Raw genomic sequence first — 55725 nt, 5'->3', positions numbered from 1 at the left:
AGCCGTGGCCCTCGAGCTCGGCCCGCAGCTCCTGGTAGTCGTAGATGCAGCCGTTGAAGACCGCGGTCAGGCCCAGCTCGTTGTCGACCATCGGCTGGGACCCGCAGGTGGTGAGGTCGATGACCGAGAGCCGGCGGTGCCCGAAGGTGATCCGCCCGTTGCTCCAGAAGCCCTGGCCGTCCGGACCGCGGGGGACCAGGGACTCGACCATGCGGGTGACCGCTGTCGTGTCGGCCATCGAACCGTCGAACGTGATCTCGCCACTGAGGCCGCACATGCAAGATGATCTAACCCCTCTCGGCGGAAATCCGCTCGTCGAGACTCCCCCGGGCGGGGCGGTCGTGGCGCACCTCACGCGCGGTTCCACGTGGAACGACGAAGCAGGAGCCGCCGTCCCGACCGCCGCATCCTGGCTCACCTGACGGGGTCCTGGCTCACCGTCCACCGTGAGCCAGGACCCCGGACGATCAGGTCACCTGATCAACAGCGGGGCGGCGATCCCGGCGACGGTGGGCTCAACTCCACGGGACCGCGACCCGCCGCCCACCGAGGTCGTGGACGTCCACCTCGACGTCGAACACCTTCCGCAGCAGCTCCGGGGTCATCAGCTCGGCGGTGGGCCCGGCGGCGACGAGGTGGCCGTCGCGCATCGCGACGATGCGATCGGAGTAGGCCGAGGCGACGTTCACGTCGTGCACCACGAGGACGACGGTGCGGCCCAGCTCGTCGGCCATGCCCCGGAGCATCCGCATCATCTGGACGGCGTGCCGCATGTCCAGGTTGTTCAGCGGCTCGTCGAGCAGCACGTAGTCGGTGCCCTGGCACATCACCATCGCGACGTACGCGCGCTGGCGCTGCCCACCGGAGAGCTGGTCCAGGTGCCGATCGGCCAACGGGCCGAGCTCGAACCAGTCCAGCGCCTCGTCGATGCGTGCGCGGTCCTCGGCGGTCAGCCGCCCACCCGAGTGCGGGAAGCGGCCGAAGGCGACGAGCTCGCGGACGGTCAGCCGCACGGTCATCGAGTTCTCCTGGCGCAGCACCGCCAGCCGGCGGGCCAGCACCGGGCCCGGCGTCCGGGCGACGTCCATGCCGTCGACGAGCACCCGGCCGCTGTCGGGGGGCAGCAGCCGCGCCGCGACCGACAGCAGCGTCGACTTGCCCGCGCCGTTGGCGCCGATCAGCGAGGTGATGCCGCCGGCGGGGACGGTCAGCGAGACGTCGTCGACCACACGGGTGCCGCCGTAGGACTTGCAGACGCTCTCGATCTCGATCACTGGCCGTGCTCCCTCACTGACGGGGCTCCCGGACGAGGAGGGCGATGAAGACGATCCCGCCCACGAAGTTGATGACGATGCTCAGCGCCGAGTTGAAACCGAACACCCGCTCGAGCACCAGCTGGCCGCCCACCAGGGCGAGCACCGCGAGCAGCGCCGCCCCGGGCAGCACCCAGGCGTGCCGGTGGGTGCCCAGCAGCTGGCGGGCGAGGTTCGCCACGAGCAGCCCCAGGAACGTCACCGGGCCGACGAGCGCCGTGGCGACGCCCACGAGCACCGCCACCGCCAGCAGCGCCCGGTTGACCACCCGCCGGTGCTCGACGCCCAGGCCGATCGCGGTGTCACGGCCGAGCGCGACGACGTCCAGCCGGGGGAGCAGCCGCCACACCGCGACCGTGACCAGCCCGACGACCACGGCCGACAGCGTCAGCAGCCGCACGTCGACGGAGTTGAAGCTGGCGAACATCAGGTCCTGCAGCGTGAGGAACTCGTTGGGGTCGATGAGCCGGGAGACCAGCAGCGTGAGGCTGAGGAAGAGGCCGCCGAGCACCACGCCGAGCAGCACCAGGACGTACACGTCGCGCGCGGTGCGCCCGAACAGGAGGCGGTAGAGGCCCGCGCCGAAGGCGACCAGCACGACGACCTCGACCAGGAACCGCAGCCGCGGGTCGGTCGAGGTGACCGTCGAGGCGCCGAGCAGGAAGACGCCGAGGGTCTGGATCAGCACGAAGAGCCGGTCGAACCCCATGATCTCGGGGGTGAGGATCCGGTTGTTCGCGACCGTCTGGAACAGCACGGTCGACACCGCGATCGCCACCCCGACCACGACCATCGCCGCGACCCGCCGGCCGCGCATCTGCAGCGCGAAGCTCCAGGACCCGCTCACCCCGACGGTCAGGAAGGCGGCGACGGCGACGACGGCGAGCACCGCCAGCACGACCAGCGTGCGACGCCGGCGGGTCGCCTGCTGCGCCGCGGTCGGTGACCCGGTGCGGTCCAGGACGCTCACGAGACCCCCCGGCTGCGCGCCCGCAGCAGCAGCGCGATGAACAGCACCCCGCCGATGACCCCGCCGACCATGCCGACGGGGACCTCGTAGGGGTAGCGGATGATCCGGCCGAGGACGTCGCAGACCAGCACGAAGGCCGCTCCCGTCAGGGCCGTCACCGGCAGCACGCGGCGCAGGTTGTCCCCCATCGCCAGCGTGACGATGTTGGGGACGACGAGGCCCAGGAACGGGATGTTGCCCACGGTCACCACCACGATGGCGGTCACCACCGAGGCGATGGCCAGCCCGGTCGTGACCACCTTCGTGTACGAGACGCCCAGGTTGATCGCGAAGCTCTCGCCCATGCCGGCCGCGGAGAACCGGTCGGCGAAGAGGTAGGCCACCACGGTCGCGGCCAGCACCAGGTACAGCAGCTCGTAGCGGCCCGACAGCACGCCGGAGAAGTCGCCGTTCATCCAGGCGTCGATGGACTGCAGCAGGTCGAACCGGTACGCGAGGAAGGCCGCGGCGGCGCTGACCACGCCACCGAGCAGGATGCCGACGAGCGGCACCACGAGGATGTCGGTGAGCACCATGCGGCGCAGCAGCCAGACGAAGAAGAAGGTGCCGGCCAGCGAGAACACCGTCGCGATCGTCATCTTGCCGAGCAGCGAGGCGCCGCCGAACCACAGCGTGGCGACGACCAGCCCCAGCCCCACCCACTCGGTGGTGCCGGCGGTCTGCGGCGAGACGAACCGGTTGCGGGTCAGCGACATCATCACCAGGCCCGCCACCGCCGTCGCCGAGCCGGCCAGCAGGATCGCCAGCAGCCGGGGCACCCGGCTGGTGAGGAACACCCGCGCCTGCGCCTCGTCGGGGTCGAGGAGGTCCAGCGGCGTGAGGTCGCTGACCCCGATGAACAGCGAGCCGAACGAGGCGGCGGCCAGCAGCAGGAGCGCCACCGCGATGTGCCACCGTTGCACGCCGCGCGGAGAGAGCGTGCCGGTCATGCTCGTCGCGTCACTCGACGCTGGCCGCGATCTCCTCGACCATCGCCTCCACCGACGGCAGCCCGTTCGGCGTGAGGTACCAGTCGGTCGAGTCGAGGTAGTAGACGGCGTCGTCCTGCCACGCCGTCGTGCTGCGGACCAGGTCGTTGTCCAGCACCTGCTCGGCCGCCTCGCCGGCCTCGCCGATGGCGGCGTCCCGGTCGATGACGTAGAGGATGTCCGGGTTGGTCTCGGCGATGAACTCGAAGGAGATCGCGTCACCGTGGGTGGCGTCGCTGACGTTCTCGTCGGCCGGGGCCACGCCCAGGACGTCGTGGATCAGCCCCCCGAACCGCGAGCCGGGGCCGTAGGCGCTGACCTCGCCGGCGGTGGTGAGGACGATCAGGCCCGTGCCCGCGCCCTCGGCCGCCTCGGCGACCTCGGCCGTCCGCGCGTCGAGCGCCTCGAGGCGCTCGGCCACCGCGTCCTCCTCGCCGAAGACCTCGGCGAGGGCGGTGGTGCGCTCGGTGAAGGACTCCAGGAAGTTCGTGTTGTCCACGCTGAGATCGATGGTCGGAGCGATCTGCTCGAGCTCGGGGTACACCGCGGCCGACCGGCCACCGACGATGATCAGGTCGGGCCCGAGGGCGTTGACGGCCTCGTAGTCGGGCTCGAACAGCGAGCCGACCTTCGCGTACTCGTCGCCCCCGTACTGGCTCAGGGACTCGGGGTAGGCGGCCTCCGGCACGCCGTCGACCTCGACGCCGAGGCTGTCCAGCGTGGCCAGGCTGCCCAGGTCGAACACCACGACCGTCTCGGGGTCGACCGGCACGGTGGTCTCGCCCTGCGCGTGGGTGACCGTGACCTCGGCGGAGCCCCCGGTCGACGCGGTCTCGGCCTCGGTGTCGTCGCCGCCGCAGGCCGACAGCGCCAGGACGGCGGAGAGGGGCAGGGCGAGGGCGGCGAGCGGCCGGGCGCTGGTACGCATGGGTCTCCGATCACGACAAAGGTCAGGCACGCCTTAGTTAGGCGGGCCTAAGGTGTCATACCGGTCCCGGATGGTCACCAGCGGGGGGGGGCACACGGGCCCCCGATCCCGGGGGACGGACGGCCCGGCGGGAGGATGAACCCCGTGCCGGCACCCGATCTCTCCCGCGGAGGGCTGCGGTGACGCCCGTCCTCGTCGTCGCCGCCACCGTCGTCGCCGTGGTCGTGGTCGTGCTGGGACTCGCTTCCAGCGCCGCCGGCCGGCGGATCGGCGTCCTGCACCTGGCCGGGGCGGGCCTGCTGGAGGCGCTGCTCGTGGTGCAGGCCGTGCTCGCGTTCGCGCGGATGGAGGACGGCACGCCCGCCGACACCCCGACGTTCCTGGGCTACCTGTTCGGCGTGCTGCTCATCCCCGTCGCCGGCGTGCTGTGGGCACAGGCGGAGCGCACCCGCTGGGCGGGCACCGTCCTGGCGGTCGCGGCGGCCGCCGTCGCCGTCATGCTCTGGCGCCTGCTGCAGCTGTGGGAGGCGACCGGTGCGTGAGCGCGGGCTCGGCCGCCCCGCGGAGCCGACCGCGACGGGGACCACCGCCGGACCGGCGCGCGTGCTGGTGCTGGTCTACGGGATCTTCGCCCTCGCGGCCGGGGCCCGCGCGGGGGTGCAGCTGGCCACCCGGTTCGACGAGGCTCCCCTGGCATACCTGCTGTCGGCGTTCGCGGCGGCGGTCTACGTGGTGGCCACCGTGGGCCTCGCCCGCGGGGGGCGCGGCCGACGAACCGCGCTGGCCGCCATCGTCGTCGAGCTGATCGGCGTCCTGGTCGTGGGCACCCTGTCGGTGGCCGACCCAGCGGCCTTCCCCGACGAGACGGTGTGGTCCGGCTACGGCCGGGGCTACGGCTACGTGCCGCTCGTGCTGCCCGTCCTCGGGCTGGCGCTGCTGGCGCGGCGCCGACGGCCGGCCCGGTGACCGGCGGGCCGGCTCGGAGGTCACCGCCGAGCCGGCCCGGGGAACCGCGGTCAGTCCCCGCCGCTGCGCAGCAGGCCGTAGGCGCCACGGTGGAAGAGCAGCGGACGGCGGTCGGGCGCCGCACCCAGGTCGAGCACCCGGGCGACGGCGATCGTGTGGTCGCCGCCGTCGTACTCGGCCCACAGCTCCCCGTCGATCCAGGCCACGACGTCGTCGAGCACCGGCGAGCCCTGCGGGCTGGGCGTCCACGGGACCCCGGCGAACTTGTCGGCGCTGGACCGGGCGAAGTTCTGCGAGACGGCGTCCTGCCCCTCGGCCAGCACGTTCACGCAGAACCGGCCGATCTCCCGCAGCCGGGCCCAGGTGCGCGAGGTGCGGGCCGGGGCGAGGGCAACGAGCGGCGGGTCCAGTGACAGCGAGCTGAACGACTGGCAGGTGAAGCCGATCGGCCCGTCGGGGGTGTCCGCGGTGACCACGGTGACCCCGGAGGCGAAGTGCCCGAGCACGTCCCGCATCACCCGGGGATCGACGATCCGCGGCGGCTCGGAGACCGCGTCGGCCGGCATCAGCGGGCTCCGCCGGAGCGCGGGACCGACCGGCCGCCGGCGCGGTACAGCGAGCTCGGCAGCTCGTGGCCCACGGCCTGCTCGGTGACCCGGGCAGCGTCCAGCAGCGCGTCGAGGTCCAGGCCGGTGCGCACCCCGGACTCCTCCAGCATGTAGACCAGCTCCTCGGTCGCGATGTTGCCGCTGGCGCCCGGGGCGAACGGGCAGCCGCCCAGCCCGCCGACCGACGCGTCCAGCTGGGTGACCCCGGCCTGCACGGCGGCCAGCGCGTTGGCCTGGCCGGTACCCCGGGTGTCGTGGAAGTGCACGCCGACGGGGACGCCCGGGCAGGCCCGGCGGACCGCGTCGAGGAGGGTGACCACCCGCAGCGGCGTCGTCGTCCCGATGGTGTCACCGAGGCAGAGCTGGTCGGCGCCGGCGGTGACGGCGGCGCGGGCGACGTCGACGGTGCGGGCCACCGGGGTGCGGCCGTCGAACGGGCAGTCCCAGGCGGTGGCGATGATGACCTCGAGCGAGCCACCGGCGCCATGGGCCAGCGCGGCGATCTCGCCCACCGCGGCGACGGCCTCGGCGGTGCCGCGGCCGGCGTTGGCGCGGCTGTGGCCGTCGGAGGCCGAGACGACGTACTCGAGGTCGGCGACGCCGGCGTCCACCGCCCGGACGGCACCGCGCGGGTTGGCGACCAGGGCCGACCAGTGCACCTCCGGCCACCGCGCCAGCTCGGCGGCGACCTGATCGGCGTCGGCGAGCGCGGGCACGGCCTTCGGGGACACGAACGACGTCGCCTCGATCCGGCGGACGCCGGTGGCGACCAGCGCCTCCAGCATCGCCAGCTTGCCGGCCAGCGGCACGGGTGCCTCCAGCTGCAGCCCGTCGCGCATGCCCACCTCGCGGACGTCGACCGAGCTGGGCAGGACCAGGTCGAACTCGTTCATCTGCGTCTCCTCGGCACCGGCAACGTTGCTCCCCCCGCATCCTCCCCCTCCGCCCTGTCGTTCCCCCGATCAGGCGTCTCGGAACGGCGACAGGCGGCCCGGCCAGCGAACCGTCGTCCTCGTCGCGCAAGATGGAGGTGGCACTGGAGGTGTGCAGTGGGCGAGGTGGCGGACGCGCTGCCCCCGGCGGATCGGCGGAGTGTCTTCGCCAACGCGCCGATGGGGATCGCCTTGACGACCCCTGGCGGCCTCCTCGTCGACGTCAACCCCGCGCTCGCGGAGATGGTCGGCCGCTCCGCCGAGGAGCTGCACGGGCGCTCGGTGATGGACCTGGTCCACCCCGACGCCGTCGCGGCTGCCCAGGAGGCGCACGGCGTCCTCACCGCCGAGCCCGGCCGACCGATGCGGCACGAGACCCGGCTCACCCGGGTCGACGGCTCGCACATCCCGGTGCAGATCACCGCGTCCTGGGTGCCCGAGACGCCCGACGGGCAGGCGGCGCACCTGGTGCTGATCGTGGAAGACATCACCGAGCGCAAGGCGCTCGAGGCGCAGCTGGTGCACCGCTCGCTGCACGACCCCCTCACCGGCCTGCCCAACCGGCTGCTCTTCCAGGACCGGCTGCGGCACGCGCTCGACCGGGGCCGTCGCGAGAAGACCCCCACCTGCGTGCTGATCATCGACCTCGACGGCTTCAAGGCGATCAACGACGAGCTCGGCCACCCGATGGGTGACCTGGTCCTCGTCTCCTTCGCCGACCGGCTCCGCTCGGTCCTGCGGGCCAGCGACACCGCGGCCCGCCTGGGCGGGGACGAGTTCAGCATCGTCTGCGAGAACACCGAGCGCCGCGACGCCGAGGCCCTGGCCGACCGGCTGCGCACCACGGTCACCGAGCCGCTCGACCTCGACGGCACCCGGGTGCCCGTGGGGATCAGCATCGGCATCGGCACGGCCAGGGGCGGCGAGGAGCCGGAAGAGGTCTACGAGCGGGTCGTGCGGGCCGCCGACGACGACATGTACGCCGACAAGGCCCGCCGCCGCCGGGCCGGCCGCCGCCGCTGACCCGCGTCCGCGGAGCAGGGCCGCGGCGGGCTGCGGTCAGCCCAGGGCGCGGCCCACCGCGATGGCGCGGGTGTCCGGCGCGGCCACCCGGGCAGCGTCGGCCTCCTGGTCGCCCAGTTCGGTCTGCGAGCGGCGCTCGGCCTCCACCCGTGCGGTGTAGCTGGCCACCTCGTTGGCGATCCGCTGCTCGTCCCAGCCCAGCACGTCGGCGACCGCGCGGGCGACCGGCTCGGCGCACACCACGCCGCGGTGGGCGGTCTCGATGGAGATGCGCGTCCGGCGGGCCAGCAGGTCGTCCAGGTGCAGCGCCGCCTCGTGCGCGGCCGCCCACACCATCTCGACCATGAGGTACTCCTCGGCCCCGGGCACCGGGTCCAGCAGCTCGGGTCGCCCCTCGGCCAGCGCGAGGACGTCGGGGGTCAGGGACCCGAACCGCTTCAGCAGGTGCTCGGCGCGGAACCGGGGGATGTCCCACCGCCGGGAGAGGCCGTCGAGGGAGTTCAGCATCGCCGCGTACCCCTCGGCGCCCACCAGGGGGATGTTCTCCGTGACGCTCGGGGGCACGGTGCGGCTCACGTCCACGGCCACGGCGTCCACCGCGTCCGCGGCCATCGGGCGGTACGTCGTGTACTTGCCGCCGGCCACGGCGATCACGCCGGGCATCGGGCGGGCGACGGCGTGCTCGCGGGAGAGCTGGCTGGTCGACTCGCTCTCGCCGGACAGCAACGGGCGCAGGCCGGCGTAGACGCCGGTGATGTCGTCGTTGGTGATCGGCACCGCCAGCACCTCGTTGACCCGCTCGAGGATGTAGTCGATGTCGGCCTTGCTGGCCGCCGGGTGCGCCTTGTCCAGCGCCCAGTCGGTGTCGGTCGTCCCGATGATCCAGTGGCTGCCCCAGGGGATGACGAAGAGCACCGACTTCTCCGTGCGCAGGATCAGCCCGGTCTCCCCGTTGATCCGGTCGCGGGGGACGACCACGTGCACGCCCTTGCTGGCCCGCACGTGGAACCGCCCGCGCCCGCCGACCAGCGTCTGGATGTCGTCGGTCCACACACCGGTGGCGTTGACCACCACCTCGCTCCTGACGTCGACCTCCCGGCCGGTCTCCACGTCCCGCACCCGGGCCCCCACGACCCGGCCGCCGGCGTGGGCGAAGGAGACCACCTCGGCGGAAGTCAGCACGGTGGCCCCGTACGCCGCCGCGGTGCGGGCCACGGTGAGCGTGTGCCGGGCGTCGTCGGCCTGGGCGTCGAAGTAGCGGATGGCGCCGACGAGGTAGTCCGGCTTGAGCGCCGGGAACAGCCGCCGGGCGCCGGTGCGGGTGAGGTGCTTCTGCGCCGGCATCGGGTCGGCGAGCGCGCCGAGCCGGGCCAGCCCGTCGTAGAGGGTCAGCCCCGCCGCGACGTAGGGCCGCTCCCAGTGGTGGGTCAGCGGGTACAGGAAGGGCACCGGCCGGACCAGGTGCGGGGCGAGCCGGTTGACCGACAGGTCACGCTCGTGCAGCGCCTCCCGGACCAGGCCGAAGTCGAGCTGTTCCAGGTAGCGCAGACCCCCGTGGAACAGCTTCGAGGAGCGGGAGGAGGTGCCGCTGGCGAAGTCGCGGGCCTCGACCAGGGCCGTGCGCAGACCGCGGGTGGCGGCGTCCAGCGCCACCCCGGCCCCGGTCACCCCGCCGCCGACGACGAGGACCTCGAAGCCCTCCTCCGCGAGCTCGGCCCAGGCCTGGGCGCGCTGCTCCGGCCCGAGCGGGCGTACTGCCGTCATCTGCACTCCCCGGGGGATGCCCGCCCACCGGACGGGAACGCGCTGGGAGGTGCCCGGGCACCGGTGCACCTCCGTGTCACTGCTCTCCGCCGCGGGCAGGCGTCCTCCGCCACCCCCGGCTACCGGCCACGGTAGGTCGACCCCGGACGCCCGTCGACGTGCGGCGTCCTACATCGTCGCACCGGAAGAGGGAACGACAGCGTCCCGGATGCCCTACCGTCGGGCGCCATGCCGGGCACCGTGCAGTCCATCGAGCGGGCCGCGGCGATCCTGCAGGTGATCGCCGGGGCGCGGAACGCACTCGGGGTCACCGAGATCGCCGAGACCGTCGGGCTGGCCAAGACCACCACCCACGGCCTGCTGCGCACGTTGCTGCACGTGGGGTTCGTGGCGCAGGACCGGGCGACCGGCCGGTACAGCATCGGCCCGGGCCTGCTGCGGCTGGGGAGTTCCCTGGACGTCAACGAGCTCCGCGCGCGCGCATCGAACTGGGCCGACGCACTCGCCGCCCGCAGCGGGCACACGGTGCGGCTGGCCACGCTCGCCGGCGAGGACGAGGTGGTCGTCGTCCACCACGTCTTCCGGCCCGACGACTCGGCCCAGGTGCTCGAGGTGGGGGTCGCGCTGCCCGCGCGGACGACGGGACTGGGCAAGGTCCTCCTGGCGCACGCGCTCGAGCCCCGGCCGGCGCGGACCGCCACCGGGAACCGCGCCGCCGGGCTGGCCGAGGTGCGGACCCGCGGCTGGGCGGCCGACCGGGGGGAGCACGAGCCCGGCCGCGGGTGCATCGCCGCCCCCGTCCGGGGGCCCGGCGGGCCGGTCGTGGCCGCGCTGGGCGTGAACGGCCCCGTGACCTCGTTGTTCGACGGCCGTGGCGCGCCCCGGAGCCTGCTCCTCGGCATGGTCACCGATGCGGCCACCGCCGTCTCCCGGGAGCTGGGGTACGGCGGTGCCTGACCGGTACGTCCTCGCCGTGGACCAGGGGACGACGTCGACCCGCTCCCTGGTCTTCGACCGCGGTGGGCGCATGGTCGCCGTCCGGCAGCGGGAGCACCGGCAGTACTTCCCCCGCCCGGGATGGGTCGAGCACGACCCGATGGAGATCTGGGCGAACACCCGGTGGACCGCCGACCAGGTGCTGGCCGACGTCGGTGGTGCGGGCACCGTGGTCGCCCTCGGCATCGCCAACCAGCGGGAGACCACCGTCGTCTGGGACCGGGCCACCGGCCGGCCCGTGCTGCGGGCCCTGGTCTGGCAGGACACCCGGACGGCGGACCTGGTCGCCGAGCTCGGCGCGCGCCCGGAGGCACCGCTGGTGCCCGAGCGCAGCGGCATGGCGATCGCCGGCTACTTCTCCGGGCCGCGGCTGCGCTGGATCCTCGAGCACGTGCCCCGCGCCCGGGAACGGGCGGAGCGCGGGGAGCTGCTGTTCGGGACGATGGAGACCTGGCTCATCTGGAACCTCACCGGCGGGCCGGACGGTGGCCTGCACGTCACCGACGTGACCAATGCCAGCCGCACCCTGCTGATGGACGTCCGCGCCTGCCGCTGGGACCCGGACCTGCTGGACTTCTTCGGCATCCCCGCCCCGATGCTCCCGGAGATCCGGCCCTCGGTCGGCGTGCTCGGCCCGGCGACCGCGCTCGCGCAGCCGTTGCCCATCGCCGGGGCGCTCGGCGACCAGCAGGCGGCGCTGTTCGGGCAGGCGTGCTTCGCGCCGGGGGAGGCCAAGTGCACCTACGGCACCGGGAGCTTCCTGCTGCAGAACACCGGCACGGAACTGGTGCGCACGCGCTCGGGCTCGATCAGCACGGTGGCGTACCAGCTGGCCGGGGAGCCGCCCCGGTACGCGCTGGAGGGATCGGTGGCCGTCGCCGGCGCGCTGGTGCAGTGGCTGCGCGACGGGCTCGGGCTGATCGGCACCGCGCCGGAGGTCGAGACGCTGGCCCGCACGGTGGAGGACAACGGCGGCTGCTACGTCGTCCCCGCGTTCTCCGGCCTGCTGGCCCCGCACTGGCGGGGCGAGGCCCGCGGGCTGGTGGCCGGGCTGACCTCCTACGTCACCAAGGGGCACCTGGCCCGGGCGGTGCTGGAGGCCACCGGCTGGCAGACCCGGGACGTGATCCAGGCGATGGCGGCCGACTCGGGGCTGTCGCTGCCGGCGCTGCGGGTGGACGGCGGGATGACCACCAACAACCTGCTGATGCAGTTCATCGCCGACGTGCTGGACACCCCGGTGGTGCGCCCGATGGTCGGGGAGACCGTGTCGCTCGGTGCCGCGTACGCCGCGGGTCTGGCGGTCGGGGTCTGGTCCGACGTCGCCGCGCTGCGCCGCAACTGGCACCGCGCGGCGCAGTGGACGCCGTCGCCCGGGCGGGCGCAGGCGCTGACCGCGGAGTACCCGCGCTGGGAGCGCGCGGTGCAGCTCAGCATCGCGTGGGGCGCGCCGTGATCGTCACCGTCCGATGATGTCGAACCGCGACTGTTGTCCAGGTCACAGGAGCCCTCCTACGGTCCGCAGAACGGGCTCGGCGGTGGTGACCACCGCCGCGTCCCCGACATCCACGGTCCGCTGTACGGCGGGCCCGCCTCGAGGAGCGCCTACACGTGGACACCCTCGGTCTCTGGACCGTCTTCGGGAGTGAAGTACTCGGCACCGGCATCCTGTTGCTGCTCGGCGTCGGGGTGGTCGCCAACGTCGCCCTGCCCAAGACGTTCGGCAACGGCGGCGGCTGGATCGTCATCATCTTCGGCTGGGGGCTCGCCGTCTTCGCCGGCGTCTTCGCCGGAGCGAGCTCCGGTGCCCACATCAACCCGGCCGTCACCGTCGGCCTGCTGGTCAGCGGGACCGACACGTACGCCATCGGCGTCCCCGTCACCGTCGCCACCACGTTCACCTACTTCGCCGGGCAGCTGGTCGGGGCCTTCCTCGGCGCGGTCGTGGCCTACCTGGCGTACTACGGGCACTACAACGACCCCGAGGCCGCCGGCACCCAGCTGGGCACCTTCGCGACCGGGCCGGCCACCGGCACGGTCAAGGACAACGTGATCAGCGAGATGGTGGGCACGTTCGTGCTGGTCTACATCATCCTGCGGTTCGGGGACACGCCCACCCAGCTCGGCCCGCTGGCCGTCGCCCTGCTGGTCGTCGGCATCGGCGCCTCCCTCGGCGGCCCCACCGGCTACGCCATCAACCCCGCCCGCGACCTCGGGCCCCGCATCGCCCACGCCGTCCTGCCGATCCGGGGCAAGGGGGACAGCAACTGGGGGTACGCCTGGGTCCCGATCGTCGGCCCGCTCCTCGGTGCCGTCCTCGCCGGCGGCCTGTCGCACGTCCCGCTCTGACCACTTCCGATCGAGAGGAACTCCCCATGCCGCAGTACGTCGTAGCCATCGACCAGGGCACCACCAGCACCCGCTGCATGATCTTCGACCACGACGGCGCGGTGGTGTCGGTCGGGCAGAAGGAGCACCAGCAGATCTTCCCGCGGGCCGGGTGGGTCGAGCACGACGCGCTGGAGATCTGGCGGAACACCCGCGAGGTGGTCGGGCAGGCGATAGCGCGCAGCGACGCGGGCGCCTCCGACATCGTCGCCATCGGGATCACCAACCAGCGCGAGACCGCCGTCGTCTGGGACCGGGCGACCGGGCAGCCGGTCTACAACGCCATCGTCTGGCAGGACACCCGCACGACGAAGATCATCGACGAGCTCGGCGCGCTCGGCGGCGGCGCCGACCGGTACAAGGACAAGGTCGGGCTGCCGCTGGCCACCTACTTCGCCGGCCCGAAGGTGCGCTGGATCCTCGACAACGTCGACGGCGCCCGGGAGCGGGCCGAGCGCGGCGAGCTGCTGATGGGCACCATCGACTCCTGGCTGATCTGGAACATGACCGGCGGGGCCGACGGCGGCCAGCACCTCACGGACGTCTCCAACGCCTCGCGCACGATGCTCATGGACTACCGGACGCTCGCCTGGGACGAGTCCATCGCCGAGGAGATGGGCATCCCGACGTCCATGCTCCCGGAGATCCGCTCCAACTCCGAGGAGTACGGCAGGGGCCGCAAGGCCGGCTTCCTGGGCGGCGTGCCGATCGCCGGCTCGCTCGGCGACCAGCAGGCGGCGACCTTCGGCCAGGTCTGCTTCGAGCGCGGGATGGCCAAGAACACCTACGGCACCGGCAACTTCATGCTGCTCAACACCGGGGAGGAGGCCGTCCCCTCGGAGAACGGCCTGCTCACCACGCTGTGCTACCAGCTCGGCGACGCCAAGCCGGTGTACGCCCTGGAGGGGTCGATCGCCGTGACCGGCTCGCTGGTGCAGTGGATCAGGGACAACCTGGGCATGATCAAGAGCGCCCCGGAGATCGAGGACCTGGCCCGCTCGGTCGACGACAACGGCGGGGCGTACTTCGTCCCGGCGTTCTCCGGGCTGTTCGCGCCGCACTGGCGCGCCGACGCCCGCGGCGCCGTCGTCGGGCTCACCCGGTACGTCAACAAGGGGCACCTGGCCCGGGCCGTGCTGGAGGCGACCGCCTACCAGACCCGCGAGGTGCTGGACGCGATGAACGCCGACTCCGGCGTCGACCTGACCGAGCTGCGGGTCGACGGCGGCATGGTCGGCAACGAGCTGCTCATGCAGTTCCAGGCCGACCTGCTCGACGTCCCGGTGATCCGGCCGAAGATCGCCGAGACCACCGCGCTGGGCGCCGCCTACGCCGCCGGCCTGGCCGTCGGCTTCTGGTCCGACCTCGACGAGCTGACCGCCAAGTGGGCCGAGGACAAGCGCTGGGAGCCGCAGATGCCTGCCGAGGAGCGGGAGCGCAACTACCGCAACTGGCAGAAGGCGGTGACCAAGTCGCTGGACTGGGTCGACGAGGACGTCAGCTGAAGAAGGACCCCGTCCTCCTCACCCCTCGCAGGCTCGGGGCGAGCCTCCGGACGGGGCCGAGGGGGACGGGCCTCTCAGTAGGTTGTGCGCCTGACTAGTCGGTCGTACTGTGTAGCACGTGACGGAGGACCGCTGGCCCGGGGAGTGGATGCGCGGCGTGCTCTCGCTGTGCGTGCTCCGCGTGGTGGCCGACGGCCCGACGTACGGCTACGCGATCGCCGCCCGGCTGGCCGAGGCCGGCCTCGGTTCGGTGAAGGGCGGCACGCTGTACCCGATCCTGACCCGGCTGGAGACCGAGGGGCTGGTCTCCTCGTCCTGGGAGGCCGGCGACGGCGGGCCGGGCCGAAAATTCTTCACCCTGACCACCGCCGGCGAGCAGGCGCTGCGCGAGCGCGCCGACCAGTGGCGCACGTTCACCGAGCGGGCCGCCGGCCTGCTCTCGTCCCCGTCCGTCCCCGCCTGAGGAGCCCACCATGGGGAAGGTCCTGAACAGCAGCGAGCAGGCCTGGCACGACGCCCTCCTGCTGCGCCTGCGGATGCGCGACGTCCCCGGTGCCCGGATCGGCGAGGTGCTCGCGGAGGTGCAGAGCCACGTCGCCGAGACCGGGGAGCACCCGCGGGAGGCGTTCGGCCCGGCCGCGGAGTACGCCGACCGGGTCGCCGACGTGCTCGGGGCCGCCCCCAGCCGCGGCTGGCGGGACACGCTGCGGGGGCTGACCTGGCGGGACCTGGGAACGGTGGCGTCCATCGGGCTGGCCTGCTTCCTCCTCGCCGACTCCCTGTGGGCCCTCGGTGCCGGGGAGACCTCCGTGCTCGACCTGCCCGCGTGGGCCGTGTGCGTGGTCGCCGCGCTCGTGCTCGCCGCCTGCGTCGCCCGGATCGTCCGCACCGTCCGGCACGACGCCTCCGGGGACAAGGTCGTCGACCCGCGGACCGGTGCCGAGATGGTGCCGCTCCCGCGGTGGGCGGGCGTCGTCCTGTTCGGCCTCCCGTTCCTGATGCTCGCCGCCATGGCCGTGGGCGGGTTGCTCGCCCGCTGACCGCGGCGGAGGCGTCAGCTGCCGAGCGCGGTGGCGACGACGGCGCGCGCCTCCTCCTGCACCTGCGCGAGGTGCTCCGGCCCGCGGAAGGACTCGGCGTAGATCTTGTAGACGTCCTCGGTCCCCGAGGGGCGGGCGGCGAACCAGGCGTTCTCCGTGGTCACCTTCAGCCCGCCGATCGGGGCGTCGTTGCCGGGGGCGCGGGTGAGCTTCGCGGTGATCGGCTCCCCGGCCAGCTCGGTGGCGGCGACGTCCTCGGGGGAGAGCTTGCCCAGCGCCGCCTTCTCCGCGCGGGTCGCCGGCGCGTCGATCCGGGCGTAGGCGGACTCGCCGAAGTGGTCGGTGAGCTGCTTGTGCAGCTTCGAGGGGGACCGGCCCGTCACGGCCTGGATCTCGGCGGCCAGCAGCGCGAGCAGGAGGCCGTCCTTGTCCGTCGTCCAGACACCGCCGTCCCGGCGCAGGAACGAGGCGCCGGCGGACTCCTCGCCACCGAAGCCGACCGACCCGTCCAGCAGCCCCGGCACGAACCACTTGAAGCCGACCGGGACCTCGACCAGCTTTCGGTCCAGGTCGGCGACGACCCGGTCGATCAGCGAGCTGGACACCAGCGTCTTGCCGACGGCGACGTCCTTGGCCCACCCGGGCCGGTGGCTGAGCAGGTAGGCGATCGCGACGGCGAGGAAGTGGTTGGGGTTCATCAGCCCGGCGTCGGGGGTGACGATGCCGTGCCGGTCGGCGTCGGCGTCGTTGCCGGTGGCGATCTGGAACTCGTTCCGGCGGTCGACCAGCGAGGCCATCGCCGCGGGGGAGGAGCAGTCCATCCGGATCTTGCCGTCCCAGTCCAGCGTCATGAACCGCCACGTCGGGTCGACCAGCGGGTTGACCACGGTGAGGTCGAGCCGGTGGCGCTCGGCGATGGCCGCCCAGTAGTCGACGCTGGCACCGCCGAGGGGGTCGGCGCCGATGCGCACGCCCGCGTCGCGGATCGCGTCGAGGTCGATGACCTGCGGTAGGTCGTCGACGTAGGTGCCCAGGAAGTCGTAGGCCTGCGCCGTCCCGCGCGCCTGCTCCACCGGTACCCGGCGGACGCCGGAGAGCCCGGCCCGCAGGAGGTCGTTGGCCCGCCCGGCGATCCACCCCGTGGCGTCGGTGTCGGCGGGCCCACCGGAGGGCGGGTTGTACTTGAAGCCGCCGTCGCGCGGCGGGTTGTGCGACGGGGTGACGACGATGCCGTCCGCGAGCCCGGTGCGCTTCCCCTGGTTGGCCCGCAGGATCGCGTGGCTGATCGCCGGGGTGGGGGTGTAGCGCTCGCCGGCGTCGACCAGGACGGTGACGTCGTTGGCCACCAGGACCTCCAGCGCCGTCGCCCAGGCCGGCTCGGAGAGCGCGTGGGTGTCCCGGCCGAGGAAGAGCGGCCCGTCGTACCCCTGCTCGGCGCGGTACTCGCAGATGGCCTGCGTCGTGGCGAGGATGTGCGCCTCGTTGAACGCCGCGTCGAACGCCGAGCCGCGGTGGCCCGAGGTGCCGAACGCGACCTGCTGCGTCGGCTCGGCCGGGTCCGGCTCGACGGTGTAGTACGCGCTGACCAGCGAGGCGACGTCGATCAGGTCGGCGGGCTGGGCGGGCTGTCCGGCGCGGGCGTCGCTCATGTGGTTGATCTTGGCCTGCGCGACGGGTCCGCGCGAGATGTGCGCGCCGGCCCGGGCCGGTGCTCCGACCCGGGCCGGTGCGCGGTTCCTGCCCCGGTCAGCTCGACCGGCGCGGCTCGCCGCGGTAGGTGCCGAACTGCCAGACGTTGCCCTCGGGGTCGCGGATGGTGACGTCCCGGGAGCCGTAGTCAGTGGTGTAGGGGGCCCGCACGATCTCCGCCCCGGCGGCGACAGCCCGCGCGTGCACGGCGTCCGGATCGGCGGTGACCACGTAGCAGCCGGTCGCCTCCACCGGCCACTGGCCGCCGTCGTCCCGGACGGAGCCGAGCATGACCCCGCCGCCCTCGGGCCAGTCGAGCTGGGCGTGGTCGACCCGGTCGCCCTCGCCGTACACCACGGTCTCCTCGAAGCCGAGGACGTCCACGAGGAAGCGGATGAGCCCGCGGGCGTCCCGGGCCCGGAAGGCCGGCCACACCACGGGGGCCGGCGCCGTCTGCTGCTGGTCGGTCTGCTGCGTCGTCGTCATGGCGACGACAGTGCCGTGGCGAGCGCGGCGGTGTCTTGAACGTATCCGAACTCCGCCGCCACCCAGCGGGTGGGCGGCAGCCCGGAGAAGGCCCGCCACTCCCGGGTCAGGTGCGCCTGGTCGCTGAAGCCGGCGGCGACGGCGAGCCCGGCGAGATCGGGCGGCAGGCCGCGGGAGACTCGCCCCGCGAGCGCACGGCGGGCCCGGTCGAAGCGCACGACCCGGGCTGCCTCCTTGGGTCCCAGCCCCGTCTCGGCGCGGAACCGCTGCTCGAGGTGCCGGGTGGACCAGCCGACCCGGGCGGCCAGCTGGGACACCCGCAGCCGCCCCCCGGCCGCCGTCGTCAGCCGCCAGGCCTCCGCGACCTCCGCCGGGACGCCGTCGACGTCCCGGAGTCGGCGCAGCAGCGCCGCGTCCAGCACGGCGAACCGTGCGGGCCACCCCGCGGCGGTCCGCAGCCCGTCCACCAGCTCGGTGCCGGCCGGGCCCAGCAGGTCGGTCAGCGACACGTCCAGCGACGCCAGCTCGCCGGCGGGCAGGCCCAGCAGGGCGCGCGCCCCCAGCGGCGTGAGCGAGAGCTGGATGCCGGCCTGCCGACCGGGGTGCACGATCCGCGCCGGACGGGTGTGCAGGCCGCCGACGAGCGCGTCGAACCGGCCGGGGGACTGGGCGGGGTCGGGGTGGGCGGCCATCTCCAGCGGGTCGTCCAGGGTGAGGACGACGGTCAGCCAGGGGGAGGGCAGGCCCAGGTGCTCGCCGGGCGGGAACCCCTCGTGCCGGTAGCCCAGGGCCGCCGCGACGTACCGGCGCAGCGCCGGGTGCGGGCGGTGCACCACCGACTCCTGCCGCACCCGACCAGCATCGCAGCGACGAGGGCGCGGCTCCAGGGCGTTGCGGACACCGGCAGGCCGAACCCGCGCAGGGCGGCGGTCCGGGGCGCCGAGGCGGCCTCAGTAGCCGGCGGTGGAGGCGATCCCGAAGAGGACGAACAGGGCGAAGAACCCGACCCCGATCCAGCCGAGCACGATGCCGGCCGTCGCCATGCCGCCACCGGCCTCGCCGCGCTCCTGGATCTGCCGCTTGGCCGTGTAGCCGAAGACCAGTGCCAGGATGCTGCCGATCCAGTACAGCCAGAGGATCCCCAGCACCATCGAGGCGATGGCCATGCCGTTGGTGCGCTGGGGCAGCGCGTAGGGATAGCCGTACGGCGGACTGTAGGGCGGGTAGCCGGGGCCGTGCGGTGGCGGCGGGCCCTGGTAAACGCCGGCCTGGGGGTAGCCGCCGTAGGGGGCCTGCGCCTGTCCCCAGGTGGCGGGGCCGGGGGCGCCGTACGGGTCGCCGGCGCCCGGCTGGTGCGGACCTGGGTACGTCATCGACTCACTCCTGGTGGCTGCGCGCCGGCCGGGGGCTCCGGTCCCGAGGCGTCGGCGTCATCCTGACGCGCCGCGGCGGTGGTGCCGACGCGGCGCGCGGTCCAGGCCACCCCGATGAGGCAGGGACGGGCGAGGCGTGCCACCGCCATGTCGTCGCCGGGCGAGCGCCGCGCCCGTGCACATCAAGGACGCGATACGGCCGCTGAACTGGCCTTTTCTGTCGTACCCGCGGCCTAGCCTGGGTGCAACGACGAGGTCGCGGACCGGGAGGAGGGCACGGTGTCCGAGCTGCTGTCCGCCCTCGACGAGCTGGCCGCCACCGATCTCGCCGAGTTCTCCGACGACGGTCTGCTCGACCTCGTCGGCAGCCTGGTGGCCGCGACGAACCGCATGGCGGCCGCGCTGACCACGGCGGTCCGTGCGGCCGACCGCCGGGAGGCCTACCGCCGTGACGGCGCCGTCTCCATGAAGGCCTGGCTGCGGGGCAGCTGCCGCATGGCGCCCGAGCAGGCCACCGCGACGGTCTCCACCGGCCGGCGGCTCGAGCAGCTCCCGGAAACAGCGGCGGCCTTCGCCGCCGGGGCGATCAGTGCCGCGCACGCTCGGGTCATCACGAAGGCCATGACGCCCGGCCGGATCGCCAAGGCCGCCGAGATCGGTATCGACCTCGGCGAGACCGACGGCATCCTGGCCGACCTGGCCCGGGCCACAGCCCCGCACGAGACCGCGCGGGGCGTGAAGGAGTGGGTCGCCGGAGTGGACCCCGACGGGACCTTGGACGACGCCGCCGACGTGCGCCGCCGGTTCACCATGGCGTCCGGGCTCGACGGCCGGGTGCACCTGCGCGGTGACCTCGATGCCGTCGGCGGCGAGTACCTGCACACCGCGCTCGCCGCTCTCATGAACGGCGACCGCCCTGCCGGTGACCTCCGGTCCCACGCCGAGCGGCAGGCCGACGCGCTGGTCGCGCTGGCTCGCGGGGCTCTCGACGGCGGCTCGCTCCCCGACGTCCGCGGGGAGCGGCCACACGTGCGCGTGACGATCGACTGGTTCGCCCTGTGCGCCGCGCGCGGCGCTCCCGGTGTCGCTGGTGGTTCCTTGGGCTGGTCCGGTCCCATCAACCCCGAGACGGCACGCCGGCTGGCCTGCGACGCCAGTATCGCCCGCGTCATCACCGGCCCGGACGGGCTGCCCCTGGACGTCGGCCGAGCGCAGCGGACTTCATCCGCGGCGATCCGCCGGGCCATCGAGGTTCGCGACGCGCACTGCGTCTTCGCCGGCTGCGATGCACCGCCGGAGTGGTGCGACGTCCACCACGTCGTGCACTGGGCACACGGCGGGCCGACGAGCTGCGACAACGGCGCCCTGCTCTGCGAGCGGCACCACACGTCCTGCCACGAGGGCGGGTTCACGATTCGACGAGATCCCGGCACCGGCCGCTGGCGCACCTACCGGCCCGACGGCACGGAGATCCTGAGCCGCGCCGGCCCGTGACCGCTGCGGCGACGCCGCTCGGCTCACACCCCGCGCGGGGCGTACATGATCACCGCGACGCCGACGAGGCAGATCAGTGCGCCGGCGACGTCGTACCGGTCCGGCCGGAAGCCGTCGACGACCATGCCCCAGGCCAGCGAGCCGGCCACGAAGACCCCGCCGTAGGCGGCGAGGATCCGGCCGAAGTTCGCGTCCGGCTGGAGCGTGGCGGCGAACCCGTACAGCCCGAGCGCGATGACGCCGGCGCCGATCCAGGCCCAGCCGCGGTGTTCCCGGACCCCCTGCCACACCAACCAGGCACCGCCGATCTCGGCGACGGCCGCGAGGGCGAAGAGGACCAGGGACCGGGCGACGGTCACTCGACGGCCGCCAGGAACCGGCGGAGGGTCTCGAGGAACACCTCGGGCTGCTCCGAGTGCACCCAGTGGCCGGCGTTCTTGATCCGCACGAGCCGGGTGGACGGGAAGAGCGCGTCCATGTGCGGCCGGTCCTCGGGGAGCACGTAGTGGGAGTTCGCCCCCGCGATCCACAGCACCGGCCCGTCGAACACGGCACCGGGCGGGGGATCGGGGAAGCCGCGCAGCTCGCCGAGGTCTCGCTCGAGCAACTCCAGGTTCAGCCGCCACTGCCAGCCGTCCCCCGACTCCTCCCGGCCGAGGCTCTGCAGCAGGAAGCTGCGCACCATCCGGCTGGGCACGGCGGTGCGGAGGGCGGCGTCGGCGTCGGAACGGGACTCCAGCGCACCCAGGTCGATCGCCCGCATCGCGGCGATGAAGGCCGCGAACGGCGAGGCCTCCTCGTCGGGGTCCTCGGTCCGCCCGCCCTGCAGCGGGTACTCGACCGGGGCGATGTCGACGACCACGAGTGCGCGCAGCAGCTCCGGCCGGCGCAGCGCCAGCTGCATCGCGACCTTGCCGCCCATGGAGTGACCGACGAGGGTGGCCGGCTCGCCGAAGGACTCCAGCTCGGCGGCGACCATCTCGGCCATGTCCACGTAGTCGACACGCTCGGTCCACGGCGAGTGACCGTGGTTGGGCAGGTCGAGCAGGGTCACCCGGTGGTCGTCGGCCAGCCCCCTGGCGATCGTCGTCCAGTTCTTCCCCTGGCCGAAGAGCCCGTGCACGAAGACGACGCGCGGTCCGGCCTCGCCCAGCGTCCGGGCGGCGAGGGCCTCCTCGGGGTTCAACGTCACCCGGCGATTCCACCAGACGCCCGGCGCCGCGCCCCGCTCAGTCCAGCACCACCTCCGTCTCGCCGGTGTCGCCGTCCAGCGCGAGGCACCCGCCGTCGACGTGGCGGGGTCGCCATCCGGGGACGACACGTCCACGACGATCCGACGGCGGCGCGCTCGGCTCCTGCGGGGCGGCGTCGCTTCCCGCCTCTACCGTGCCGGGAGGTCCACGAGGGGGAGCAGATGCCAGGACGACGCCGGAGCGCGACCAGCACTCGACGGTCGACGGGGACCACGAGGAAGGCCGCGTCACGGAAGCCGGCAGCGCGGAAGCCCACGCCGAAGAAGGCCGCGCCCGAGCTGCCCAGCGCGGGCCCGGGGGAGAGGGTGTGGGTGCTGGCCGTGCCGTTCCGCGCGCCCGCGCCGGGAGCGGTCTGGCACCCGGGCCTGCAGGCCCACGTGTGGGTGGGCCGGTCCCTGCCGCCCGAGCTCGCGCCCTACGACCCGCCGCCCTACAGCCTCGAGCGCTTCCTCGAGGACGAGCTCAACGAGGCGCCCCGCCCCCTTCCCGAGGCCCGGCCGCTCACGCCACGGGACCAGCAGTGCGACGGCGCCGACGTGGTGGCGGCCCATGCGGCCGCCGGGGGCAGGGTCTTCCTCCTCGGTGACGATCCCGGCGTCGGCAAGACCGGAACCGCGATCCTGGCGGTCAAGGCGATCGCCGAGCAGCGCGACGTCCGCACCGCGCTGGTCATCGCCGACCGGCCGGCCGCCATCACCATCCCGCACTGGGCGCGCTCGATCGCCGGCTTCGGCGACGGTGGCCTGCGCTGGTGCGTGACCACCTGGGACCGGCTGAGCAAGGTGGCGAAGCTGCGCTTCGACGTCGTCGTCGCCGACGAGGCGCACATGGTGCGGCACACGACGACGCAGCGGTGGAAGCACTGGAAGGCCGTCTCCGGCGCCGCGCGGGTCAAGGACACCCCGTACGTCCTGGCCGCGACCGCGACGCCGGCGCACACCCCCCTGGAGCTGCCCTACCTGGCGCCGGAGTTCGCCGACCGGCACGAGGAGTCGATCAAGGACTGGGCCGACCTACCGAAGGCGCTCGAGCGGCACACGTTCCACGTGGAACGTGGCCGCTACGGCTGGCAGTGGACCGAGGACGCCGACGAGCGCCGGGCCGACCTCGCCCGGTTGCAGTCCTGGCTCGCCGACGCCGATCCACCGGCGACGCTGCATCGCCCGGCCCCGTGGGGACCGGTGTCGGTGACGGGGACGCCGGTGCTGCTCAGCCCGGCCGAGCGGGCGCAGTACGAGGCCGAGTGGTCGGAGTTCCGCGCGGAGATGCAACTGGCCCGGCGCGGCCGGCAGTCCGCCCGCGGTCGCGCGGCCCTGCTGCGGTTCCGGCAGAAGGCCGGGCTGATCCGCGTGCAGGCAACGGTCGACTGGATCAAGGCGCAGGTGGAGGCGGAGCGGCAGGTCGCGGTCTCGGTCGAGTTCGTGGAGACGGCGGCTGATCCGATCCGCGAGGCGCTGCTGGACGCCGGCATCCCGGTGGCCGGCATCTACGGGCGCGACCGCTTCGACGTCGAGGCCGAGCGGCTGCGGTTCCAGCGCGGCGACGCGGCGGTGTGCGTCTTCACGGTGACCGCGTCGATCAGCCTGCACGCCGGTGAGCTGCTGCCCGACGGGTCGACGGCGTCGGAGGCGCCCCGCGTGGGGTTGTTCCACCAGCCGCGGTTCTCCGGCATCCAGGCCCGGCAGGTCACCGGGCGCACCCACCGCGACGGGAAGGCCTCTCCGTGGCGGGTGGCGTTCGCGGCCGACACGGTCGAGGAGCAAGTGGCCCGGGTGATGGTCGAGCGGCTGGCGGTCAGCGGCTCCACGGCCGGGGCGGACACCTCGGCGCTGCGGGAGATCGCCGAGCTGCTCGACGCCGACTGGCTGCCCAGCACCGCCCTCACCGAGGCCTGAGCTCCACCGGGCTCAGGCTCCCGGCGTGGCCTGCAGGTCATCGCGAGGCGTCACCAGGTCGGCCCGGACGGGATGGTCGCCGACGCCCGTCTCGGTCCAGGAGACCTCCACGACCTGCCCCGCGCGAAGGGAGCCACGGGCGCTGGGATGCAGCGCTCCCACCTCGACCCAGCAGTGGCCGGGGAGGTCCGGCGACTCGACGAGGCCGCCCCCCTCGTCGCCGTCCCACCGGACGACCGTGCCCACGCTCGTTCCGCTCTGCACCATCCGCCCAGCGTGGCGGGCGACCGACGAGCGGGCAAGGGACCACCACCGACCCGATCCGGCAGACCGCGACACACCGCGCGGGCGGGCTCCGTGGCGGCTGCGCTCATCGCGACGCGGCCGGCTCGAGCTCCAGGTGCGGACCCGCGCCGACGACCGCCACGCGGTCGCCGTCGACGGCCAGCGCGGTGCCGTCCGCCAGCCCGAACACGCGGTGCCCCAGGTCGCGCGCCGCTTCCCGGAGGGCCTCCTCCGACGCGTTCGGGAAGTACGGCGAGCCCAGGTGCGGCACGACCAGGACGTCGACCAGGCCGAGGCCCACGGTGTCCTCCGGTCGCGGCTGCTCCGACTGGCTCAGCGCGAGGTGCGGCCCGAGCACCATGCTGCCGGCGCTGATCCCGATCAGCAGCCGCTCACCGAGCAGATCGGGCAGCCGGTCGGCCAGGCCCGAGCGGCGCAGCCACCGCAGCAGGTGCGTGGTGTCCCCACCGGTGAGCACCAGGACGTCGGCCGCCTCCAGTCGCGACTCCCACACCTCGGCCTCCAGCGCCGAGACGTCGACGATGTCGACCTCGGCGAACCCGGCGCGCTGCAAGTTCACGAAGTCGGCGATCAGCCAGCCCTTGTCGCCCGCGATGACGTTGGCCGCCGTGGGGACGACGGCGGCCCGCAGCCCGCTCAGCGGGCGTCCGGCCAGCTCCTCCGTCGCCGCGACCAGCGTCGGGTCGCAGAGGCCGGCGGAGGTGAGCAGCAGCCTCATGCCGGGCAGAGCCAGTCGTCCGACGACGGCGCCACGGCTCCCTCCAGCGGCGGGAAGTGCGTGCGGAAGGTGAACGCCTCGGGGGTCGGGCCGTGCGCTCGCAGGTGCCGGATGCGCGCCTCCGCGTCGTCGGTGGTCGGCAGGGTGCCCGCCGGGATCCACCACAGCGCGGGCGTCGCCTCGGCGGCGCGGGAGAACCACTCCCGGCGCCGCCGCATGATCTGCACGTGCCGCCCGCCGAAGACGTAGGCGGCCAGCGACTCGACGTCCCGCCAGACGGTGAGGTTCACGATCACGCCGTGGCTGCCGGCGGCGTCCCAGCCGAACGCCTGCACCGAGGTGGCGTTGCCGTCCTCGGTCTGCAGCCGCCAGACGAATCCGGGCGCCCGGTCGGCCTCGGCGTTGACCTCGTCCAGGGCGGCCATGAAATCGGCCAGCACGGGGCTGTCGAGCGGGGCGAGCAGGCGGGAGACGTTGACCTGGGCGAGGTGGTGGTCCACGGGCCGACCGTAGGGCACCCGCCCGTCCGTCGACGAGGTCGGTGGTGACGGCCCCCGGCCCGCTGCGCTAGGTTCGAGCCCGTACGTGGCACGGGGTGTCCCGCCCGGGACTGAGAACACACCCGTCGAACCTGCTCCAGTTCGCACTGGCGAAGGGATGTCACCGGCATGTCCGATGCTGTGGAAGTCGTCGACCTGCGCGCCGCCCGCGCGGCGCTGCGCGAGAACGCACCGCTCGTCCACTGCCTGACCAACACGGTGGTGCAGACGCTCACCGCCAATGCCCTGCTGGCCGTCGGCGCGGCGCCGGCGATGGTCGACGCCCCGGAGGAGGCCGAGGACTTCGCCGCCGTCGCCTCCGCCGTCCTGGTCAACGTGGGCACCGTGCACCAGCGCACCGCCGCGGCGATGCGGCTGGCCGCCCGCTCGGCCGGCGCGGCGGGCACCCCCTGGGTGCTCGACCCGGTGGCCGTGGGTCCGCTGGCCTACCGCACGGCGCTCGCCGGCGAGCTGGTCGAGCTCTCGCCGGTCGTGGTGCGCGGCAACGCCTCGGAGGTCATGGCGCTGGCCGGCGCCGGCGCCGGCGGCCGCGGGGTCGACAGCACCGCCGGCGCCGATGACGCGGCGACCGCCGCCGCACAGCTCGCGGCACGCACCGGGGGTGTGGTGGCCGTCAGCGGCGCGGTGGACCTGATCACCGACGGCGCGCGGACCATCCGGGTGGGCGGCGGCTCACCGCTGCTGACCCGCACCACGGGTGCCGGGTGCGCGCTCGGCGCCCTGGTGGCGGCCTACGTCGCCGCGACCGGCGACGCCCTGACCGGTGCGGTGGCAGGGCACGCGCACGTCGCGCTCGCCGCGGAGCGGGCCGCCGAGACCGCCACGGGGCCCGGCACGTTCGCGCCCGCCTGGCTCGACGCCCTGGACGCCGTCGGCCCCGACGACCTCGCGGGCGCGGACGTGCGGAGCGACTGATGCGACCGGCGTTCGACCCGACGCTCTACCTGGTCACCGACACGGAGCTGTGCCGGCCACGGTCGGTGGCCGACGTGGTCCGCGCGGCGGTGGCCGGTGGGGTCACCGCCGTCCAGGTGCGCGACAAACACGCCTCCCGCCGGGACCTGCTGGCGCTGACCCGCTCGGTGCAGGCCGCGCTCGCCGACCGGCCGGACGTGGCCGTGCTGGTGAACGACGCCCTCGACGTCGCCCTGCTGGCCGGCGCCTCCGGCGTGCACATCGGGCAGGAGGACCTGCCGGCGGCCGAGGTGCGGGCGGCGCTCGGACCCGACCGGTTGCTCGGCCTCTCCGTGGAGAGCACCGCCGACCTGACCGCCGCCCTGCGGCTGCCGCCGGGCACCGTCGACCACGTGGGCCTGAGCCCGGTGTGGGCGACGCCGACGAAGCCGGAGGCAGGCCCCGGGCTGGGCCTCGACGCGGTGCGGGAGCTGACGGGCGCGGCGCACGCGGGCGGGTTGCCGGCCGTGGCGATCGGCGGCATCGACGCCGCCCGGGCCGCCGCCGTGGCCGCCACCGGGGTGGACGGCGTCTGCGTGGTCTCCGCGGTCTGCGCCGCCCCCGACCCACGCGCTGCGGCCGCGGCGCTCCGTGCCGAGCTCGCCCCGGTGGGTGCGCGATGACGCCCACGGCGCTCACCGTGGCTGGCAGCGACCCCAGCGGCGGAGCGGGCATCCAGGCCGACCTGAAGACCTTCAGCGCGCTCGGCGCGTACGGCACGGCGGTGCTCACCGCGCTCACGGCGCAGAACACCCGGGGAGTCACCGGGGTCCACCCGGTGCCAGCCGACTTCGTGGCCCAGCAGCTGCACACCCTGCTCGACGACGTCGACGTGCACGCCACCAAGCTCGGCATGCTGGGCAGCGCCGACGTGGTGCGGGCGGTGGCGGGCGTGCTGGCCGAGCGGCGCCCCGGCCCGGTCGTCTGCGACCCGGTGATGGTGGCGACCAGCGGGCACCGGCTCATCGACGACGACGCGGTGGCCGCCGTCCGCACCGAGCTGCTGCCGCTCGCGGACCTGATCACCCCGAACGTGCCCGAAGCCGCCGCGCTGCTCGACGGCGAGCCGGCCACCGACGTGGACGGGCTGCACGAGCAGGCGCGGGCACTGCTCGACCTCGGGCCCGGCGCGGTGCTGCTGAAGGGCGGCCACCTCGGCGGCCCCGACAGCGTCGACGTGCTGGCCACGTCCGCCGGGACGACGGAGACCCGCCGCCCCCGGGTGACCACGACGGCGACGCACGGGACCGGCTGCACCCTCTCGTCGGCGTTGACCGCGCTGGCGGCCCGCGCCGGTGCGCCCCCGGACTGGGCAGCCCTGGTGGAGCCCGCCCGCGACTACCTGCAGCGGGCTCTGGCCGGGGGCGGCGCGCTGGGGATCGGGTCCGGCCACGGCCCGGTGCACCACTTCGCCGGGATCTGGCCCGCGTGAGGGGGTTCGGCGACCGGGCCTGGGCGGCGACCGCCGACCTCCGCCGGGCGATCGACGAGCTGCCCTTCCTCGCCGAGCTGGCCGCCGGCACCCTGGCACCCGAGGCGTTCCGCCACTACCTGGAGCAGGACACCCTGTACCTGGGCGGCTACGCCCGCGCGCTGGCGCTGCTGGCGGCCCGCGCCCCGGACCCGGAGGCGGCCGCGTTCTGGGCCGGCTCGGCGCAGAACTGCGCGGTCGTGGAGACGCAGCTGCACGCCGACCTGCTCGGCTCGGAGCTGCTGGGGGAGGCCGGCGCCCCGCCGGAGCCGTCGCCGACCTGCCTGGCGTACACCTCCTACCTCGTGGCGACGGCGGCGACCGCGCCGTACCCGGTCGCCGCCGCGGCCGTCCTGCCCTGCTACTGGGTGTACGCCGACGTCGGCGCCCGGCTGGCCCCCGCCGCGCGGGCCGCCGCCGACCACCCGTACCGCCGGTGGGTGGCCACCTACGACGTCGCCCCGTTCCAGGAGGCCGCGGCCGCCGCCCGACGGCTGACCGACGCCGCGGCGCGCACCGCGCCCGACCAGGAGGCCGCCATGCTCACCGCGTTCGCCATCGCCACCCGGTACGAGCTGGAGTTCTGGCGCGCGGCCCACGCCGGCGAGGCGTGGGCCGTCGCGATCTGACCGGCGTCAGCCCCGGGAGGCGCCGTCCCCGTCCGACGAGATCGGCACGGTGGTCACGCCCTGCGCCGCCGAGCCGCTGAGCCGGCGCAGCAGCGCTGCCACGTCGATGCCGGTGAGGTCACCGGACAGCTGCAGCCCCTGGGCGACGTTCGCCGCGACCGACTTCCCCAGCGAGCCCGCCCCGTCGGAGGAGATGACGGTCATCTTGTCCACGCTGGACAGCGGGGCGGCCGCCGCACCCACGACCTCGGGCAGCACCTTGACCAGCATCTCCAGGATCGCCGCCTCGCCGTACTTGGCGAAGGCGTCGGAGCGCGCATCGAGCGCCTCGGCCTCGGCCTGACCGCGGGCGAGGATCGCGGCCGCCTCGGCGGCGCCCTCGCGCTCGACCGCGTCGGCGATCGCCTGGCGGCGCTGCTTCTCGGCCTCACCGCGCTTGGCGCCCTCGATCGCTTCCGCCTCGGCGAGCGCCGAGCGCCGCGCCCGCTCGCCCTCCCCGGAGAGCCGGGCCTGCTCGGCGGCGGCCTGGGCGGCGGCGATGGTGGCCTGGCGCTCCGCCTCGGCGGTGAGGATGGCGGAGTTCTTGCGCCCCTCGGCCTCCTGCTCGACCCGGTAGCGCTCGGCGTCGGCCGGGCGGCGGACCTGGGTGTCGAGCTGGCGCTCGGTCAGCGCCGCCGTCCGCTCGGCGACCTTCTCCTGCTCCATGAGGACCGCCTGGTCCTGCGCGGCCTGCGCCAGCGGCCCGGCGGCCGCCGCGCGGGCCTTCGCGGCGTCGGTCTCGGCGGTGATCTCCGCCTGCTTGAGCGCCAGCTGGCGCTGGGCGATCGCGATCGCCTCGTCGGCCAGCAACTGCTCCTGCTGCGCGGCCTGCCGGGCGCGCGCCTCGGCGATGCTCGCCTCCTTGAGCACCCGGGCGGCCTCCGGGCGGCCCAGGTCGGCCAGGTAGGACCCCTCCGCCTGGATGTCCTGCAGCTGGAAGGTGTCCAGCACGAGACCCTGGCCGGTGAGCGAGGACTCGGCCTCCTCGGCGACGGCGGAGGCGAAGGCGGCCCGGTCGCGGATGATCTCCTCGATGGTCAGCCGGCCGACGATCGAGCGCAGCGCACCGGCGAGCACCTCCGACGTGAAGGTGTCGATGCCCTCCTGCTGGTTGAGGAAGCGCTGGGCGGCCGCGCGGATCGAGCTCTCGGTGCCGCCGACCTTCACGATGGCGACGCCCTCGAGGTCGCACTTCACGCCCTGCTTGCTGACCGCACCGCGGATACCGACCGGGATCCGGCGGCTGGAGAGGTCCATCGTGTGCAGCTTCTGCACGACCGGGAGCACGAAGACGCTCGCGCCCATCACGACCTTCTGGCCGGACTGGTCGCGGGAGACGACGCCGCTGGTGTCGGTGACCTGGCGACCCTGGCGCCCGGTGACGATGAACGCCTGGTTGGGGCCGGCCACCTTGATCCGGGACAGCACCAGCAGGACGAGCAGGATGATCAGGGCGACGATGCCGCCGATCGCGTAGAGCAGCGTCACGTGTGGGTGCCTCCGGGCTCGGTGAGGGGATCCGTCGCGGTGGAGACGACCTGGACGGCGGTCTCGCTGAGTGCCTCGACGACGTAGACGGGGGTGCCGGCCGGCAGCGAGGTGTCGCTGCGGGCAGAGAACTTGAGGGGCTGGCCGGCCAGCGCCAGCCGGACCTCGCCGAAGCCGCCGGCGGGGACGGCCGAGACGACGACGCCCTGCGCCCCGGCGAGGTGGTGGCGGGTCAGCGTCTCCTGCGTCGGCATGTCGCGCAGCGCCCGGGACAGGCGCACCGCGCCCCAGGCCAGGGGCAGGGCGACCACCAGCCCGGCCACGGCGGCGAGCAGGGCGGTGACGCCGGTCGGGAGCCCGGCGGGCAGCAGCGCGGTCGCGGCGGCGCCGCCGAAACCGATGCCGCCCAGCAGTGCGGCGATGGCCGGGACCGAGAAGGGACCGTCGACGTCGCCGCCGAGGTCGCCGATCTCCCCCACGACCGTCGCCAGCAGCAGCACGACGAGGCCGAGCGCGCCGACGACGAGGAACGTCACCGTCGTCGTGTCCACCCAGCTCCCTCCGCGTGTCGTCGTCGGGGAGCCTGGCAGTTCCGTGACCGCCCAGGCAAGGAAGTCGCTCGCCCGGGGGAGCCCGGCGACCCCCGCCTGCGCGGGGCGGGCGATCATCGGGGGCATGAGGCGGGAGGCGAGCATCCTGCACCTGGACCTGGACGCCTTCTTCGCCGCCGTCGAACAGCGCGACAAGCCCTCGCTGCGCGGCCGGCCGGTCGTGGTCGGTGGCGTCGGCGGTCGCGGCGTCGTCGCCACCGCCTCCTACGAGGCCCGGGCGTACGGGGCGCGGTCGGCGATGTCCACCGCGGAGGCGCGCCGGCGGTGCCCTCCGGGGACGGCGTTCCTCGGTGGCCGGTTCCCCGCCTACCGCCGCACCTCCGACGTCGTCATGGACCTGCTCCGCGAGCTCTCCCCGTTGGTGGAACCCGTCTCGATCGACGAGGCGTACGTCGACCTCGCCGCCGGGCCCGGGCACGACCTCTCCGTTTCCGGTGTGACGGAACTAGCCAGGGGGCTCAAGGAGCGCATCGCCGTTGCCACGGGGGGCGTCACCGGGTCGGTCGGCGTGGGCAGCTCGAAGCTGATGGCGAAGATCGGCTCGGACCTGCAGAAGCCCGACGGCCTCGTCGTCGTCCCGCCGGGCGGCGAGCTCGACCTCCTGCACCCGCTGCCGGTCACGCGGCTCGGTGGCGTCGGCCCGGCGACGGCGGAGCGGCTGCACCAGGTCGGCGTGCGCACGGTCGGCGACCTGGCCGCCAAGTCGCTGCCCGACCTCGTGGCGCTCGCCGGCCGCGCCCACGGCGCCGGCTTGCACGCCCTGGCCCGCGCCGAGGACGACCGCGCCGTCGTCCCCGACCGGGGGGTGAAATCGGTGTCGCACGAGGAGACGTTCGAGCGCGACCTCACCGACCTCGCCGTGCTGAATCGGGAGATCGACTCGATGGCGGCGCGGGTCGGCAGCCGGTTGCGCGCCTCGGCGCACTCCGGCCGCACCGTGACCCTCAAGCTGCGCCGGTACGATTTCACCACGATCACCCGGTCCCAGACCCTGGCCCAGCCCACCGACGACGCCCGGCTGATCGCCGCCACGGCCCGCCGCCTGCTCACCGAGGCGGGGACCGGTGGGGGCCTGCGCCTGCTCGGGGTGGGTGTGTCGGGGCTGTCCCTCTACGCGCAGGGCGACCTGTTCGCGACCGAGGACGACGCGCCCGACGAGGCCGCGGCGCCCGAGCCGGAGGCGGCCGCGGAGCCGGAGCTGCCGGTCGAGAAGCGCTGGTGGCCGGGGCAGGACGTGCGGCACGAGGAGCTGGGGGCCGGCTGGGTGTGGGGCCGCGGGCTGGGCCGGGTGACGGTGCGGTTCGAGGGCCCGTTGACGCCGCCGGGCCCGGTGCGCACGCTGGCCGCCGACGACCCGGCACTGCACCCCGCCGAGCCACCCGACTGGAGGGCACCCGGCTGACCGCGACGGGCGGCGCGCTCCGGGTGCGGCCGGCGCCCGTGTAGAACGGCTCCATGACCGGTCGTCCCGAACCCAGCGCCTGGACCCGCATGACCCAGGAGGACCCCGAGCACTCCGCCGCGTACGTCCAGCGGTTCCGCACCCTCGCGGAGCAGGGGATGGACCTGGTGGGGGAGGCGCGGCTCGTGGACGCGATGCTGCCGCGCGGATCGCGGGTCCTGGACGCAGGCTGCGGCCCCGGACGGGTCGGCGCCCACCTGCACGAGGTTGGACACCAGGTGGTGGGCGTCGACGTCGACCCGGTGCTGATCGCCGCGGCCGAGGAGGACCACCCGGGTCCGCGGTGGCTGGTCGGCGACCTCGCCGAGCTGGACCTCCCCGCGCAGCAGGGCATCGACGAGCCCTTCGACGCCATCGTGAGCGCCGGGAACGTGATGGCGTTCCTCGCGCCGTCCACCCGCGGCGCGGTGCTGCGCCGGCTGCGCGCCCACATCGCGCCGGACGGCCGGGCCGTCATCGGCTTCGGCGCGGGCCGCGGCTACGCGTTCGACGACTTCCTCGCCGACGCCCGTGCGGCGGGTTGGGAGCCGGACCTGCTGCTCTCCACGTGGGACCTGCGGCCGTTCACCCCCGACTCCGACTTCCTGGTGGCGGTGCTGCGCCCCGCCTGAGCAGCCGCCCGGGCGCCGTCGTGCCGCTCGTCCCACGGGTCGGACGGTGTCAGCGGGGCAGCCACCGCGGCCGGGTGCTCGGCGGCAGCAGCGCTCCCGCCGTCCACGGAGGACGCCCCGGCGGGGCGACGACCGTGACGGGCCCGGCCGGCGACGGCAGCTCGACCAACCATGGCCCGGGATCGATCGGGGGTCCCGGCCGCTCGTCCCCGGGGCGGGCGTCCAGCAGCCAGTGGGCCGTCGCGGCGAGCGAGAGGTCCGCGCACCAGCCGCCGCCCTCGGTGCGCTGGCGGCCGAGCAGCCCCAGGACGGCGGCTGCGGCCAGGTGGCCGGTCGCGTGGTCGAGCGCCTGCACCGGCAGCGCGCCCGGCACGTCGCCCTCGCCGTATGCCGTCGCGATGCCGGTCGCCGCCTGGACCAGCGAGTCGAAGCCCCGGCGGCTCCCCCACGGGCCGCGCGTGCCCCACGCCGACAGCCGGGCCACGACGAGGTGCGGGTGCCGCTCGGCCAGTGACCCGGGATCGAGGCCGTGGCCGTCGAGCGCCCCCGGCCGGTAGCCCTGGACGACGACGTCGGCTCCGGCGACCAGTTCCTCCACCCGGGTGCGGTCGTGCCGGTCGGCCAGGTCGAGCAGCACGTGCCGCTTCCCCGCGCCGGTGTCGCGCAGCAGACCGAGGTCGTCGGGCGCCTGCGGGGAGTCGACCCGCAGGACGTCGGCTCCGTGCGCCGCGAGCGCCCGGGTGGCCACCGGGCCGGCGATGACCCGCGTCAGGTCGAGCACGCGCATCCCGCGCAGCGCGACGCAGCGCCCCGGATGCTCGGCGACGTGGGTCACCGCGACGAGGGGCTGCTCGCGCACCGCCGCCGCCTGGGGGTGCGCCGCCCAGACGGCTTCGCTGCGGACGGCCGCCGCCGCCCCACCTGCCTCGACCACCGCCGTCTCCAGCTCCTCGGCACGCCACCGGAGCGCGGCGGACGCCACGTCCTCACCCAGCACCGCCGTCGCGGCAGCGCGGTGCTGCGGGTAGTTGCCGTGGAGCCGGACCCAGCCGTCGGCGGTCCGCCAGAAGCGGGACAGCGGGGCGAACCCGCCGCCGGCTGGTTTCCCGTGAAACCTCACGTGCCGTTCGCCGGCGAAGGATGCGGCCACGTGCCCCGCGTCGAGGTGGAGCGGTCGTTCCGCCACCTCGCCGACGTCACGGGCGGCGAGCAGCTGCGCGGCGACCGCACCGATCGCGAGCCCCGGGACGTCCAGGCGGCCGGCCAGCCCCGTGCGTGCGCGCACCAGTGGAACGCCGACGTCCCATGCGGCGCCGATCGCCGTCCCCACCTCGTCGACCAGCCGGGCCGCGCCCGGCGGGAGGGTCACCCGGGCCCACCGGGCCCGCGGGACGGCGCCCCACCCGCTGGTGGTGCCAGCGGGATACCGAGCGCGATCGTCAGCTCCAGCACCGTCTGCGGGTCCTCCAGGCCGCGCCCGTAGAGCTGACGTAGCTGCGTCATCCGGTAGCGGACCGTCTGCGGGTGCACGAACAGCGCCGCGGCGACCTGGTCGCGCCGGCCGTGGTGCAGCAGCCAGCAGCGCAGCGTCTCGGTGAGCTTCTCCCGGGCGGCCTCGCCCACCGCCTCCAGCGGGGCCAGGACCCGGGCCCGCAGATCCGCCAGCGCCTCCTCGTCGGCGCGCAGCAGCAGCTCGGCCAGCCGGGCATCGGTGTCCAGGGGTCCGTCCTCCGCCCCGGCCATGCCCAGCCGCAGGGCACGCACCGCGCGGCCGTAGGACGCCTGCGCGCTCCACCACGGGCGCGCCGGCCCGACCACGGCCCGGCGGCCCGCCAGGCCGCGCAGCAGGGCGCCGCGTCGGGCGCCGTCGGCGTCCGGCACGAGCAGCACCGCGGTCTCCCCGGCCGGGTCCAGCCCGGGCAGGTCCTCGGCCGCGACGAGGGTGCGCGGATCGAGGGAGACCATCGCGCCGCGGACCCGCCCCTCGGGGAGCAGCGCGACGGTCAGCGTGCGCGGCGGCGTCCAGTCGGCCCGCTGCGCCAGCTCGGTGAGCTCCGTGTGCGGACTGCCGGTCAGCAGCCCGCGCGCCAGCCGCTCGAGCAGGCGCTGGCGCGCGCGCCCGCTGGAGGCCAGCTCGTCGGCGTGCCCGGCGACGCTCGCCGCGGAGAGCCGGTCGATGTAGGCGAACACCAGCTCGGCGAACCGGGCGAGCGACTCGGGGTCCATTCCCGTGCGGACGGCGGTGGCGCTCATGTCCCGCCATGACACCCGCGCACCCACCCGGTAGGCGGCCAGCAGCGCGTCCATCGAGCGGCCGCTGCGCGCCTCACCGCGGCCCAGGGCGTACGCGGCCTCGACGACCGGGCCCCCGGGGGTGCCGGCGTCCACGTTGCCCCCGGCGGCGGCGACCTGCAGGAAGCCCCGCAACGCCATCTCGACGGCGGCGGAGATCTTGCGACCCATCGGGCCGGCGAACGCGTCCGCGTAGCTGGGGACGCCCACGATGATCTCCTCCACCGCCCGCTCGGCGACAGCCGTCAGCTCGGCGCGCATCGCCTCCGCGACGGTCTCCGGGAACGGTGCCGGGTCCGGGGACATCGGGTCTCCTTTGTTCAGCCGGAACAGAAGCTACCGCTGGATTCACATCCGGAGCACAGGTATCTGGTGCTCGGACTGGGAAAGCTGAGTACATGACAGCAACCGCCCCTCGCCCCGCTGCGGCTCGCCCGCCGACGCGGAGCGCGCTGCGCGACCGGGTGTTCAGGCTCGCCGAGCTGGTGACCACCCCGCTGCTGCCGGTCGACTACCTCGACCTGTTCGACCCGCTCCGCTCGGGTGCGGCTCTGCGCGGTCGGATCGAGGCCGTGCAGCGGGAGACCCGGGACGCGGCGAGCATCGTGATCCGCCCCGGCCGCGACTGGCTGCCGCACACGCCCGGCCAGTACGTCCGCATCGGCGTCGACATCGACGGGGTCCGCCAGTGGCGCGCCTACTCGATCACCTCGGTCCTCGGCCGGGCCGACGGCTGCTTCACCATCACGGTGAAGGCCATCCCCGACGGCAAGGTCAGCAACTACCTGGTGCACCGCGTGCAGCCGGGCACGATCGTCCAGCTCGACCAGGCCACCGGGGAGTTCTGCCTGCCCGAGCAGGTGCCGGCCAAGGCGCTGTTCGTCACCGCCGGGTCCGGCATCACGCCGGTCATGGGCATCCTGCGCAACCACGCCGACTCCCTGGCCGACACCGTGCTGGTCCACTCGGCGCCCACCGCCGACGACGTCGTCTTCGGCGACGAGCTGCGGCAGATGGCCGCCGAGGGCCGGATCCGGCTCATCGAGCAGCACACCGACAGCGCCGGCATGCTCGACGCGCGGTCGATCGCCGAACTGGTGCCCGACCTGCACGAGCGCGCCACCTGGGCCTGCGGCCCCGTCGGCATGCTGGAGGCGCTGGAGGAGCACTGGGCCTCGGTCGGCATCGCCGACCGGCTCTACACCGAGCGCTTCCGCCCGCGGATCGCCGTCACCGGCGAGGGCGGCACCGTCACCTTCACCAGGAACGGCGCGAGCGTCGAGGCCGACGGCGCGACCCCCATCCTCGACGCCGCCGAGGAGGCCGGCGTCCTCATGCCGAGCGGCTGCCGGATGGGCATCTGCTACGGCTGCGTGCTTCCCCTGCGCGAGGGCGCGGTCCGCGACCTGCGCAACGGGGAGATCACCACCGCGGAGGACGTCGGCGACGGCGTTCTCGTCCAGACCTGCATCAGCGCCCCCGCCGGCGCCTGCGCCATCGACCACTGATCCAGCCGAACCGAGGAGCCGGACACATGACCGTTCTGCAGAAGAAGCCCGAGAACCCGATCGCCCACCTGACCGCCGAGGACATCGAGCTCATCGGCAAGGAGCTCGACACCATCCGGCAGGAGGTGCGCGACAGCCTCGGTGAGGACGACGCGAAGTACATCCGCACGGTCATCGACGTGCAGCGCAAGCTCGAGCTGGGCAGCCGCGCCGTCCTGCTGTTCTCCAAGTTCCCCCCGGCGTGGGTGCTCGGCACCGCCGGCCTCTCGATCGCCAAGATCCTCGAGAACATGGAGATCGGGCACAACATCCTGCACGGCCAGTGGGACTGGATGCGCGACCCGAAGATCCACTCCACGACGTGGGAGTGGGACATGGCCAGCCCGGCCGCGCAGTGGAAGCACTCGCACAACGAGCTGCACCACACGTACACGAACGTCGTCGGCAAGGACAACGACCTCGGCTACGGCATCATGCGCGTCGACGAAGACCAGAAGTGGCACCCGTTGTACCTGGCGCAGCCGCTGTGGAACTTCATCAACGCCTGCTTCTTCGAGTACGGGATCGCCGCGTACGACCTGGAGCTGGGCAAGAACCTGGCAACCAAGAAGCGGCGCAACGACCCGAAGTTCCGGGCTGCCGCCAAGCAGGTGCTGAAGAAGATCCGCAACCAGGCCGCCAAGGACTACGTCGTCCACCCGCTGCTGTCGGGCCCGTCGTTCCTGCCGACGCTGGCCGCGAACTTCACCGCCAACGTCGTGCGGAACCTGTGGTCGCACTCGGTCATCATGTGCGGCCACTTCCCCGAGGGCGTGGAGACCTTCGAGAAGACCTCGATCGAGGGGGAGACCCGCGGCGAGTGGTACCTCCGCCAGATGCTGGGCTCGGCGAACATCTCCGGCAGCAAGGCCATGCACATCATGACCGGGAACCTGTCGCACCAGGTGGAGCACCACCTGTTCCCCGACCTCCCGAGCAACCGGTACGCCGAGATCGCCCCGCGGGTGAAGGAGATCTTCGACCGCTACGACCTGACCTACCACTCCGCCCCGCTGTACAAGCAGGTCGCGAGCGCGTGGCACAAGGTCATCCGGCTCTCGCTGCCCAACGGCTGGCTCGCCGAGACGACGCCGAAGAACGCCCCGGCGCAGCTGGCCAAGCTGTACAAGATGACCACCGGCGGGCCCAAGGTCCGCCGCGAGCTGATGCGCGCCGCCGCCTGAGAAAGGACCCCGCCCACCTCACCCTTCGCTCGCTCAGGGTGGGCCTCGGGGCAGGGCCGTGAACGGGAGAGGCCCAGGACCGTCGTGGTCCTGGGCCTCTCGCGTGCAACGCCCCCCGGCGCTCAGGGCATCAGCCCTGGCCGGGGAAGTTCAGCGACCACAGCAACGTCGGGTCGCTGATCGGCACCTCCCACACCGGGCCGTCGAGATCGGGGTCGACGACCTCCCCGCGGCCGAGGAATGCCGCGACCTGCCCCTGGGCCTGCATCGCGGCCACCGGGAACCGCGCGACGTCCAGCAGGAAGCCGTGCGGGTTGAGCGCGGCGGTGGTGGCCTCGTCGTTGCGGAAGAGGCTCGTCCGCGACCACAGGTCACCGGCGTCGACCAGCGTGTAGGACGTCGGGTTCGGCACCGTCTGGTCACCGAACGCGACCTGGACCAGCACCCGGTCGTGCCGGATCAGCGGCGCGAACGTCTCCGGGCTGCCGGGTCGGGTCAGCCACGTCGCCTTGGCCAGGTAGTCCTGGATGGCCAGGGCACCGGGCGCGGTCGCGGTCACCGGGCCCTCACCGCGCAGCGGCAGCTGCTCCTCGAAGAACCAGCGGCTGGCGTCGGGGCTGTTGGGCGCCAGACCCGCGGCCTGGAGCGCCTGGAAGGTGAGCGGCCGGAAGGCCGGCGAGAGGCGCGAGATCTCGCTGATCGGGCCCCCGGGCACGTTGAGCACCGAGCGGGCAATCGCCCGGTCGGCGCCGGCGAGCATGGTGCCGTAGATGCCACCGAAGCTCTGCCCGAAGTAGGTGACCCGCGCGCCGGACAGGTCGCCGCGCCGGTCGCCGTCGACGTCCGTTCCGCCCAGCGAGCGGACCAGCGTCATGATGTCGGCCGCGGTCTGGCGGAGCGCGTCCCGGGACGAGACCGCACCGGCCGCGCCCGTGGCCGAGGAGCCCTCGGTGCTGCCGAAGAGCCCGTCACCGTCCTGGTCGACGCCCCGGCCGTAGCTCGAAAACGTCCGGGTCTCGCCCGCTGCTGTGGTGATCTGCCAGGTGCTCTCCGGGCCGTACCCGTGCCCGACCACGTTGGTCCCGATGGTCGCGATGCCGCTGCGGGCGTTGGTGAGGGCGGCGAGGAACACGCTGGTCGTCGAGCCGGTGAAGCCGTGCCCGAAGACTGCGGTAGGCCAGCCGCCGTCCGGCGCGGGGCCGGGCGGGAGGACGGCGACGAAGGGCAGGCGGTCGGCCTCGACCGGCGCCGGACCGTCGTCCCGGGTCGGCGTCTGGGTGATGGTGCCGTCGGGGGTGAGCCAGGACGGTGCCTGGTAGGAACCGAACACCAGCGTGCTGCCGGCGGGCAGGAGGTTGATCGGCTGGACGCTCGGCCCGGCCGGGGTGCCCCCCGGCGTGCCGGGAGCCGGCCGGTCGGGGACGAAGGTGACCGTCGAGCCCGTCACCGGGACGACGCCGTCGATCTCCAGCCCGGGGCGCGCGATCCCGAGCTCGCGCAGCGCGCGGTTCGACTGGATCTGCCGGTTCAGGTCGAGCAGTCCGTCGGTGGCGCTCAGCGTCGTGAAGGTCTCGGTGGTGGCCGAGTTCGCCGGCCCGGCCTGCACGTCGATGCGGTACGTGGTGCCCGGTGCGAGCTGCTCCACGGGGTGGGCGTACAGCGTGTTGGTGGCCGGGTCCCAGACGACGCGGTCGACGCCGGTGCGCCACCCGCCGCGCTCCTGCCGCACGGTGATCCGCTCGGCGACCTGGGCCGGGTCGACCGGGGCGCTGAAGCGGACGGCGATGCGCGGGTCGAGGTCGAAGCCGTCGAGCTGGTTGAGCCGCTCGACGAGACCGCAGGTGACGACGGTGCCGCAGTTCTCCGTCGGCAGGGCGACCCGCAGGCCGGTGAGCTGCTGCCGGTCGGGAACGGTCAGCTCGTTCGTGGGGAAGACCGATACCGGCTGGGCCGGTGCGGGGGCGGCGAGCGCGGGGGAGGCGGTGGCCGTGACGGTCACCGCCGCAGCCAGGGCGCTGATGACCGACGCGGTCGTCCGGCGCCAGGGATGTGAGGACAACGGGTCTCCTATGCCTGAGGGGACCTCTTCCTAACCCACTGGTGACACGGGCCACAATGGTTGCCGGCTGCATCGGTGCAGACCGTGGCGCTGCGCTGCGCGGATGGGTTCGTGCACGGTGCTCGCAGCCCATCACGGGGGCTACCAGCACGGATTGCCGAGCACGACCGGACCCCGTGCCCCCCAGATGCCGCGGGGCCCGGGACCGACCGGTCCCGGGCCCCGCCCAGCCGTACAGCCGGGCGGCTCAGTTCGCCATGTCCACGAAGCGGCTGTAGTGGCCCTGGAAGGCGACCGTGACGTTGGCGGTCGGGCCGTTGCGGTGCTTGACCAGCATGATGTCGGCCTCGCCGGCCCGCGGGGACTCCTTCTCGTACATGTCCTCGCGGTGGATCATCATCACCATGTCGGCGTCCTGCTCGATCGAGCCGGACTCGCGGAGGTCCGAGAGCATCGGCTTCTTGTCCTGGCGCTGCTCCGACCCACGGTTCAGCTGCGACATCGCGATCACCGGGACCTCGAGCTCCTTGGCCAGCAGCTTGAGCGCACGGGAGAACTCCGAGACCTCCTGCTGGCGGCTCTCGACGCGCTTGCCCGACGTCATCAGCTGCAGGTAGTCGATGACCACGAGCTTGAGGTCGTTGCGCTGCTTGAGCCGCCGCGCCTTCGCCCGGATCTCCATCATCGTCATGTTCGGCGAGTCGTCGATGTAGAGCGGGGCGTCGGCGACCTCCCCCATCCGGCGCGCGAGCTTGGCCCAGTCCTCGTCGGAGAGGGAGCCGGCGCGCATGTGGTGCAGCGGCACCTTCGCCTCCGCCGACAGCAGACGCATGGTGATCTCGTGCTTGCTCATCTCCAGCGAGAAGATGACCGCGGGCAGCCCGTGCTTCACCGTCGCCGACCGGGCGATGTCCAGCCCCAGGGTCGACTTGCCCACGCCGGGACGGGCCGCGATGACGACCATCTGGCCCGCCTGCAGGCCGTTGGTCAGCTCGTCGAGGTCGCGGATGCCCGTGGGCACACCGCGGGCCGTGCCGCCGCGGGAGGCGATGGCGTCCAGCTCGTCCATCGTCGGCTGGAGGACGTCCTCGAGGCGCGAGTAGTCCTCGCTCATGCGTTTCTCGGTGACGTCGTAGATCTCCTGCTGGGCCCGGTCGACGATGTCGTCGACGTCGCCCTTCCCACCGGCTGCGCCGTAGCCCAGCTGGACGACCCGGGTACCGGCCTCCACCAGCCGTCGCAGCACCGCCTGCTCGGCGACGATCGCGGCGTAGTAGCCGGCGTTGGCCGCCGTCGGCGTGGACTGGATGAGCGTGTGCAGGTAGACCGCGCCGCCCATCTTCGACAGCTGGTCGGTGCGGTTGAGCTCCGCGGCCACGGTGATCGCGTCGGCCGGCTCACCCCGCCCGTACAGGTCGAGGATGCAGTCGAAGATCACCTGGTGCGCCGGCCGGTAGAAGTCGTTGCCGTGCAGCACCTCCACGACGTCTGCGATCGCGTCCTTGCTCAGCAGCATGCCGCCGAGCACCGACTGCTCCGCCGCGACGTCCTGCGGCGGCTGCCGGTCGTACGCCGGCGCTGTCGCGGACGGTCGGCTGAACTCGTCGGCCACCGCCACGGGGGTACCTCCATCTCCTTGCGGGCGCGCCCGCATCACCACCACGCGCAGGGGAAGTACGCGAGCTCGGCGGACGGCGCCATGCCGAACACCTGTTCGGCTCCTGCCTACCGGAGGGGACTGACAGTCACGTCCGCTCGGTGGCCGGAGAGGACGTTAGGAAGCAGCGCGGGCCACGTCCACCACCGGTGTGCACACCGATCTGCACAACTTGTGGACAAGTCGGTGGACGGACGCATGTCGACATGTGGAGGAGTACGGGGACAGCCGCTCCGCGCCGGCGGTCATCCGCCAGCTGACCTGCAGGGACGCTGCCCACCGGGTGTGGACGGAGAAAACCCAGGAAGAAAATCCGAGGTGTCGTACCAGGAGCCACACCGGTGCACCGGTCCCCTCCGCGAGGTCGGCCGGCCACCTTCCGGACGTGGCGTCGTGACCGGCCGGCCACCTCGTGGACGGCGCGCGATGACCGCCCCAGCGCCCCCGTGGCGGGCTCCGGCTGATCCCCGCCCTCCCGGGCACCCTGCCCCGGTCGGACGGCGCGAGAGCGGTCCTCAGGGCACCCGGCGGGCCGGCCACGCCGAGCAGGGGGGTCCGGCAGGGGCACGGCGGAGGCGTCAGGGGACCAGGCCCCGCAGACGCCACGAGGGGCGCCGGACCTGCGTCCGACGCCCCTCGTGGGCGGTGCCTTCGTCCGATGGCTCACCCCGAGCGAGCACGGGGAGAGCGCGGACGGGGCGCCCCTCTGCCCGGTCCCGTCGCGAGCGGCGGGCGGCAGAGGGGCCTCGATCAGCTGGCGACGACCTCGATGGTCAGCTGAGCGTTGACCTCCGGGTGCACCCGCACGGTGACGGTGTGCTGGCCCGTGGTCTTGATGCTGCTGGGCAGCTCGATCCGGCGACGGTCGAGCTCCGGGCCACCGGCGGCGGTCACGGCAGCGGCGACGTCGGCGGTGGTGACCCGGCCGAACAGCCGGCCACCGTCACCGGCGCGCGCCGGCACCTGGACGGTCAGCCCGGACAGGCGACCGGCCACGGCCTGCGCCTCCTCGAGCGACCGGACGTCGCGGGTGGCACGCGCCCGGCGCAGCGACTCGACCTGCTTCTCCGCACCCCGGGTGGCGACGATGGCCAGCCCGCGGGGCAGGAGGTAGTTGCGGCCGTAGCCGCCCTTGACCTCGACGGTGTCACCGGAGGACCCGAGACCGGTGACCTCCTGCGTGAGGATCAGCTTCATCGTGCTCATGATCAGCGCGCCGTCGAGGTGTAGGGCAGCAGGGCCATCTCACGGCTGTTCTTCACGGCCGTGGCGACGTCCCGCTGGTGCTGGCTGCAGTTGCCGCTGACGCGGCGGGCACGGATCTTGCCGCGGTCGGAGATGAACTTCCGCAGCAGGGTCGTGTCCTTGTAGTCGATGTAGGTCGCCTTGTCCTTGCAGAACTGGCAGACCTTCTTCTTGGGCTTGCGAACAGGGGGCTTGGGCACTGATATCTCCAGTGAGGGAAGTGCGTGGGTGACCTGGGGTGGCCCTCCTGCAGGGGCCCACGCCGAGCGGAGCGAGGCGTGGGGGGCAGGAGGGTCCTCTTAGAAGGGCGGCTCGTCCGACGGCCCGGCGGGCGTCGACCACGGGTCGCTCGCCCCGCCGCCACCGCCGAAACCACCACCGCCGCCACCGCCGCCGCCGCTGAAGCCGCCGCCGCCCTCACCGCGCGAGGCGCGGGTGACCTTGGCGGTGGCGTAGCGCAGGGAGGGGCCGATCTCGTCGACCTCGAGCTCGACGACGGTGCGCTTCTCGCCTTCCTTCGTCTCGAACGAGCGCTGCTTGAGGCGACCGCTGACGATGACCCGCGATCCACGGGTCAGCGACTCGGCCACGTTCTCCGCGGCCTGCCGCCACACGTTGCAGCGGAGGAACAGCGCCTCGCCGTCCTTCCACTCCTGCGACTGGCGGTCGAAGGTCCGCGGCGTCGAGGCCACGGTGAAGTTGGCGACGGCAGCGCCCGACGGCGTGAAGCGCAGCTCCGGATCGGCGGTGAGGTTGCCGATGACGGTGATGACGGTCTCGCCGGCCATGGTCAGTGGACCTCGGGCCGCATCAGCTTCGTGCGCAGGACCGACTCGTTGAGGTTCAGCTGCCGGTCGAGCTCGGCCACCGCGGCCGGCTCGGCCTGGATGTCCACGACCGCGTAGATGCCCTCGACGTGCTTCTTGATCTCGTAGGCCATGCGGCGACGGCCCCAGATCTCGGTCTTGACGGTGCCACCGGAGTTGGTGACGACGGTCAGGAACCGGTCGAGCGAGGGAGCGATCGTGCGCTCCTCCAGGTCGGGGTCGAGAATGACCATCAGTTCGTAGTGACGCACGGAGAACCCCACCTCCTCTGGTCTTCGCGGCTGCAGGGAATCTGCAGCAGGAGGGTCGTACACGCGTCGCGCGCCCCGGCAGGAGCCGGAACGCGCGCACCCAGGCTACCAGCGGCGGAGCAGGGCGGGCCAGGCGCTGTCCACAGGTGGGGGACCCCGTCCCTCCCCACCCCCTCGCGAGCTCGGGGCGGCCCCGGCGGGCCGAGCGACGAAGGCGACCCGTTGCCATGTTCTGCTAGCTCCACGTCGAGGCGACACCACGACCGGCGGATCACCCCGGTCACGGCCTCGACGATGACGTGACGTGCGCGATACGGGTGAACCCGCATCCCGTCGAGAAACCGGAGATCAGCATGGCCGTGCACCCCATCGGCGTACACGTGGGCACCGGAGCGGACGACGCACCCGTCCCCGGCCCGCTGGCCCGGGCGGCGGAGGTCGGCGCCGACGCGGTGCAGGTCTTCCTCGCCGATCCCCAGGGGTGGAAGGCGCCACCTCCCCGCCCCGATGCCGCGCAGCTGCGCGAGTCCGGCCTCGCGCTGTTCGTCCACGCCCCCTACGTGCTCAACGTGGCGACGACGAAGAACCGCATCCGCATCCCCAGCCGGACGCTGCTGGGCAAGCACGCCCAGGCCGCGGCGGAGGTGGGCGCGCGCGGCCTCGTGGTCCACGGCGGGCACGTGCTGGCCGGCGACGACCCGGCTGTGGGCGTCGACAACTGGCGCAAGACGTTCGCCCGTCAGGCCGAGCAGGGCGGCTTCCCTGTGCCCGTGCTGATCGAGAACACCGCCGGGGGCGGCAACGCGATGGCCCGCGACCTGGACGCGCTCGGCCGGCTGTGGGAGGCCGTCGGCGAGTACGGGGCCGGCTTCGTCCTGGACACCTGCCACGGCTGGGCCGCCGGCTGGGACCTCGGCGCGGCCGTCGACGCCGTCCGCGCGGTGACGGGCCGGATCGACCTGGTCCACCTGAACAACAGCCGGGACGCCGCGGGCTCCGGACGCGACCGCCACGCGCCGCTCGACGGCGGGGAGATCTCCCGCGAAGTGCTGGTGGAGGTGGCGCGCGCTGCCGACTGCCCGGTGATCCTGGAGACCCCGGGCGACGCTGCGGCGCACGCGGCCGAAATCGGGCTGCTACGCGACGCGCTGGGCTGACCGGCGCAGCACGAACCGGTCGGGAGCGTGCTCCAGCGGCCCACCGGCCGGGTCGTCCACTCCGGGCCAGCTGGTGCGCACGACGTCCCGGTCCGGATCCAGCACGTCCCGCACGACCAGCGCCATGAGGACGACGACGGCCGCGTCGCGGACGGTCACCGCGAGGAGGAACCACTCGACGTCGATCCCCCGGTTCTCCGTGCCCAGGTACCAGAGCAGCCGGGGCACCCAGAGCAGCGCCTCGGTGGCCTGCCAGGCCAGCAGCGAGCGCCATCGGGGCCGGGCGAGCACGGCCAGGGGGAGCAGCCACAGGGAGTACTGCGGGCTCCACACCTTGTTGGTGAGCAGGAAGACCGCGACCAGCAGGAAGGCGATCTGGGCGACCCGCGGTCGCACTGGCGCGGCCAAGGTCAGCCATGCGACGGCCGCGAGCCCGGCCAGCAGCGCCACCGCGACGGCAGCGTTGAGCACCGTCGGGGTCTGCCCCTCGGCCAGCGGGCCGTCGAGCAGCTGGTCGCCGGCGACGTGCAGCGCCAGGTTCCACAGGGAGTCGGGATCGGCCGGCCGCGCGCTGTTCAGCCGGAAGAAGCGCGACCAGTTCTCCGGCGCCAGCACCGCGATCGGCACGTTGACCACCGCCCAGGCGAGCACGGCAGCCACCGCGGTGCGCAGCCATACCCGCAGCCGCCCCGACCGCAGGCAGAGCAGGAAGAGGACTGCCAACAGGAAGGCCGGGTAGAGCTTGGCGGCGGCACCCAGGCCGAGGAGGACGCCGGCGAGCACCGGGCGGCGCCGGGCCCAGGCCCACATCCCCAGAGTGGCCAGCGCCACCGCGAACAGGTCCCAGTTGGTGAAGGCATGCACCACCAGCAGCGGGGACAGCCCGATCATCGCCGCATCCCACGGCCGGCGGCCGGCCAGCGCCAGAGTGGCCCGCACCACGAGCAGGGCACACGCGGTCAGCAGCAGACAGGTGACCACGTAGTAGCTCTGCACCGGGGGGACGGCGGGCAGCAGCCCGGACGCCGCCGCGGCCCGGTCGTAGCCGGCGGCGACGGTGGCGGCCAGCGCCATGAACCCACCGGTGAGCACGGGGTACTCGACGGCGGAGTCCAGGTAGGGCAGGGCGCCGTCGCCGAGCCCGTGCAGCCCGAACAGCGGCACCGTGTCCGAGTAGCAGAAGTGCGTGTACTGGACGGAGCCCGACCAGTCGCCGTCGGCGCACGGTGCCTGCTTCACCCAGGCCACGGCCAGCGCGAGCGTGGCGAACAGCAGGCACACGCGCAGCGGCGTCCAGAAGAGCGCACGGCCGGTGAGGGCGAAGCGGCCCCACGGGCCCCCGACGGCTTCGCTGGCCTGCCGGACCACCGGATCGGTCCAGGAGGGCACCACGCGATCCGGCGCTGACCCGCGCGGAGTTCCACGTGGAACGAGCACGGGCCCGTCCGCGGTGGCGGACGGGCCCGTGGGCGTGCTGCGCATGGCAGCAGTGTGCGTGATCGGTCAGTCGACCGGCGGCGGGACGACGGGGCCGGGCGTGCCTTCCCCGGTGCCGCCGGTCCCGCCGGTTCCCCCGGTGCCCCCGGTGCCGCCCGTGCCCCCGGTTCCCCCGGTGCCGCCCGTTCCCCCGGTTCCCCCGGTGCCCCCGGTCCCGCCGGTCCCGCCCGTGCCGCCGGTTCCCCCGGTGCCGTCCGTGTCACCGGTGCCGTCCGTGCCACCGGTGCCGTCCGTGCCACCGGTGCCGTCCGTGCCACCGGTGTCGCCGGTACTCGGCGTCGTGGTGGCCGGAGCGCTCGAGGTCGGTGCGCTCGGGGTCGACGTGGACGGCGGGGCCGCAGGGGTGTCCACCGGCGCGGGCGCCTCGGTCGTCGGCTCGGGAACGCCCTGACCGGTGTCGCCGGTGATGAGCGGCCGGTCGGGCAGGTCCTCCTCCGGGGTGCCGGCGTGCACCGCGTCCATGTAGTCCTGCCAGATGGCACCGGGCAGCCCCGCGCCGTAGATGATCTGGCCCTGGGTCGTCCGGATCGGCTCGCGGTACTCGGTGCCCATCCAGACCGCGGTGGAGACCGAGGGGGTGTAGCCGACCATCCAGGCGTCGGAGTTGTCCTCGCGGTTCAGCCCCTGCGTACCGGTCTTGCTGGCCACCTCCCGGCCACCGTCGAGCGACCGGCGGGAGTAGGAGGCGACGTCCTTCAGCGCGACGGTCACGTCGTTGACGACGTCGGCCGGCAGCACCTGCTCGCCGGGCGGTGGGGCGTTCTCCAGGAGCACGGTCCCCTCGCTGTCGGTGACCCGGGAGACGAAGTGCGCGTCCCGGAAGACGCCACCCGCCGCCAGCGTGGCGAAGCCCTGGGCCTGGTCGATCGGGCGCATCTCGTACTCGCCGATGCCGATAGAGGAGCCGGTCAGCCCGTCGGCGTTGGCCAGCGTCGTGTAGCCCTCGAGGTTGCCGCTCTCCCAGGTCTCGGGGAGGCCCGTGGCCGCGCGGATCGTCTCCCGAACGTTCTCCGGGCCGACCTCGTACGCCAGGCCGTAGAACGTGGTGTTCAGCGACCGGGTGATCGCCTCGGTGAGCGTGCAGGCCGCGCAGCTGGTGCCGCCGGAGTTGGTGACCGGCTGGCCCGGGCGGTCGGGGAAGGTCTGCGGCGAGCTGCCGTCGCGTCGCGCCCGGATGCCGATGCCCTGCTCCAACGCCGTGGCCAGGACGTAGGGCTTCACCGACGAACCGGGCTGCCGCACGGCCTGCGCGAAGTCGGTCCCGACGCCGTTCTCGCCGCCGTAGTAGGCGATCACCCCACCGGTGCGGGGATCGATGGACACCAGGGCCGACCGGAGGTTGTCCGGCTGACCGTCCAGCGCCGCCCGCGCACTCGCGACGGCGGCATCCTGCGCCGGCTTGCTGATCGTGGTCGTGATCTGCAGACCGCCGGCGTTGATCTCCTGCTCGTCGTAACCGCGCGCCTGGAGCTCCCGCCGCACCTCCTTGACGATGTGGCCCTCCGGGCCCTCCGGGGTGCCGAGCGGGGAGTCGCCCCGGGGCAGCACCTTGGGGTAGACCGACGCCGCCCGCTCCTCGGCCGTCAGCCAGCCCTCCTCGACCATCGCGTCGAGCACCAGGCCCCAGCGCTTCTGCGCGCCCTCGGGGTTCGTCTCGGGGTCGTTGCCGGAGGGGCTTCGGATCAGGACGGCGAGCACGGCGCCCTGCTGCGGGGTCAGCTCGGCCGCCGAGACGCCGAAGTAGGTGTTCGCCGCGGCCTCGATGCCGTAGGCGCCGCGGCCGTAGTAGATGGTGTTGAGGTAGTTCTCGAGGATCTGCTCCTTCGAGAAGTTGTTGTCCAGCTTGATCGCCAGGAACAGCTCCTGGAACTTGCGGCTGAACGTCTGGTCGGACGTCAGGAAGGCGTTCTTCACGTACTGCTGGGTGATCGTCGAGCCACCCTGCGTGGAGCCCCCGGTGAGGTTGTTCCACGCCGCGCGGACGATGCCGGTGAAGGAGATACCCGGGTCGGTGTAGAAGCTCCGGTTCTCCGCGGCGAGCACGGCGCGCTGAGCGGGCTCGGAGATCTGGTCCAGCGGCACGTTGGTGCGGTTCTCGTCACCCAGCCGCGCCATCTCCGTGACACCGTCGGCGTAGTGGATGACCGTGGTCTGCTTGGTGGAGACCGAGTCGGGGCTCGGCACCTCGGTGCTGGCATAGACCACACCGACGAAGACGCAGAGCAGCGCGAGCAGCCCACCCATCACCGCGGCGGTGATCTTCAGCCGGCGATTGCGGCGCTGCTTCGTGCTTCGGGACGCCTTGCCCTTGGCGGCCGGGCGGCCCGGGGGGCGTCCCGAGCCACCGCGCGAGGCCCCGGTCGCGCCGCGCGAGGAGCCGGCCCCGCCGCGCGAGGAGCCGGTGCCGCCCCGCGACGCGGGAGGACGTCTTCCCGCGGGCGGTCGGCCGGAACCGCCACCCCCGCCGGTGCTGCGGGTACGGGCGGCCGGCGGCCGGCGCACCGAGCCGGCCCGCGGTGCGACGGGCGAGGTCTCGTCGTGGCTGGGCACGAGCGCACCCCTTCCTGGACTGTGGTGGGCGACGCCGGGCACCTGCCCGGACGCAGCGGTTCGTCTTCAGCTGTGGCAGCGGAGCAGGCCCGCCGCGTTGCGGGCCAGGTGGAGCACGTGGGACGGGGGTCCTGCCGACCGGCCCGTCACTGCTCGGGTGCCGCCCGGCGCCGGCCGCGGCGGGGCCGTCGGCCCGGCTCGGGCTCAGCTCCGAGGACGTACGAGCAGTCCAGGTGGTTCCAGCCGCAGCCGCGGCACACCTCGACCCGGTACACCGAGAACTCGTCCTGGGCGGCGTCCATGCGGGCGAGCTCGACCTCGGTCTTGGCCTGGCCGGCCACCGGCCCGAGGTGCTCGCCGTACACGTAGTTCACCAGGGTGAGACGTTCCCGTCGGCACACCGGGCAGGCGGTGTCGGTCGGCTCTCCGTGGTACTTGGCCGCCCGCGAGAGGTACGGACTGGCGTCGCACACCTCGAACAACCCGGTACGGCCCGCATGTACTCCCGCGAGGACGGCTCGCCGCTGCAGCGAGTAGTCCACGACGGAACGACGTCCGGGCACGGCGGCCAATGTACGCACCGGCCCCGCGTCCGTGGGACTGCCGAACACGGGTCTCACCTCGGGTCTCACCTCGGGTGACACACGCGCCCCACGGCTCCGGGGTGGAGCAGCAGGAACGCCCGATGTATCGTGCCGATACATCGACTGAAGGCGCGACCGGGGAGGGCGACGTGCTCGAGTTCGCCATCCTCGGCCTGCTGCACCAGGCCCCGATGCACGGGTACGAGCTGCGCAAGCAGCTCGCCGCGGTGCTCGGCGGGCTGCGCAGCATCTCCTACGGCTCGCTGTACCCCGCGCTGCGGCGGATGCAGGCGGCCGGGCTGATCTCCACCGACGAGCCCACGCCGCGTGCCCTGCTGCCGGCCGACGCACCGCCGCTGACCGGCCGGCGCGGGAAGGTGGTCTACACGATCACCGCGGAAGGCAAGGAGCGCTTCCACGAGCTGGTCAGCCAGACCGGCCCGGAGGCCTACGACGACGGTGGTCTCTTCGGCGTCCGCCTGGCCTTCTTCCGCCACACGGCGCGCGACGTCCGGCTGCGGATCCTCGAAGGCCGCCGGCGCACCGTGGAGCGGCAGCGGGAAGGGTTGCGGGCCTCGTTGGCCCGGACCCGCGAACGGCTCGACCGCTACACGCTCGAACTGCAGCGCCACGGTCTGGAGTCGGTGGACAGAGAGGTCCGCTGGCTCTCCGAGCTCATCGACAGCGAACGGGCGGAATCCGGCGACCGGCCGGGTCACCACTCGGGCGAGGACGACGGGCCGGCCGCTGCGGAGCACGTCCCGACCTAGCAACGGTCACTGCACCACCCAGCACCTATCGGCGGGCCAGCCCGCCTAGACAGCAACGGACCACACCTGGTCCGCGCCCAGGGGACCACCACGGTCCAGGAGTAAGGAGAGTCATGGGGTCAGTCAAGGTCGCCATCGTCGGCGTCGGTAACTGCGCCGCCTCGCTGGTGCAGGGCGTGCACTACTACCGCGACGCCGACGAGACCACGTCCGTCCCGGGCCTGATGCACGTCCGTTTCGGTGAGTACCACGTCTCCGACATCGAGTTCGTGGCCGCGTTCGACGTCGACGCCAAGAAGGTCGGCCGCGACCTCTCCGAGGCCATCGTCGCCAGCGAGAACAACACGATCAAGATCTGCGACGTCCCGCCGCTGGGCGTGACCGTGCAGCGCGGGACCACCCTCGACGGGCTCGGCAAGTACTACCGCGAGATGGTCGAGGAGTCCGACGAGCAGCCGGTCGACGTCGTCGCCGCCCTGCGCGAGTCCGGCGCGGACGTGCTCGTCTGCTACCTCCCCGTCGGGTCGCAGCAGGCCGCCGAGTTCTACGCGCAGGCCGCGCTCGACGCCGGCGTCGCGTTCGTCAACGCCCTGCCGGTGTTCATCGCCGGCACGAAGGAGTGGGCGGACAAGTTCACCGCCGCCGGTGTGCCGATCGTCGGCGACGACATCAAGAGCCAGGTCGGCGCCACCATCACCCACCGGGTGCTCGCCAAGCTCTTCGAGGACCGCGGCGTGCAGCTGGACCGCACGATGCAGCTCAACGTCGGCGGCAACATGGACTTCAAGAACATGCTCGAGCGCGAGCGACTGGAGTCCAAGAAGATCTCCAAGACCCAGGCCGTCACCAGCCAGGTCGACCGGGACATGGGCGTGGGCAACGTGCACATCGGCCCGTCGGACCACGTGCCGTGGCTGAGCGACCGCAAGTGGGCCTACGTCCGCCTCGAGGGCCGCGCGTTCGGCGACGTCCCGCTGAACCTGGAGTACAAGCTCGAGGTCTGGGACTCCCCCAACTCGGCCGGCATCATCATCGACGCCGTCCGCGCCGCGAAGATCGCCAAGGACCGCGGCATCGGCGGCCCGATCCTGTCGGCGTCCTCCTACTTCATGAAGAGCCCGCCGGTGCAGTACAGCGACAGCGAGGCCCGCGACGCCGTCGAGGCCTTCATCCGCGGCGACGTCGCGTAAGGACCCCCCGCTCGCTCCGCTCACGGCGGGGCCCTGCAGGGAGGCCGTTCCATACGGTCACCGGGCCCGCATCCCTCCGGGGATGCGGGCCCTGTCGCGTTTCCTGCCGGGGGATGGGTGGCCCCCCTGCAGGGACCCGCCGCGAGCCTGCGAGTGGCGGGGGCGGGGCGGTCCCTTCACTACGCTTCCGTCATGCCTGCCCGCCCCCGCCTCGTCCCCCGAGCGAGCGCGGCGGGGCTGGCACTCCTGATCCTCGCCGGGTGCACGACCGAGCCGCGGCAGGCCGGTGAGCCGGTCACCGAGGAGGACGCCGCCGTGCTGGCGGAGCTGCTGCACCGCAACCACGAGGAGGGCGGCGCGGATTTCGTCGTGACGGTGCCGTTCTCCGATGACGCGGTGCTCACGCTGACCGGCCAGATCGACTTCCAGCGCGCGGTCGGCCAGGTGCAGGCGGTGACCGAGGTCGACAGCGAGGACCGGGACACCCGCACCCTCTTCTTCGACCGCGACCACCTCTGGTCCGGTGACGTGCCGGGGCTGACCGAGGCGCTCGCCGCCGACGGCGCGCCGGCCGCGACCTACCTGCGCCGGCCCCTGTCGACGGAGCAGGCGGAACCGCCGCTGCTCGACGTGGTCATCCGGGTGCTGCAGAACCTCTCCGCGGAGCGCCCCGACGAGCCCGGGGACTTCCTGACCGGCCCGTACCAGTGGCACGGGGAGCAGGCGATCGACGGCCGGCCGACCACGGTGTACCGGCTCCGGGACGAGCGCACCGTCGCGGTCGACGACTCCGATCGGACGCTCGTGCAGTACCGGACGCCGCTGGCCGACGGCAGCATGCAGGTGACCGTCACGCTCGCGGAGCACGGGACCCGCCGGCTGGCGCTGCCCACGGCGGGGGAGACGGCAGCCGCTGCGGACCACCCGGAGATCGCCGAGGCGTTCGGCATCTGACCGGGCCGGCCGGGGCGGGGATCGTCACCGCCGGAAGACAGCGGGAAGGGGCGGCCTCTTCCCCAGACCGCCCCTTCCCGGGTCCCTTCCTACCAGACGGCGGCTGATCGCGCTGCTGGTGCGTGGCAGGTGGGGCGTCAGTTGACGGTGGGATCCGGCGTCGCCGACGAGAGCACCGCGAGGCGACCGGTCTGCCGTCCCACCACCCGGCGCCAGAGCTGCGGGCCCGAGAGGTCGCTGAGCACGTCACCGGGCCGGCTCGGGACGCAGGCCCACGCTCCCTCGGCGATCTCGTCGGCCAGCTGACCGGGTGACCAGCCCGCATAGCCGGCGAAGACCCGCAGCCCGCGCAGCCGGCCGACGAGCTCCTCGGGGTCGGTGTCGAGGTCGACGAGGTGCACGTCACCCGCCACGGGACGCAGGGCGGGCGCCACCACGTCGGCGGCCGCGGTCGCCAGGCACAGCGCCGTGTCGGTCTCGCACGGCCCGCCCACGTGGAAGACCCCGGGGGCGACGGCGAGATCGCACCAGCCCGGCAGCACGTCGCGGATCTCCACCTGGCTGGGCTGCCCCAGGACGACACCGAGCGTGCCGGTGTCGGAGTGGTCGAGGACGTAGACGACCGAGCCGGCGAACGTGGGTTCGGTCAACGCCGGCATCGCCACCAGGAGGGCGCCCGCCCGGACGTCGTCCAGGCAGCCGACCGACAGCTGGGGGACCGCAGCGGCACGACGGCGACCGGTCGCGGGCCGCGAGGGCGGACCGGACTCGGGCTCGGGCGGGGGAGGCACCGGCGACATCCTCCCCAGTGTGCCCCACCTCGACGCCGACGGTCGCTTCCCGGCCGCGCGGATGGCAGGGGACCGGCCGGCCCCCGCTTGCCTGCGAGGGGCGGGGAGCAGGCGGCCCCGTCCAGAGGCTCGCCGCGAGCTGCGAGCAGGGAGGAGGACGGCGGCCCCCTGCAGGGTCCCGCCGCGAGCCTCCGAGGGGCGGGGAGCAGGCGGCCCCGTCCAGAGGCTCGCCGCGAGCCTGCGAGCGGGGAGGGGGACGGCGGCCCCCTGCAGGGTCCCGCCGCGAGCCTCCGAGGGGCGGGGAGCAGGCGGCCCCGTCCAGAGGCTCGCCGCGAGCCTGCGAGCGGGGAGGGGGACGGCGACCCCCTGCAGGGTCCCGCCGCGAGCCTGCGAGGGGCGGGGGGCAGGCGGCCCCGTCCAGAGGCTCGCCGCGAGCCTGCGAGCGGGGAGGGGGACGGGGTCCTGTGCCTAGGGTGGCCGGGTGGCGGAGGCGGGGACGACCGTGCGGGGCGTCCTGGCGCGCCGGGACTTCCGGAGACTCCTGGGCACACGGTTGCTCTCGCAGTTCGGGGACGGCGTCTTCCAGGCCGCCCTCGCCGGCACGGTGCTGTTCAACCCCCAGCGCGCCGCCGACCCGGTCGACATCGCCGCCGGCTTCGCCGTCCTCCTGCTGCCGTACTCCTTCGTCGGGCCGTTCGCCGGCGTCTGGCTGGACCGCTGGAGCCGGCGCCAGGTCCTCCTCCTCGCCAACGTGCTGCGGGCGGGCCTCGTGGCGGTGGTGGCCGCGCTGGTGGTCGCCGGCGTCCAGGGAACGGGCTTCTACGTGGCCGGGCTCGCCGTCTTCTCGGTCAACCGGTTCGTGCTCGCGGCGCTCTCGGCCGGGCTCCCGCACACGGTCGACGACACGTCGCTGGTTCCGGCCAACGCCCTCTCGACGACGTCGGGCGCCGTGGCCACGGTGGTCGGGGGCGGGGCGGCCCTCGTCCTCCTCCAGCTGACCGGCTCCGACGACGCCGGGTACGCCACGGTGGCCCTGTCGGCGGCCCTGCCCTACCTCGCGGCAGCGACCGTCGTCGCCGGCTTCCGGCGGGGGTACCTGGGGCCCGACCACATGGCGCGTTCGGCCCGGCTGTCCGCGGCGCAGGTGCTGGCCGGCATGGTCGCCGGCGCCCGGCACGCCTGGCGGCACCGCCCGGCCGCCGCCGCGCTCACCGCGATCGGCCTGCACCGCGTCTGGTTCGGCCTGCTGACGCTGATGGCCCTGCTGCTCTACCGGAACACCTTCGTCGGCGAGGCCGGCGCCTTCCCCGGCGGCCTGGTGGGGCTCGGGCAGGTCGTCGCCGCGATCGCCGTGGGCACGCTCACCGCCGCAGCCGTGACGCCGTCCGCCGTGCGGCGCATCGGCAAGCACCGGTGGATCGGGCTCCTGCTGACCGTCGGCGGAGCACTCCAGGTCGGCCTGGGCCTGCTGGTGCAGCCCCCGGCCGCCGTGGCGGCCGGGTTCGTCCTGGGCCTCCTGGGTCAGGGGGTGAAGATCTGCGTCGACACGACGCTGCAGGAGTCGATCGACGACGACCACCGGGGACGGGTCTTCTCCGTCTACGACACCGTGTTCAACGTCAGCTACGTCGCCGCGCTGCTGGCGGGGGCGTTCACCCTCCCGGCGTCCGGCGTCTCGCCTCCGCTGCTCGGCGTCATCGGCGCGGGCTACGTCGCCACCGCCCTGCTGCACGCGCGCATGGTCCGGCGCTGACCCGCCCGTCGCTCAGAGCTCGGGCACGCACGGTCCCCGGCCGAGCGCGGCCAGGCCGGTGCGGTCCCCGTCGGCGAACTCGGCCACCGCGCGCCGGGCCTCGGGGTACATGAGTTCCCGGTCGTCGTCCACGTGGGAGAGCCCCACCAGGTGCCCCAGCTCGTGCAGCACCACCGACCGGACGGCGGCGGCGCCCCCCGGTTCGGCCAGCAGGCGCGGTGCCTGGCCGGCGTCCAGGCTCACGGTGCCGGTGACGTACACCCGGGGTCCGTCGCCGAGGGAGACCGCGGTGCTCCCGGCGGCTCCGACCACGTCGCCGGCGAGGGTGGGGTCCTCTGCCTCGGTCTGCCAGCCGATCAGCACCGGCGCCCAGCGGTCCCCGTAGCGATCGGGCTGGAAGGGCGCCCGCTGCCCGCCCATCGGCTCGTCGGTGTAGCCGTCGAAGACGAACCGCAGACCGGTGACCTCGCTGATCCCGGTGACGGCGTCGTGCACCAGCTCCTCGGTGCCCGGCGGCGCTGCGGCCGGGCGCAGGACGTAGTGGATCTCGCGGCAGGGGTCGTAGGCGACCGGCGTCACCCCGTCCTCCTGCAGCGCCGCGTAGGCGTGCGCCCCGCCCGCTGCCGGCGGTGCCGGCGGACTACCCAACGGCGTCGTGGCCCCGGATGGCGTAGGGCGGTCGGTCGGCCGCGCGGGGACGGCGGGGGCGGCCGTCCCCGGCGCGGGGAGGCCGTCCGCCGCCCAGGGCCACGCCGGAGGATCGGTCAGGGCGATCCCCGTCGCCACGGCGACGGCGACGAACGGCACGGCCCACCGGCCCCGGGGGGGGGGGGGGGGGGGGGGGGGGGGGGGGGGGGGGGGGGGGGGGGGGGGGGGGGGGGGGGGGGGGGGGGGGGGGGGGGGGGGGGGGGGGGGGG

The 55725-nt window shown here is 74.0% G+C and carries 56 protein-coding genes and 1 riboswitch (1 of these 57 only partly in view); of the genes, 24 read left to right on the top strand and 32 right to left on the bottom strand.

The window, feature by feature from the left end:
- From ACI79K_RS16870 to ACI79K_RS16850, 5 genes are all read right to left on the bottom strand, one after another.
- A protein-coding gene (locus ACI79K_RS16870; RefSeq protein ID WP_456590143.1) for an N-acetylglutaminylglutamine amidotransferase crosses the window boundary here: on the bottom strand, window positions 1-277 show its 5' end (the start). Its footprint begins 1508 nt before the window's first position; only the first 277 of its 1785 coding nucleotides appear in the window; its start codon is at window positions 275-277; the stop codon falls past the left edge of the window.
- Between the two features lie 238 nt (window positions 278-515).
- A complete protein-coding gene (locus ACI79K_RS16865; RefSeq protein ID WP_456589659.1) occupies window positions 516-1274 on the bottom strand; it encodes an iron ABC transporter ATP-binding protein in 759 nt (252 codons plus the stop codon).
- Between the two features lie 13 nt (window positions 1275-1287).
- The gene (locus tag ACI79K_RS16860; RefSeq protein WP_456595958.1) at window positions 1288-2283 is read right to left on the bottom strand and encodes an iron chelate uptake ABC transporter family permease subunit; all 996 of its coding nucleotides are present in this window, start codon (window positions 2281-2283) and stop codon (window positions 1288-1290) included.
- Window positions 2280-3272, bottom strand: coding sequence for an ABC transporter permease (locus ACI79K_RS16855; protein WP_456589657.1), 993 nt, complete (start codon window positions 3270-3272; stop codon window positions 2280-2282). The genes ACI79K_RS16860 and ACI79K_RS16855 overlap by 4 nt, the downstream gene beginning before the upstream one ends.
- Before the next feature lie 10 nt (window positions 3273-3282).
- Window positions 3283-4239, bottom strand: coding sequence for a siderophore ABC transporter substrate-binding protein (locus ACI79K_RS16850; RefSeq protein ID WP_456589656.1), 957 nt, complete (start codon window positions 4237-4239; stop codon window positions 3283-3285).
- 179 nt (window positions 4240-4418) lie between these two features.
- Here ACI79K_RS16850 and ACI79K_RS16845 point away from each other — a divergent pair, with 179 nt between their 5' ends.
- Both ACI79K_RS16845 and ACI79K_RS16840 read left to right on the top strand, forming a co-directional pair.
- Window positions 4419-4781: a hypothetical protein gene (locus ACI79K_RS16845; RefSeq protein WP_456595961.1), complete on the top strand. Its 363-nt coding sequence runs from the start codon at window positions 4419-4421 to the stop codon at window positions 4779-4781.
- On the top strand, window positions 4774-5205 hold the full coding sequence (locus tag ACI79K_RS16840; RefSeq protein ID WP_456600266.1) for a hypothetical protein: 432 nt from the start codon (window positions 4774-4776) through the stop codon (window positions 5203-5205). The genes ACI79K_RS16845 and ACI79K_RS16840 overlap by 8 nt, the downstream gene beginning before the upstream one ends.
- A gap of 50 nt (window positions 5206-5255) precedes the next feature.
- Here the strand turns inward: ACI79K_RS16840 and ACI79K_RS16835 are convergent, their stop codons facing one another.
- Window positions 5256-5771 (bottom strand): flavin reductase family protein, encoded by a 516-nt coding sequence (locus tag ACI79K_RS16835; RefSeq protein WP_456589653.1) that lies wholly within the window; start codon window positions 5769-5771, stop codon window positions 5256-5258.
- Complete coding sequence (locus ACI79K_RS16830; RefSeq protein WP_456595964.1) at window positions 5771-6706, bottom strand: hydroxymethylglutaryl-CoA lyase; 936 nt, start codon at window positions 6704-6706, stop codon at window positions 5771-5773. Before ACI79K_RS16830 ends, ACI79K_RS16835 begins: the two co-directional genes overlap by 1 nt.
- Window positions 6707-6862: 156 nt before the next feature.
- Between ACI79K_RS16830 and ACI79K_RS16825 the strand changes: the two genes are divergently transcribed.
- Complete coding sequence (locus tag ACI79K_RS16825; RefSeq protein WP_456600265.1) at window positions 6863-7768, top strand: GGDEF domain-containing protein; 906 nt, start codon at window positions 6863-6865, stop codon at window positions 7766-7768.
- Between the two features lie 36 nt (window positions 7769-7804).
- Here ACI79K_RS16825 and ACI79K_RS16820 read toward each other — a convergent pair whose 3' ends face one another.
- Complete coding sequence (locus ACI79K_RS16820; RefSeq protein ID WP_456600264.1) at window positions 7805-9532, bottom strand: glycerol-3-phosphate dehydrogenase/oxidase; 1728 nt, start codon at window positions 9530-9532, stop codon at window positions 7805-7807.
- Between the two features lie 228 nt (window positions 9533-9760).
- On the opposite strand from ACI79K_RS16820, the gene ACI79K_RS16815 reads away from it, so the two are divergent.
- From ACI79K_RS16815 to ACI79K_RS16790, 6 genes are all read left to right on the top strand, one after another.
- Entirely contained in the window at window positions 9761-10489 is a 729-nt protein-coding gene (locus tag ACI79K_RS16815; RefSeq protein ID WP_456589649.1) for an IclR family transcriptional regulator, read from the top strand.
- A complete protein-coding gene (gene glpK, locus ACI79K_RS16810) occupies window positions 10482-11984 on the top strand; it encodes a glycerol kinase GlpK (protein WP_456589648.1) in 1503 nt (500 codons plus the stop codon). Before ACI79K_RS16815 ends, glpK (ACI79K_RS16810) begins: the two co-directional genes overlap by 8 nt.
- A 155-nt stretch (window positions 11985-12139) precedes the next feature.
- Complete coding sequence (locus ACI79K_RS16805; protein WP_456589647.1) at window positions 12140-12877, top strand: MIP/aquaporin family protein; 738 nt, start codon at window positions 12140-12142, stop codon at window positions 12875-12877.
- 26 nt (window positions 12878-12903) lie between these two features.
- Entirely contained in the window at window positions 12904-14421 is a 1518-nt protein-coding gene (glpK, locus tag ACI79K_RS16800) for a glycerol kinase GlpK (RefSeq protein WP_456600263.1), read from the top strand.
- A gap of 118 nt (window positions 14422-14539) precedes the next feature.
- Window positions 14540-14884: a PadR family transcriptional regulator gene (locus ACI79K_RS16795; protein WP_456595970.1), complete on the top strand. Its 345-nt coding sequence runs from the start codon at window positions 14540-14542 to the stop codon at window positions 14882-14884.
- A 10-nt stretch (window positions 14885-14894) separates the two neighbouring features.
- The gene (locus ACI79K_RS16790) at window positions 14895-15461 is read left to right on the top strand and encodes a hypothetical protein (RefSeq protein ID WP_456600262.1); all 567 of its coding nucleotides are present in this window, start codon (window positions 14895-14897) and stop codon (window positions 15459-15461) included.
- A 14-nt stretch (window positions 15462-15475) separates the two neighbouring features.
- On the opposite strand, the gene pgm is transcribed toward ACI79K_RS16790, so the two are convergent.
- The 4 genes from pgm to ACI79K_RS16770 all read right to left on the bottom strand — a co-directional run bounded on the left by pgm (window position 15476) and on the right by ACI79K_RS16770 (window position 19009).
- Window positions 15476-17110 carry a phosphoglucomutase (alpha-D-glucose-1,6-bisphosphate-dependent) gene (gene pgm / locus ACI79K_RS16785; protein WP_456600261.1) on the bottom strand — a complete coding sequence of 545 codons (1635 nt, stop codon included), beginning with the start codon at window positions 17108-17110 and terminating at the stop codon, window positions 15476-15478.
- 97 nt (window positions 17111-17207) lie between these two features.
- Window positions 17208-17636 carry a VOC family protein gene (locus ACI79K_RS16780; RefSeq protein WP_456600260.1) on the bottom strand — a complete coding sequence of 143 codons (429 nt, stop codon included), beginning with the start codon at window positions 17634-17636 and terminating at the stop codon, window positions 17208-17210.
- Window positions 17633-18487, bottom strand: coding sequence for a helix-turn-helix domain-containing protein (locus tag ACI79K_RS16775; protein WP_456600259.1), 855 nt, complete (start codon window positions 18485-18487; stop codon window positions 17633-17635). The genes ACI79K_RS16780 and ACI79K_RS16775 overlap by 4 nt, the downstream gene beginning before the upstream one ends.
- Window positions 18488-18586: 99 nt before the next feature.
- Window positions 18587-19009, bottom strand: coding sequence for a DUF4190 domain-containing protein (locus tag ACI79K_RS16770; RefSeq protein WP_456600258.1), 423 nt, complete (start codon window positions 19007-19009; stop codon window positions 18587-18589).
- 279 nt (window positions 19010-19288) lie between these two features.
- Between ACI79K_RS16770 and ACI79K_RS16765 the strand changes: the two genes are divergently transcribed.
- On the top strand, window positions 19289-20503 hold the full coding sequence (locus ACI79K_RS16765) for a DUF222 domain-containing protein (protein ID WP_456589639.1): 1215 nt from the start codon (window positions 19289-19291) through the stop codon (window positions 20501-20503).
- Between the two features lie 23 nt (window positions 20504-20526).
- On the opposite strand, the gene ACI79K_RS16760 is transcribed toward ACI79K_RS16765, so the two are convergent.
- Together ACI79K_RS16760 and ACI79K_RS16755 are read right to left on the bottom strand one after the other, a co-directional pair.
- Window positions 20527-20862, bottom strand: coding sequence for a YnfA family protein (locus ACI79K_RS16760; RefSeq protein ID WP_456589638.1), 336 nt, complete (start codon window positions 20860-20862; stop codon window positions 20527-20529).
- Entirely contained in the window at window positions 20859-21695 is an 837-nt protein-coding gene (locus ACI79K_RS16755) for an alpha/beta fold hydrolase (RefSeq protein WP_456589637.1), read from the bottom strand. Before ACI79K_RS16755 ends, ACI79K_RS16760 begins: the two co-directional genes overlap by 4 nt.
- Window positions 21696-22067: 372 nt before the next feature.
- Here ACI79K_RS16755 and ACI79K_RS16750 point away from each other — a divergent pair, with 372 nt between their 5' ends.
- On the top strand, window positions 22068-23651 hold the full coding sequence (locus ACI79K_RS16750) for a helicase (protein WP_456600257.1): 1584 nt from the start codon (window positions 22068-22070) through the stop codon (window positions 23649-23651).
- Window positions 23652-23663: 12 nt separating this feature from the next.
- Here the strand turns inward: ACI79K_RS16750 and ACI79K_RS16745 are convergent, their stop codons facing one another.
- The 3 genes from ACI79K_RS16745 to ACI79K_RS16735 all read right to left on the bottom strand — a co-directional run bounded on the left by ACI79K_RS16745 (window position 23664) and on the right by ACI79K_RS16735 (window position 25175).
- On the bottom strand, window positions 23664-23918 hold the full coding sequence (locus ACI79K_RS16745) for a hypothetical protein (protein ID WP_456589635.1): 255 nt from the start codon (window positions 23916-23918) through the stop codon (window positions 23664-23666).
- Window positions 23919-24021: 103 nt separating this feature from the next.
- Window positions 24022-24675 carry a Type 1 glutamine amidotransferase-like domain-containing protein gene (locus ACI79K_RS16740; protein WP_456600256.1) on the bottom strand — a complete coding sequence of 218 codons (654 nt, stop codon included), beginning with the start codon at window positions 24673-24675 and terminating at the stop codon, window positions 24022-24024.
- Window positions 24672-25175, bottom strand: a complete 504-nt coding sequence (locus ACI79K_RS16735) for a DUF3291 domain-containing protein (protein WP_456600255.1) — start codon at window positions 25173-25175, stop codon at window positions 24672-24674. The genes ACI79K_RS16740 and ACI79K_RS16735 overlap by 4 nt, the downstream gene beginning before the upstream one ends.
- Window positions 25176-25256: 81 nt before the next feature.
- Window positions 25257-25350: riboswitch (TPP riboswitch) on the top strand.
- Between ACI79K_RS16735 and thiM the strand changes: the two genes are divergently transcribed.
- The 4 genes from thiM (at window position 25344) to ACI79K_RS16715 (ending at window position 28289) form a co-directional block, all read left to right on the top strand.
- On the top strand, window positions 25344-26150 hold the full coding sequence (thiM, locus tag ACI79K_RS16730) for a hydroxyethylthiazole kinase (RefSeq protein WP_456589632.1): 807 nt from the start codon (window positions 25344-25346) through the stop codon (window positions 26148-26150). Its footprint overlaps the riboswitch before it by 7 nt.
- The gene (thiE, locus tag ACI79K_RS16725; protein ID WP_456589631.1) at window positions 26150-26812 is read left to right on the top strand and encodes a thiamine phosphate synthase; all 663 of its coding nucleotides are present in this window, start codon (window positions 26150-26152) and stop codon (window positions 26810-26812) included. Before thiM ends, thiE begins: the two co-directional genes overlap by 1 nt.
- Window positions 26809-27621 (top strand): bifunctional hydroxymethylpyrimidine kinase/phosphomethylpyrimidine kinase, encoded by an 813-nt coding sequence (gene thiD, locus ACI79K_RS16720; RefSeq protein WP_456589630.1) that lies wholly within the window; start codon window positions 26809-26811, stop codon window positions 27619-27621. Before thiE ends, thiD begins: the two co-directional genes overlap by 4 nt.
- The gene (locus ACI79K_RS16715; RefSeq protein WP_456600254.1) at window positions 27618-28289 is read left to right on the top strand and encodes a TenA family protein; all 672 of its coding nucleotides are present in this window, start codon (window positions 27618-27620) and stop codon (window positions 28287-28289) included. The genes thiD and ACI79K_RS16715 overlap by 4 nt, the downstream gene beginning before the upstream one ends.
- A 6-nt stretch (window positions 28290-28295) precedes the next feature.
- Here ACI79K_RS16715 and ACI79K_RS16710 read toward each other — a convergent pair whose 3' ends face one another.
- Window positions 28296-29816 carry a flotillin family protein gene (locus ACI79K_RS16710; RefSeq protein WP_456589628.1) on the bottom strand — a complete coding sequence of 507 codons (1521 nt, stop codon included), beginning with the start codon at window positions 29814-29816 and terminating at the stop codon, window positions 28296-28298.
- Window positions 29813-30367, bottom strand: coding sequence for an NfeD family protein (locus tag ACI79K_RS16705; protein WP_456600253.1), 555 nt, complete (start codon window positions 30365-30367; stop codon window positions 29813-29815). Before ACI79K_RS16705 ends, ACI79K_RS16710 begins: the two co-directional genes overlap by 4 nt.
- Window positions 30368-30491: 124 nt before the next feature.
- On the opposite strand from ACI79K_RS16705, the gene ACI79K_RS16700 reads away from it, so the two are divergent.
- Window positions 30492-31829 carry a DNA polymerase IV gene (locus ACI79K_RS16700; protein ID WP_456589626.1) on the top strand — a complete coding sequence of 446 codons (1338 nt, stop codon included), beginning with the start codon at window positions 30492-30494 and terminating at the stop codon, window positions 31827-31829.
- 53 nt (window positions 31830-31882) lie between these two features.
- Window positions 31883-32500: a class I SAM-dependent methyltransferase gene (locus tag ACI79K_RS16695; RefSeq protein WP_456589625.1), complete on the top strand. Its 618-nt coding sequence runs from the start codon at window positions 31883-31885 to the stop codon at window positions 32498-32500.
- Between the two features lie 49 nt (window positions 32501-32549).
- Here the strand turns inward: ACI79K_RS16695 and ACI79K_RS16690 are convergent, their stop codons facing one another.
- Window positions 32550-33869, bottom strand: coding sequence for a CoA transferase (locus ACI79K_RS16690; protein ID WP_456600252.1), 1320 nt, complete (start codon window positions 33867-33869; stop codon window positions 32550-32552).
- Entirely contained in the window at window positions 33866-35098 is a 1233-nt protein-coding gene (locus ACI79K_RS16685) for a PucR family transcriptional regulator (protein WP_456600251.1), read from the bottom strand. The genes ACI79K_RS16690 and ACI79K_RS16685 overlap by 4 nt, the downstream gene beginning before the upstream one ends.
- A 92-nt stretch (window positions 35099-35190) precedes the next feature.
- Here ACI79K_RS16685 and ACI79K_RS16680 point away from each other — a divergent pair, with 92 nt between their 5' ends.
- Both ACI79K_RS16680 and ACI79K_RS16675 read left to right on the top strand, forming a co-directional pair.
- The gene (locus ACI79K_RS16680) at window positions 35191-36300 is read left to right on the top strand and encodes a ferredoxin reductase (protein WP_456595989.1); all 1110 of its coding nucleotides are present in this window, start codon (window positions 35191-35193) and stop codon (window positions 36298-36300) included.
- 26 nt (window positions 36301-36326) lie between these two features.
- Entirely contained in the window at window positions 36327-37523 is a 1197-nt protein-coding gene (locus ACI79K_RS16675) for a fatty acid desaturase family protein (RefSeq protein ID WP_456589621.1), read from the top strand.
- Between the two features lie 130 nt (window positions 37524-37653).
- Here the strand turns inward: ACI79K_RS16675 and ACI79K_RS16670 are convergent, their stop codons facing one another.
- From ACI79K_RS16670 to rpsF, 6 genes are all read right to left on the bottom strand, one after another.
- Window positions 37654-39582 (bottom strand): Ig-like domain-containing protein, encoded by a 1929-nt coding sequence (locus tag ACI79K_RS16670; protein ID WP_456600250.1) that lies wholly within the window; start codon window positions 39580-39582, stop codon window positions 37654-37656.
- Between the two features lie 247 nt (window positions 39583-39829).
- Entirely contained in the window at window positions 39830-41200 is a 1371-nt protein-coding gene (gene dnaB, locus ACI79K_RS16665; protein WP_456589619.1) for a replicative DNA helicase, read from the bottom strand.
- 789 nt (window positions 41201-41989) lie between these two features.
- Entirely contained in the window at window positions 41990-42436 is a 447-nt protein-coding gene (gene rplI, locus ACI79K_RS16660; RefSeq protein WP_456589618.1) for a 50S ribosomal protein L9, read from the bottom strand.
- Window positions 42437-42447: 11 nt separating this feature from the next.
- The gene (gene rpsR / locus ACI79K_RS16655) at window positions 42448-42684 is read right to left on the bottom strand and encodes a 30S ribosomal protein S18 (protein WP_073422051.1); all 237 of its coding nucleotides are present in this window, start codon (window positions 42682-42684) and stop codon (window positions 42448-42450) included.
- A 99-nt stretch (window positions 42685-42783) separates the two neighbouring features.
- Window positions 42784-43272, bottom strand: a complete 489-nt coding sequence (locus ACI79K_RS16650; RefSeq protein WP_456589617.1) for a single-stranded DNA-binding protein — start codon at window positions 43270-43272, stop codon at window positions 42784-42786.
- 2 nt (window positions 43273-43274) lie between these two features.
- Window positions 43275-43562 carry a 30S ribosomal protein S6 gene (gene rpsF, locus ACI79K_RS16645; protein ID WP_236826531.1) on the bottom strand — a complete coding sequence of 96 codons (288 nt, stop codon included), beginning with the start codon at window positions 43560-43562 and terminating at the stop codon, window positions 43275-43277.
- A gap of 353 nt (window positions 43563-43915) precedes the next feature.
- Here rpsF and ACI79K_RS16640 point away from each other — a divergent pair, with 353 nt between their 5' ends.
- Complete coding sequence (locus ACI79K_RS16640; protein ID WP_456600249.1) at window positions 43916-44719, top strand: deoxyribonuclease IV; 804 nt, start codon at window positions 43916-43918, stop codon at window positions 44717-44719.
- Here the strand turns inward: ACI79K_RS16640 and ACI79K_RS16635 are convergent.
- The 3 genes from ACI79K_RS16635 to ACI79K_RS16625 form a co-directional block, all read right to left on the bottom strand.
- Window positions 44699-46108: a glycosyltransferase family 87 protein gene (locus ACI79K_RS16635; RefSeq protein ID WP_456600248.1), complete on the bottom strand. Its 1410-nt coding sequence runs from the start codon at window positions 46106-46108 to the stop codon at window positions 44699-44701. The genes ACI79K_RS16640 and ACI79K_RS16635 overlap by 21 nt on opposite strands.
- 114 nt (window positions 46109-46222) lie before the next feature.
- Complete coding sequence (locus ACI79K_RS16630; protein ID WP_456600247.1) at window positions 46223-48766, bottom strand: transglycosylase domain-containing protein; 2544 nt, start codon at window positions 48764-48766, stop codon at window positions 46223-46225.
- A 146-nt stretch (window positions 48767-48912) separates the two neighbouring features.
- Window positions 48913-49329: a DUF5318 family protein gene (locus tag ACI79K_RS16625; protein ID WP_456589613.1), complete on the bottom strand. Its 417-nt coding sequence runs from the start codon at window positions 49327-49329 to the stop codon at window positions 48913-48915.
- A gap of 170 nt (window positions 49330-49499) precedes the next feature.
- On the opposite strand from ACI79K_RS16625, the gene ACI79K_RS16620 reads away from it, so the two are divergent.
- The 3 genes from ACI79K_RS16620 (at window position 49500) to ACI79K_RS16610 (ending at window position 52264) form a co-directional block, all read left to right on the top strand.
- Window positions 49500-50120, top strand: a complete 621-nt coding sequence (locus ACI79K_RS16620) for a helix-turn-helix transcriptional regulator (protein ID WP_456589612.1) — start codon at window positions 49500-49502, stop codon at window positions 50118-50120.
- A 113-nt stretch (window positions 50121-50233) separates the two neighbouring features.
- Complete coding sequence (locus ACI79K_RS16615) at window positions 50234-51310, top strand: inositol-3-phosphate synthase (protein ID WP_456589611.1); 1077 nt, start codon at window positions 50234-50236, stop codon at window positions 51308-51310.
- A gap of 192 nt (window positions 51311-51502) precedes the next feature.
- Entirely contained in the window at window positions 51503-52264 is a 762-nt protein-coding gene (locus ACI79K_RS16610; RefSeq protein WP_456600246.1) for a hypothetical protein, read from the top strand.
- A gap of 137 nt (window positions 52265-52401) precedes the next feature.
- Here ACI79K_RS16610 and ACI79K_RS16605 read toward each other — a convergent pair whose 3' ends face one another.
- Window positions 52402-53055, bottom strand: coding sequence for a YqgE/AlgH family protein (locus ACI79K_RS16605; protein WP_456589609.1), 654 nt, complete (start codon window positions 53053-53055; stop codon window positions 52402-52404).
- 481 nt (window positions 53056-53536) lie between these two features.
- On the opposite strand from ACI79K_RS16605, the gene ACI79K_RS16600 reads away from it, so the two are divergent.
- Window positions 53537-54808 (top strand): MFS transporter, encoded by a 1272-nt coding sequence (locus tag ACI79K_RS16600; protein ID WP_456600245.1) that lies wholly within the window; start codon window positions 53537-53539, stop codon window positions 54806-54808.
- 12 nt (window positions 54809-54820) lie between these two features.
- Here the strand turns inward: ACI79K_RS16600 and ACI79K_RS16595 are convergent, their stop codons facing one another.
- On the bottom strand, window positions 54821-55456 hold the full coding sequence (locus tag ACI79K_RS16595) for a matrixin family metalloprotease (RefSeq protein WP_456600244.1): 636 nt from the start codon (window positions 55454-55456) through the stop codon (window positions 54821-54823).
- Window positions 55457-55725: the final 269 nt, after the last annotated feature.

The sequence above is a fragment of the Blastococcus sp. SYSU DS0616 genome (assembly GCF_054051015.1).
The sequence above is the reverse complement of the archived record's forward strand: the minus strand, read 5'-3'. Positions and strand labels throughout refer to the sequence as shown.

Bases quoted from the DNA above. Each gene is read 5' to 3' on its own strand.
- ACI79K_RS16855 (WP_456589657.1), bottom strand. From the start codon at position 3,272: ATGACCGGCACGCTCTCTCCGCGCGGCGTGCAACGGTGGCACATCGCG.
- pgm (WP_456600261.1), bottom strand. From the start codon at position 17,110: ATGAGCGACGCCCGCGCCGGACAGCCCGCCCAGCCCGCCGACCTGATC.
- ACI79K_RS16850 (WP_456589656.1), bottom strand. From the start codon at position 4,239: ATGCGTACCAGCGCCCGGCCGCTCGCCGCCCTCGCCCTGCCCCTCTCC.
- ACI79K_RS16790 (WP_456600262.1), top strand. From the start codon at position 14,895: ATGGGGAAGGTCCTGAACAGCAGCGAGCAGGCCTGGCACGACGCCCTC.
- ACI79K_RS16640 (WP_456600249.1), top strand. From the start codon at position 43,916: ATGGCCGTGCACCCCATCGGCGTACACGTGGGCACCGGAGCGGACGAC.
- ACI79K_RS16610 (WP_456600246.1), top strand. From the start codon at position 51,503: ATGCCTGCCCGCCCCCGCCTCGTCCCCCGAGCGAGCGCGGCGGGGCTG.
- ACI79K_RS16615 (WP_456589611.1), top strand. From the start codon at position 50,234: ATGGGGTCAGTCAAGGTCGCCATCGTCGGCGTCGGTAACTGCGCCGCC.
- ACI79K_RS16695 (WP_456589625.1), top strand. From the start codon at position 31,883: ATGACCGGTCGTCCCGAACCCAGCGCCTGGACCCGCATGACCCAGGAG.
- ACI79K_RS16745 (WP_456589635.1), bottom strand. From the start codon at position 23,918: ATGGTGCAGAGCGGAACGAGCGTGGGCACGGTCGTCCGGTGGGACGGC.
- ACI79K_RS16680 (WP_456595989.1), top strand. From the start codon at position 35,191: ATGACAGCAACCGCCCCTCGCCCCGCTGCGGCTCGCCCGCCGACGCGG.
- glpK (WP_456600263.1), top strand. From the start codon at position 12,904: ATGCCGCAGTACGTCGTAGCCATCGACCAGGGCACCACCAGCACCCGC.
- ACI79K_RS16815 (WP_456589649.1), top strand. From the start codon at position 9,761: ATGCCGGGCACCGTGCAGTCCATCGAGCGGGCCGCGGCGATCCTGCAG.
- thiE (WP_456589631.1), top strand. From the start codon at position 26,150: ATGCGACCGGCGTTCGACCCGACGCTCTACCTGGTCACCGACACGGAG.
- thiM (WP_456589632.1), top strand. From the start codon at position 25,344: ATGTCCGATGCTGTGGAAGTCGTCGACCTGCGCGCCGCCCGCGCGGCG.
- ACI79K_RS16675 (WP_456589621.1), top strand. From the start codon at position 36,327: ATGACCGTTCTGCAGAAGAAGCCCGAGAACCCGATCGCCCACCTGACC.
- ACI79K_RS16740 (WP_456600256.1), bottom strand. From the start codon at position 24,675: ATGAGGCTGCTGCTCACCTCCGCCGGCCTCTGCGACCCGACGCTGGTC.
- ACI79K_RS16685 (WP_456600251.1), bottom strand. From the start codon at position 35,098: ATGTCCCCGGACCCGGCACCGTTCCCGGAGACCGTCGCGGAGGCGATG.
- ACI79K_RS16835 (WP_456589653.1), bottom strand. From the start codon at position 5,771: ATGCCGGCCGACGCGGTCTCCGAGCCGCCGCGGATCGTCGATCCCCGG.
- ACI79K_RS16650 (WP_456589617.1), bottom strand. From the start codon at position 43,272: ATGGCCGGCGAGACCGTCATCACCGTCATCGGCAACCTCACCGCCGAT.
- ACI79K_RS16700 (WP_456589626.1), top strand. From the start codon at position 30,492: ATGAGGCGGGAGGCGAGCATCCTGCACCTGGACCTGGACGCCTTCTTC.
- ACI79K_RS16820 (WP_456600264.1), bottom strand. From the start codon at position 9,532: ATGACGGCAGTACGCCCGCTCGGGCCGGAGCAGCGCGCCCAGGCCTGG.
- ACI79K_RS16780 (WP_456600260.1), bottom strand. From the start codon at position 17,636: ATGACGACGACGCAGCAGACCGACCAGCAGCAGACGGCGCCGGCCCCC.
- ACI79K_RS16770 (WP_456600258.1), bottom strand. From the start codon at position 19,009: ATGACGTACCCAGGTCCGCACCAGCCGGGCGCCGGCGACCCGTACGGC.
- thiD (WP_456589630.1), top strand. From the start codon at position 26,809: ATGACGCCCACGGCGCTCACCGTGGCTGGCAGCGACCCCAGCGGCGGA.
- rplI (WP_456589618.1), bottom strand. From the start codon at position 42,436: ATGAAGCTGATCCTCACGCAGGAGGTCACCGGTCTCGGGTCCTCCGGT.
- ACI79K_RS16830 (WP_456595964.1), bottom strand. From the start codon at position 6,706: ATGAACGAGTTCGACCTGGTCCTGCCCAGCTCGGTCGACGTCCGCGAG.